A 47,747-nucleotide genomic window follows, 5' to 3' on the forward strand; every position below is an offset into this window, starting at 1 on the left:
CGTCTCCGAAAGCGGCGTCTCGCCGAAGGACCAGTTCCTGGCCATGGTGGCCTCTGGGGCTTTGACGCATTCGGCGATGCAGATGGTCAGTGAGCCGCGAGTGCAGGTCTACGGCGACACCGCGACCATCACCGCGCGAGTGACGAACACGGCTCACCACCAGGGGCAGCAATTCGACGCGGACGAGTGGACCACTGATGTCTTCGTCCGCCGGGACGGTCGTTGGGTGTGCGTACTGAGCCACATCACCCCGGCTCAATGAGGTAGCCCTGGAGCGGGGAACCGTTTGGTAACCAACGGTTTCCCTAGCTTCGGGCACATGCGAATCGGAATTCTCGGCGCCGGCAACATGGCGCACGGGCTCGGCGGGCTGTGGGCCAAGGCCGGGCATGAGATCAAGCTCAGCCATCGGGGCGAATTCGCCGAAGCTGCTGCCTTCGGCGACGTAATCCTGCTGGCGGTCCTGGCCGAAGGCGTGCCGGACGTCCTGCGAACCGTTGATCTCGCGGGCAAAGTCCTCATCGACTGCACGAACTCCGTCGTCCCGGGCGAGTGGACCGTCGGGGTATCGATGGCGCACCGGGTTGCCGAGTTGGCGCCGAAAGCCCGAGTGGTCAAGGCCTTCAACCTCTGCCACGAGTCCGTGTGGCGCGACGACCCGCGCAAGCTCGTGCCCATCTGCGGGGACGACCCTGAAGCCCTTGAAATCGTGAAAAGCCTGGTCACGGGCATCGGCTGCACTCCGGCAGACGCCGGCCCGCTGAGCCGGGCGGCGATCTTGGAGGCCACTGCGGCGTTCGTGATCGGGCTGTCCGTTTCCGGTTTCGACCCCCGCGAGGCACTCGACGGTTGACATGTGACCTTTTGGTCACATATGGTCTCTCCTGTGACCGAGGACGACGACAGGGTGTTCAAGGCGCTGGCCGACCGCAGCCGTCGTTTCCTGCTCGACCTGCTGTTCCTCCGGGATGGCAGGACGCTCACCGAGCTTGAGTCCGAGCTGGAGATGACGCGGTTCGGCGTGATGAAGCACCTGAAAGTGCTCGAAGAAGCCGGTCTCGTGGTCACACGCCGCCAGGGACGGGAGAAGCTGCACTTCCTCAACGCCGTCCCGATCCGGCTGATCCACGACCGGTGGATCGACAAGTACACGTTGCAGCAGGTCGCCGCGCTGGCCGACCTCAAAGCCGAATTGGAGAGACCGATGACGACTGCCAAGACCGTGCAGATGAACCGCGTCTACATCAAGGCGAGCGCACAGACCATCTGGGACGCCATCACCCAGCCTGAGTGGACGGTGAAGTACGGCTACCAGGCCCCGGTCGAGTACGACCTGCGCGTCGGCGGTGCGTATCGCGGCCTGGCCAGTGACGCCATGAAGGAACAGGGTGGGCCCGACGTGATCATCGAGGGCGAGGTGCTCGAAGTCGATCCACCGCACAAGCTGGTGCAGACGTGGCGCGCGACCTGGCTGGGCGGAGAGGCGACCACGTTGACGTTCGAGATCGTCGAGAAGGACAACGGCGTCTGCTGCCTCACGGTGACCCACGACGTCACGGGCGCGCCGCAGACCGCCGAGCAGGTCGCGGGCAACATCGACGGTGCGGGCGGCGGCTGGGCCGAGGTTCTCAGCGACCTCAAGTCGCTGCTGGAGACCGGTAAGTCGGTGTACGCCTGATGAAGCGCTTAGTCGTCGCTGTCATCGCGGGCCTGGTCGCTCTGGCCGCGCCCGCGGTGGCCGCGGAGCCTCAGATCCAGCACCACGAAGGGGAAATCGGCGGGGTCAAGTACCGCGTCGAGGTTCCGTCCAACTGGAACGGCACGCTTCTGCTCTACAGCCACGGGTACTACCCGTACCCGTCGGCTCCGCCGGAGCCATTGCTCGCCAACCGGCTCTATGACACGCCGGAGTGGTTGCTGCGGAACGGTTTCGCGCTGGCCGCGTCCGATTTCGAAGGACTCTACGGCTTGGCGATCGAACCGGCGTTGCGGGACCAGATCGCGTTGCTGGACTGGTTCGAGGCCAACGTCGGCAAGCCGCGCCGGACAATCGCGACCGGCACCTCGATGGGTGGTGGAATCGCGACGCAGCTCGCCGAACGCAACCCGGGCCGGTTCGCCGGTGTGCTGGCGATGTGCGGGGAGTACGACCCGCAAGGCACGTGGAACAACGCGCTCGACATCACCTTCACGGTGAAAACCCTGCTGGCCGAGGGGCGGGACATCGACCTCGTGAAGGCCCGCGACCCGGCAGCCAGCAGCGAGGCGTTGAAGAACGCCGTGCTCGGCGCGCAGAACGACGACAAAGGGCGCGCGAGGATCGCGTTGGCCGCGGCCTTCGGCAACATCCCTGGCTGGTACAGCCCGCACGAGCCGGAGCCGGCGGACAAGATCGCCGACCAAGCGAAGTGGATCTACGGCGCCTACGTCTGGGGTATGGGACCGCAGGGCGGCCGGGAGGACTTGGAACGGCGCGCGGGCGGCAACCCGTCCTTCAACATCGGCGTCGACTACCGCCGTCTGCTCAGCAAGTCCTTCCTCCGCGACGAGGTCAAGAAGGCCTACGAAGCCGCTGGCCTCAACCTCGACGAGGACTTGGACAAGCTGGCGAAGGCGCCACGCATCGCGCCGGATCCCCGTGCGCTGGCCTACATGTACCGCTACACCGTTCCCAGTGGACGGATGCCCGTCCCGATGGTGACGCTGCACAGCACAGGTGACGGCGGCGCGGTCGCCGACCAAGTACGGTGGTACGCCGAAGAAGTCGACCGTCCTGACCGGATCCGGCAGCTGTTTGTCGGCCGCGGTGGACACTGTGGATTCAGTGCCGCCGAGGAACTGACAGCACTGAAGACGTTGTTGCACAAGGTGGACACTGGTCGCTGGCCCGACACCGCTCCGGCGAAGCTCAACGCCGCGGCGGCCTCGTACGGCAGCACTTACCAGAACGTGCTCTTCCTGGACACCTTTACTGACAAGGAAATGACGCCGGCGTTCACCACGTTCACGCCACCGAAGCCGCTCCGGCCTTCACACTAGGCGTGGCCGCCGACTGTGACCGGACCATACGTCACAGTCGGTGTGGCGCCGATGATCTGGCCAACGCGCTGAGCTTGTTCGTCAAGCTCGGCCCGTTGCCTTTTGGTCAGCTTCACCAACGATTCCACGGTGATGTCGACCCGGCGCCCGGACTTGCGTTGGTGCCACAGCCCGGCGACCGTGCCGTTCACGATCAGGTTCTGGAAATTGGCCCGCATCACCCGGTCCTTGGCCTTGCCGGGATACAGCAACGACGGCGGCTGATTGCCCACACGATACGAGTAACCGTCGAAATAAGGCAGCAACCGCACGCATTCGGTGACTTCAGGCACGGCCAAATCGCCGGGCAGCACCCACGCTGGCTCACCTTCGACCTCGACCTGTTCGAGCTCGATCGACGCGAACACCTCGGCCGCCCACTTGATCGGCGCGTTCAGCCAATGCGCGAACCTTTGCGGCGTCGAGGGTCCGTACGCCCGCAGGTAGCTCCGCACAACGTGCTCAAGCGACTGCCGCGTGGGAGCCGGTGTGACGCCTGGGTTGGTGTACGTGATCTTGCGACCCTTGTTGGCACCGAAGGCAAGCACACCACGGACAGCGGCCAGATGAGTCACCGTCCGCCAACGCGGCCAGAGATCTTGGAACGCGGGCATGACCCAGTCGCCTGCCCACGGCCCGGCCAGCTCGACGAGCGCTTCGGTGAGCTCGTCGACGGTCAACTCCTTGCCGTCGAGCGCCTTGCCGATCGCCGCGAACACTGTTTCGGTCTGCTCGTCGGTCATCCGCACGTTCTCGTCCCACGGACTCGGCCCCGGTGGAACCGCGGACAACGCACCAAGCCACAGCGGCAACTCCGAAGCGGGCAGGAGATGAACAGTGCCGCGCTGGCCGAACGTCTTCACCAGATCGGGCGCCTGCTGCACGTCCGCCCGCGTCGCCCCGTCCAGCCGCAGCGCGATACCCAGTTCCGCGGCCGACTGGACCTGCGCGTGCGTCCCGGCCATCGCGCTGACGACATCGACCGGCTGGCCAGCCAAGGGGACGCTCAACCCGTGCCGTGCAAGTCGTCGGGCGCAGACGTCAGTCCAAGAGAAGCGGTGCATAAGGCCAAGGTAGAACCTATTCAGGCCACTTCCTGGCCGCTTTTGAATTGATCTTGCCGAATCGATCACCGTACGTGAGAAGTTCGCCTGAATCCGAACTCGTATTCATCGGCGGTATAATCGAACATATGTTCGACGCATCGACGATCATGCATGAACGATTACGAAGACGTCTCACGCAGGGGTCGAATTTCACCTGATCGAGGCCCTGACCTCGCGTTCAGTCCTCTCTGGACATCGGTGACCTGCGCCGGTGTGTGACCGTTGGCTGAGCCGATCGGGGGATTGCCCGTCAGCTAGACTCTGACGAGCCCGTGACTTGCCGCACCAAGGGTGAGCATAGGTCGGTCGGGCGGGTGAACTCCGCAGGATGTTGGGCGAATTGGGTGGTCATTGCATACGGACGCCTCCCGCCACCCCATCATGGGGGGTGGTCATACACACGCCGCCCAGGCCGCCCGGCAGGAGGTCGAACTGGATCTACGGTGCGTTCGCTGCCCACTACACCTCGTGAAGCCGACATGTTCTACTCGATAGGCACAGCGGGACCCGGTTCCGCTTCGCTCGTCGTATTTGGGAGTTCGAGATGATGACGGCCCTGATCACCCTCGCTCAAGACCCGAAGGGCCTGGGCACAGGCGGGGTCCGCGAATGGATCCTCAACAACCTGGTGCCATTGCTGCTGCTCGCGGTCGCGCTACTGCTGTTGTGGCTCGGCGGCGGCAAGGGCGACAACGCCGGTGTCATGCGCAGGCTCGGCGGTGTCGTCATCGCGCTCGCGATCATCGGTCTGGCGGTCACCACCAGTGCCGGTCAGGACATCGGCGAATGGATCGCCAGTTTGTTCCGGGCCTGATCGCGTGCGGATTCGTACAGACGACGAGGTATACCGCGTCGACGCGGTGTGGCTCGGGCCGCCGAAGGCGACGTTCCCTTGGCGCGCCCGTTACGTCGCATGGGGTGTCGGCGTCGTCGTTTTCCTCATCACCATGACCGTCGAGCGATGGATGGGTATCGGCTTCGGTTTCTTCAGCACCGGGTGGGCACTGGTCATCACCGTGCTGATTACCCGTTTCATCTGCTCCCGAATCAGCCATGAGCGTCCTCTTGGTGCTGTGCTCGCGATGTGGAGCCGCGAACTCACCGCACCACGGGAGACCAGCGCCGGACAGGGCGGCGCGGTCAGTGCGACCCGCGTGAGGGTGAACGCTCAACGGCCGCGGCCGAAAATCAAGAAGCGTGGCCGCGTGAAAGAACACAGGCGGGAGGTCAGCGGTGTTCGCACGCCGACGCAAGCCCGGGCCTGATCGGGCCGAGCGGGATCAGGCGAGGCAGCCACACCCGTTCGACCCACCACCAGTGCCCCAGCACCAACCCCAGCCCCAGCCGCGCCAGCAGCGAGCGCTGCCACCGGCGCCGGGCTACGAGGCGCCGCCACCGCGGCATCGGCACAGGGCCAGTGGGCACGGCAGCAACTTCATGCCCCCGCCACCGGCCACCAAGGCCGGGCGCAAGGCGCAGGCCAAGGCCGCGGCCAAACGCAACCGCAGGCTGCCCGGCGAACAGGGCATTCCGCAGTACACGCCGGAGATCATGGCCCGCAGCATCGATGGGCATCTGCTGCGCACAGGCACGGACGTGTACGCGTGGTACCGGCTGGCGCCGCAGCGTTGGTCGTTCCGCAGCGACTCGCAACGCCAGGACCTGATCGCGGCCATCGCCGGCCAGTACGCGGAGTTGCATGGCCGATGGCTGCACCTGCGCGTGACCGCGCGGCCGTATCCGATCCGGATGTGGGCCGAGGCGCACGTGCACAACGCTGTCGGTCGTTTGCCGGATGTTCCTGGCGCGCTGTCGTTCGACGATTACCTCGTGGGCGAGCAGCAGCAGCTGATGGGCCGTTCGATGGCCGAGAAAGAGGTCTATCTCGGCGTCCAGGTGCAGACGCGCAACATGGTGGACAGGGCGGTCGAACGGGCCGCCCCATTGCTGCGCAAGATCTTCCCTGACGCGGTGGACGCCGAACTGGTCGCGCTGGACAGCGAGGTCGAGCACCTCGACCAGGTGATGGGCTCGGCTGGACTGGAAGGCCGGCCTGCCACGGCCGAGGAAATGTCCTGGCTGATGCACCGGTCCTGCTCCCTGGGCCTGCCCGCGCCGCGCAACATGCCGGCCGTGCCGGGCGCCGCGTGGGAGCCGGAGGATCTGGCCAGCTTCACCGACGCGGCGGACTTCCACCAGGACCCGTACTCGCCGACTGTGACCGTTCGTGGCCGGACGGGCTCCAATGCTGGCGTGACAAGGCATGTGGCGGTGTTGACCGTCGGCCTGATGCACGGCCTGCAGATCCCGGAGATCGACGACCCATGGATGCAGCGGTCGGACCGCCTGCCCGCGAACGTCGAATGGTCCGCGCGGATCTACGTGCGACGACCGGAAGAAGTGCAGGGCGAGCTGGCCCGGCAGATGAACAAGGTCCGCTCACAGGTCAAGCACTACACCGACGAGCACGGCCTGGAACCGCCGCAGTCGTTGGCGCGGCAGGCTTCCCGCGTGCTGGAGATCGACGACGAGATGACCACCGGGTTCACCGCGCTGGCCACTCGCGTCCGATCCTGGTGGCGCCTGGCGGTTTCCGGTCCGACCGAACGGGACGCGCTGCGGCTTGCCCAGCAGTTGCTGGATCTGTACAAGCCGAAGATCGCGATCGAGCACCCCGAGGCGCAGTACGCGATGGCGCGCGAGTTCATCCCGGGTGAGCCGCTGGCGTCCGCGGCCTACCTGCGGCGTGGCTCGGTGATGTGGGCGGCCTCCGCCGTGCCGACCGCGACGGCGGAAGTCGGTGACCGGCGCGGGATCCTGCTCGGCGAGACCTGCACGGCGACGCGGCGTCCGGTCGCGTGGGACCCGTGGATGGCGCAGGAGTTGCGTGACTCCTCTGGCCTGACCGCGATGGTCGCCGGTCTCGGTGGCGGTAAGTCGTTCCTCGGCGGCGGAATCGTCTACAAGACATTGCGTGCCGGTGCCTACTGGACCATCCTCGACCCGTCGGGTCCGCTGGCCAGGCTGTGCGAACTGCCTGAGCTGCGGCCCTATGCGCGGCCGATCAACCTGCTCAACGCGCAACCGGGCATCCTGAACCCGTACCGCGTGGTCGCCGAGCCGATGATCGAGCACTTCATGGACGAGGAAGACCCCGAACGCGCCTGGCGCCGGGAGAAAGCCCTCGCCGCGGCGACCCGCCGACGCCTCGTTCTCGACGTGCTCACCGGGTTGCTGCCCTACGAGGTCGCGCGGTTGCCGCAGACCAGGATCGTGCTGCTGCGCGCGGTCCGGACGATCGGCGGCCGGTTCGACGCCCACCCGGGCATGGTCTTCGAGGCCCTGCGGCGCGACGCCAGCGAGCACCGCGAGCACGCGATCGTCGTCGCGGACTTCCTCGACGAGATGCGTGAGCGCATGTCGTTGTTGATCCCGGAAGATGACGCGGACCCGTACAACGAGACGCGTGACGACAGGCTGACCGTGCTGACGATGGCCGGTCTGACCCTGCCGAAGGACGGCGTGGGACGTGAGCACTGGACCGACGCCGAGGCGCTCGGTGTCGAGCTGCTCAACCTCGCGGCGTGGCTGACGCAGCGCTCGATTTACGAGCGCCCCAAGGACTTGCGCAAGGGCGTCTGGATCGACGAGGCGTTCTTCCTGTCCGAGGTGCCGACCGGCCGGGTGCTGATGAACCGGTTCGCCCGTGACTCGCGTAAGTGGAACGTGCGTGTCCTGCTGTCCAGCCAGATCCCCGCTGACTTCCTGCGAATCCAAGGCTTTGTCTCGCTGCTGGACTCTGTCTTCGTGGGCAGGCTGGACGACGACGCCGCGCAGGCGGACGCGTTGCGGCTGCTGAAAGTGCCGATCGGGGCGGGCTACGAGCAGGTGATCGCGAGCCTCGGCCGTCGCCCGGCGCAGCGCACCGAGCTGGAGAAGGACCGTGCCCCGCGGCAGTTCATCTTCGCGGACGGTGCGGGCGGTGTGGAGCGCATCCGGGCCGACTTCTCCGGGCCGCACCTGGATCACTTCCGTACCGCCATGGACACGACGCCGGACGCCCTGCGCGACCCGGCCCGTGCCGGCGAAGCGGCGCAGCAGCACGCGCCGGAGCCAGAACCACAGCCGCCCGCTCGGTACGCCGACGCGGACGAGGAGTTCGAACTGGAAGCGGACTTCGAACTGGGCCTGACCGAAGAGCCGGTTGAGCAGCCGGTCGGAGGTGGGGCACCGCCGAAGAAGCCCGGGCAGGAAGACGCCGCATGATGACATTGGTCGTGGTGGTGGTCGGCGTCGCGCTGTTTCTGGCAGCGCGACGCCGACGCAGACGCGCGTGGCCGCTGCCGAAGCGTGGGCGGCGTAAGGCTTTCCTGACCGTCGCCACGATTCTCGGTCTCCAGCTCGTCGTTTTCGCCCCGACCGCCGTCGCACAGGACTGCGACAACGCCCCGAACCCCGGACGCCCGACCGCGGGCATGGTCGCGGCACTCGACGCACCTCGTCCCTCCCACGGCACCCCCGGCTCGATCTACGGCCAATACGCCTACGCGGGCCAGGTTTGGCACGTCTACGACGAGAGCTGTGGCGCGCTGGGCAAAGCGATCACCGACCCGGACGCCACCATCGGCAACTGGATGGGCAACCAGTTGTTCGACGTGGGCAAGAACTTCGTCGCGGCCACCAACGGCGTGCACTACGCGTTGGCCTACGACGAGCTGATGGGACCGCTCGACGCCGCCATCGACGGCGCCACGAAGCTGTTCTACGACAACATCTACGTGAAGTGGTTCGGCCTTGCCGCGGTGATCCTGGCCGTGCTGCTGTTCCGCTACATCTGGCGCGGCGACCTGGCTTCGGTGTCGCGGCGCGGGTTGTGGGCGTTGGCCGCCATGTGGGTCGCCACGTCCTTCGTCATCGTGGGCCCGCTGTACAAGGAAGTGGAAGAGCGCTTCCTGTCCAAGACAACCCAGATCCAAGCGGGCTTCCTCGCGGACAACGCGCCGGAGGCCGACCTGCACGCCTTGCCTGAGGCGCTGCACAACAAGGTTGTCTACCAGAACTGGCTGCGTGGCGAGTTCGGCAGCGAGGACGCGCCGGAAGCCAAGCAGTTCGGCCAGGAACTGCTGGCCGCGCAGGCGTGGACCAAGTTCGACTCCACCGACACGGTCGACCAGGCCGCGCTGGAAGCCAAGAAGGCCAAGTACAAGGAGATCGCAGCCAAGCTCGGCCCGACAAAGGGCTACTTCACCGGCACTGACGGCAGCCGGACCGGCGCGGGATTCCTGGCTCTGTTCCAAGGAATCGTGTACTCGCTGTTCCAGCTGTTCGCCAAGCTGGGCATCCTGCTCGCCCAGGTGTTGCTGCGGATCTTCCTGCTGGCGACGCCGTTGATCGGTCTGATCGCGATCCTGTACCACGACCTGCTGCGCAAGGTCGCCCGCGCGGCCGCCGCGGTCGTGCTGAACGTGCTGGTCCTCGCGGCTCTCGCGGGGATGCACGTACTGCTGTTGAACGCGATCTTCAACGCCGGTGAGAGCCTGCCGACCATCGCGATGATGGCATTGGCCGCGTTGATCACTGTGATCTTCTTTGTCATAGGCAGACCTGTGCGCCGAATGTGGCAGATGGTCGAGTTGTCGGTCGGCGCGGTGGGCGGAGCCATGCCTTCCGCGGGCCCGGGTTTGTTCGGCCGCTTCCGTCGCAAGGGCGACCAGCGCACTCCGCAAGACGAGTTCTGGGACAACGTCCGCGAGGGCGACCACGACGACGAGCCCGTGGTCCGTCGCGACGGTCGCCGTCCTCGCCCAGAGGCAACGAACCCCGTTGCCGCGAGCGCGGAACGCATGGACCGCAACACGCCAAGGGCGGGTATGGGCCGGACCGAGATCGGTGCTTCGGCAGCGGCCGTGCTCGGCGCCAGCGGCACCGACGACCGTGGTTTACCAGCGGCACGCGGTCCCGCAGGCGCATTGCCGCCCGCGCAAGGCGGCAGCCGGATCGTCGATACATCGCCAGTCGCGGACCGTGGTTGGGATCGCGGCGAAGATGCCGTCGTTGTTCCTTCGCGCGTTATCGCGCCACGGCAACGTGATGACGTCGCCGTGTACGAGCCGAACCCAGTCGTCACACCGAGACCAGCGGAGACCGAGATGGTCGCCGGGCGCCCGGTGCACGTGATCTACCGCCCATCGCGAGGGTTCGAAGTGCGTGACAACACACCACCTCGTCGGCCACTACCCATGCGGGACGGCCCGCGCGAGACCGATGCGTACATAAGGTGAGAGGAGGCGACTGAATGCCCATCCGGACCAACCGAGGCCGTGCAGCGGTTTACCGAAGGCTATGGGGATGGCCGCTCCGTTCTCCCAAACACCTTGTGGCACTGATCGTGTTCGTGCTCGCGATCGTGCTGTTCGTGGCGTACATCCTGCCCAGGCTCACCGGCGGCAACGCGCCCGCGCAGAACACCGCGGCGAGTACGTCGGCAACACCTGGCGCCACAAGTGCTGCCCCGACGTCGACGCAGGGTGCGCCGGGCGTCGTCCCGCCTGCCGCGCAAGGTGGCGGCACCGCGCCTTCGCAGTCGTTGACTGAGACACGGCAACCCATATCGGAGAACAAAACCCCGGCGAGAGCCGAGAAGGCGGCGCTGGACACGGCGCTGTTGTGGGCCGAGGCGTTCGTCAACCACCCGGACAACGTCAAGCCCGAGGACTGGCTGAACACGTTGAAGCCGTACACCACCGACGAGTACTTCGGTGCGGTGCTGACCAAAGTGGACCCGAAGTCGGTGCCGCAGACCCGCGTCCGCGGTGGCCCCGCGGCCACGGCCGACTCGTACACCAGCTCCGTCACCGTCGACATCCCCACTGACGTGAAGAAACTGAGACTCACCCTGGTCAAGACGGACGCGGGCTGGCGCGTCAACGAGCACACCGAGGTGGACTGATCATGAAGCTGGCGGTGTTCCTGAGCATCGCCGCGGTACTCGTGATCGCGGCAATCCTGACCGCCGGAGCCGTCACATCCGTTGTCTCGACACAACAGAACGCCCAGAACGTCCAGCTGGTCAACTGCAACGCCTCGATCGGGCCGATCACCGCGTCCGGGCCGCAAGGCCAGATCGACGCGAGCAGGCTCAACGACGAGCAGCGCGGCACGGTCTCGTTGATCATCGCGATCGGCAAGGAGCGCAAGCTGCCGCCGCTGGCGTGGCAGATCGCGATCCAGGCCGGGATGACCGAGTCCGGGCTGCGCAACCTGAACTACGGTGACCGGGACTCGCTTGGCATCTTCCAGATGCGCCCGTCCATGGGCTGGGGAACCGTGGAACAGGTCACGACCCCGACGTACGCCGTGCACAAGTTCTACGACGTGCTGGAGAAAGTCCCGAATTGGAAGGAACAGCGGCCAGGCGACTCCGCGCAGGACGTCGAACGGTCCGCATTCCCCGACCGGTACCACAAATGGGAAGCGATGGCCTCGCACCTGATCGGTGTGGCCGGCGAGATCCCAGACCCGACCGGCTGTGGTGAGGGCACAGGCGATCTGCTGCCCGCCGCGTCGGGCAACGCGGCGAAGGCGATCCAGTTCGCACTCGCCCAGCAAGGCAAACCGTATCTGTGGGGCGCCTCGCTCACGCGCCAGGACGCGTACGACTGCTCGAGCCTGATGAACCAGGCGTACCGGTCAGCGGGAGTCATCCTTCCGAGGGTTTCCCGTGACCAATATCGAGCGGGCGCGCACCTGCCGGTCGAGCAGGCGCAGCCCGGTGACCTGCTGTTCTGGGCATGGGACACCGGCAATCCGGTCACGATTCACCACGTGGCGATGTACCTGGGGGATGGGAAAATCGTGGAGGCCCAGCAAACCGGTGTGCCGGTGCACATCCGGCCGGTGAGCTTCACCGAGCGTGGGCTGGTGCGCCAAGCCGTGCGGCCGGGAGTGTGAGGAGAGAGATGTATCCGGAACAGCCCCCCATTCCACGCTCAGGCACACCGCTGAAGGACTACCTGAGCAGTGGGCCGTTGCCTGCCGTCGTCGACGGGTACGCGGTGCTGCCGAGATCCTTGGCCGAAGGCATGCCACTGGTCTGGCAGCAGCAGATGGCGCATCTGCTCGCGGAGTTCCACCAAGCCTTCGGCCACCTGTCGTGGCCCGTCTACCGCGTCGTGCCGTCCCGCTACGAGGTCATCGCCGACCTGGACGAAGAGCAACTCGCCGAAGTCGGATGCATAGTGGAGATCGACGCGGACGGCGAACTGGTCTACCGGGAGCGCAACGGAAGACGGATCGCCGACCCGGAGAACACCAAGGTGCTGGTGTCCTGCCTGGACCCGATCCCGCGGGAACACGCGGCGGACCTGCAGGACACCCCGCCCCGCGGCTTCCCGGCACAGGAGAACTGGAGCACCCGATGACCTCGGATCCCAACCCGGACCCCGGCTGGTACTACTGCACGAAGCACAACCGCGTGGAACACGGCATGCAATGCCGCGCCGCAGACCTGCTCGGCCCTTACCCCGACAAGGCGACCGCCGAACGGGCACTGCAGATCGCCGCGGAGCGGACGAAGGCCGCCGATGAGGCCGATCGGCGGTGGAGCGGTGACGACGACTGAAGTCGCCGTTTGACCTGCGAAAACCCGGAACTGTCGTACCCCCGGCGTAGCGTGCGGCCATCGCTGATCACTGTGCAGGGGGATTGATGAACACAGCCGACTACCTGAAGCGCTACCTCCAGGAATCGCGCACGAGCGTGGTGGCGTCGCTGGAGGGCCTGAGCGAGCGCGATATCCGGCGCCCGCTCGTACCAAGCGGGACCAACCTCCTTGGCCTGGTGAAGCACCTGATGGGCGGCGAGTTCGGCTATCTCGGTGACTGCGTCGGCCGGCCCACGCCCGTCGAACTTCCCTGGGACGAGGTGTCGATCTGGGAAAACGCTGACATGTGGGCCAAGCCGGAGGAGAGCCGCGACTACATCGTCGGGTTGTACAAGCGAGCGTGGCAGCACTCGGACGAGTCCATCGCCTCTTTACCGTTCGACGCGCCTGCGTCGGTGTCGTGGTGGGCCGAGGAGAAACGTGAGACCACGTTCGGGCACCTGCTCATCCGGGTCGTCGCCGAAACAGCGCATCACGCTGGGCACTGCGACATCCTGCGTGAGTTGATCGACGGCCGGTCCGGTGCGGACATCGACGAGGGCTACTACGAAACAGTGCTGGCGGCGAGCGAGAGCGTGTCCTGAAGCGTCCGATCGTGGTCGGCCACTTGGGCCGACTTTGGATCCAAGTCACGCAAGTACTCACGAGTCGGGCTGACTGCGGTTAGGGTGCCGTCATGGAAACGACGGACGGCGCCGCGCTCGACTTCGCCGGTGTCCGTGCCGAGTTTGATCTGCCCACTCAGTTCCCGTCGGCCGCATTGGCCGAGGCCGAGCTCGCGGTTGCCGACCGCGACCGGCTGGTCGGCGACCGGGAGGACGCGACCGACCTGCCGTTGGTCACGATCGACCCGCCTGGATCCAAAGATCTCGATCAGGCGCTCTACGTCGAGACCACGCGGACCGGGTTCCGCCTGCACTACGCCATCGCCGATCTGGGTACGTTCGTCGAGCCGGGTGGTGCGCTGGATGCCGAGGTGCAGAAGCGCGGTCAGACGATCTACCTGCCCGACGGCAATGTGCCGTTGCACCCGCCGATCCTGTCCGAAGGCGCGGCGAGCCTGCTGCCCGGGCAGATCCGGCCGTCCGCGTTGTGGTCCATCGATTTGGACAAAGACGGCGTACCGGGCCAAGTTCGCGTGCGTCGGGCGCTGGTGCGTTCGATTGACCAGTTCGACTACGACGGCGTGCAAGCGACCATCGACGCGGGCAACCCGCATCCGTCGATCGCCGCGCTTCCGGCGTTGGGACGGTTGAGGCGTGAGCACGCGGTCCAACGCGGTGCGCTAGAGCTGCAGTTGCCCGAGCAGGACGTGGCGACGGACGGCAACGGCGGCTGGAAGCTGACCCTCAGGCCGCGCAACAACGTCGACGCGTGGAACGCGGAAATGTCGTTGCTGACGGGCATGAGCGCGGCGTCGTTGATGGTCGAGGCAGGCATCGGCGTGCTGCGGACGTTGCCCGAACCAGATGACGGTGCCATCGAGTGGCTACGGAGGTCCGCGCGTTCGCTCGGTATCAACTGGGCGCGCACGGACAGCGTCGCAGTGATGCTCGCGGGCCTGGATCCGAGCAGCCCTGAGTCGCTGGCGTTGTACATGGACGCCACCCGTCTGCTGCGAGGTGCCGGCTACACGGCGTTCGACGGCACTCTGCCCGAGTTGACCACGCACGCGGGCCTGGGTGCGGCATATGCGCACGTAACGGCACCGCTGAGGCGTCTGGTGGACAGGTTCGGAGCGGAGATCTGCCTGGCAGTGTCGGCGGACAAGCCCGTGCCGGACTGGGTGCGTGCGGTCCTGCCAGAGTTGCCCGGGCTGATGGGCGGGTCGGACACGCTGACGAGCAAAGTGGACAAGGCATGCCTGGACCAGGCCGAGGCGTGGGTGCTCACCGACCACATCGGCCAGGAGTTCGACGCGGTCGTGCTGCGCGCCGAAGCCAACTCGGCTGAGATCTTCCTGACCGATCCGCCGGTCATCGCCAAGTGCGCCGGGGAGAACTTCCAGGAAGGCCAGCACATCCGGGTTCGCTTGCTGGACGCGGACGTCGTGCGGCGCAAGGTCGCGTTCGAAAAGGTGATCTCCGACGTTTGACGACGACCTCGGCGAACCCGTGCCGGTCAGCTCCCCGGCGCGGGTGGTCAGCCTGGTCCCGTCGCTGACCGAGGCCATCGAGACCACCGCACCCGGCGTGATCGCCGGGGCCACCGACTACTGCACGCACCCGGAGAAGCTGGACGTGCCCAGGGTCGGCGGCTCGAAGTACCCGGACGTGGACGCGGTGCTGAACCTCGAACCGGACCTGGTCGTGGCCAACGCCGAGGAGAACCGGCCGGAGGACGTGGACCGGTTGCGCGCCAACGGTGTCCCGGTGTGGGTGACCACCGCGGCGGTGAACGTCCCCGATGGACTGCGGTCGGTCCGGCGGCTGCTGACCCAGGGCCTCGGCCTGACCGAGCCGGAGTGGCTGGTCGAAGCCGAGAGCCTGTGGTCGAAGTCCGTGCCGGTGCACTCGACCGCGATCATCCCGGTGTGGCGGCGCCCCTGGGTCGTGATCGGCCGCGACACGTTCGCCGGTGACGTGCTGCGGCGCCTTGGTGTGGCCAATGCGTATGCGTCCCACGAAGACCGCTACCCGCGCCCGAGACTGGACGAGCTGCAGGCGCAAGACGTCGATCTCGTGGTGTTGCCGGACGAGCCGTACCTGTTCACCGACACCGACGGCCCCGAAGCGTTCCCAGGCAAGCGATACGTCCTCGTCAGCGGGCGGTACCTGACTTGGTGTGGCCCGTCCCTTGTGGACGCACATGCGTCACTGAGCCGGAGCCTTCCCGGCGAAGCGGTCGGTCGCGGCGAGTAGCTGCTCGGAGATCCCCGGGTCGACGACCGCGTGCCCGGCGCCGTTGAGCACGTACCCCTCGCATTCCGGCCAGGCACGGCCCAATTCGTAGGCGGTGACAAGGGGTGTGACGATGTCGTAGCGCCCGTTGACGATCACCGCGGGGATGCCTTTGAGCTTGCCGACATCCCGGATCAGCTGGCCTTCCTCCAGCCAGCCCTTGTTGACGAAATAGTGCACGGCGATGCGGGCGAACGCGACAGCGAACTCCTCCTGGCCGTAAGGCGTGATGATGTTGGGCTGGGTGGAGACAGTCGCGCCCTCCCACTGGCTCCACGCCAGCGCGGCCTTCCGGCTCACCTCGGGATCGTCGCTGAACACCAGCCGTTGGTACGTCCGCAGAACGTCTTCGCCATCCGGCACGAGCTCGGTGAACTTGGCCCAGGCGTCCGGGAAGATGTGCCCGGCGCCGCCGCCGTACAGCCAGTCCAATTCGGACTGCCGAAGAGTGAACACACCTCGCAGGATCATCCCGGTGACCCGCTCGGGATACGTCTGCCCGTAGGCCAGGGCGAGCGTCGCGCCCCAGGACCCGCCGAACAGCAACCACCGGTCGATGCCGAGATGTTCGCGGAGCTGTTCCATGTCCGCGACCAAGTGCCATGTGGTGTTGGTGTTCAGGTTGTGCTCGGGTGAGCTGACATGCGGCGTGCTCTGACCGGCGCCACGCTGGTCGAAAAGGACGATCCGGTACAGCTCGGGATCGAAGTGCCGCCGCTGCATCGGGCTGCTTCCGCTGCCGGGCCCACCGTGCAGCACGACCGCGGGCTTCCCGTCCGGGTTGCCGCTGACCTCCCAGTACACCTTGTGCCCGTCGCCGACGTCGAGCATGCCCGAGTCGTACGGCTCGACCGGTGGGTAGAACGCGCGCATGCGCACACTCTGCCGCACCTAGAACCTCGTGAGTGTTCTGGCCGGTTCGAACCGGCCAGAACACTCACGAGGTCTGGTCAGTGGAAGGTGTGCTCCGGGCCGGGGAACTCGCGGCCGCGGACCTCGTCTGCGAACTGCTGCACGGCGCCGGACAAGATCCCGGCAAGGTCGGCGTAGCGCTTGACGAACCGTGGCGCCTTGCCGGTCCGCAGGCCTGCCATGTCCTGCCAGACCAGCACCTGGGCGTCGCAATCGGGGCCTGCGCCGATGCCGATCGTCGGGATCGCCAGCTCGTGCGTCACGCGCTTGGCGACCTCACCCGGCACCATCTCCATCACGACCGAGAACGCGCCTGCTTCCTGCAGCGCGAGGGCGTCAGCGACCAACTGGTCGCCCGCCGAACCACGGCCCTGCACGCGGTAACCGCCGAGGTTGTGCTCGCTTTGCGGGGTGAAGCCGATGTGTCCCATCACGGGGACGCCCGCGGCCGTCAATGCTTCGACGTGCGGGGCGAAGTGCGCTCCGCCTTCCAGCTTCACGGCGTGCGCGCGGCCTTCCTTCATGAAGCGGACGGCCGTCTCGAGTGCCTGCGCTGGTGAGATCTGGTACGAGCCGAACGGCAGGTCGGCCACGACAAGAGCACGTTTGGTCGACCGTGTCACCGCGCGGACCAGGGGAATGAGTTCATCGACAGTCACGGGCAATGAGGTGTCATAGCCGTACACGTTGTTGGACGCGGAGTCGCCGACGAGGAGGACCGGGATGCCGGCTTCGTCGAACAGGGCGGCCGTGTACATGTCGTACGCAGTGAGCATGGGCCACGGTTCGCCGCGGTCCTTCATCTCCTGCAGGTGATGGATGCGTACGCGCCTCGGTGATGCCGGTGCCGCGCCCGATCCGTATGGGGCTGTGAGCTCAGAAGACATCGTCGTCCACCGTCCCTTTCCTCGAGGCCCGTGTGCGGGTCCCCGGGTTGGCTTGGGGCTCTACGCCTACGAGGGTGACACCCCGATCGACGTGGCGCAGGAGGGTGCGAGCAGAGTCACAGGTGTTCTGGGGCCATTATCGGGGTGTGTGGCAGCGCAGGGCGGCAGGCATTGTCGCGACAATTGTCCAGGTCGGCGCGTTCATCTCGCTTTTTCTCGTGCTGGCGAACGAGGACAACCAGGTCCGGTGGGTCCTCGATCTCGGCGCGTGGCTGGTCGGCCTGCCGGTTGACGAGAACGTCTTCATCTTCGTCGTACTGCTGGTGCTCGGCGCGGCGCTGCGGCGCCGCAAACGGGCCGCGTTGTGGGTGCTGATCCTGTTCGAGGTCGGGTCGATCCTGACCGATCTGCTGTTCCAGCTCACTTTCGAGGCCGATGACGAGCTCAGTCTCAGCGATGTGATGCCGTGGCTGATCGCGAATCAGGTCATCGCCCTGATCATTATCTTGATCCTGCTCAAGCTGCGGCCCGCATTCCCTGCCCAGGTCGCGCCGGGCGCACTGCGCAAATCGGTGCTCATCCTGTTCGGCGGCCTCGCTGCGGTCACGGTCGGCGGGTGGGCGCTGACCACGCCGTTCCCCGGCACGCTCGGCCAGGCGGGGGACAAGCTGCTCTGGGCGGGCAACCAGGCCACCGGTGAGCTGCTGCAACTACGTCACCTAGGCGTCGGCCACGGGCCAGCGTGGCTGGCGTTGTTGCTGGACATCCTCGGTGCGCTCGTCGCGGTCATCGCGATTTACGTGTTCTTCCGTGGCGTACGCAGCAGGCGGCACCTGGCACCGGACGAAGAACTCCAGCTCAGGGAGTTGCTCGCGGAGTACGGCGAGCGCGATTCGCTCGGCTACTTCGCGACGCGACGCGACAAAAGTGTGGTGTTCGCCCCGAATGGCCGCGCGGCCGTGACGTATCGCGTGCTCGGCGGGGTGAGTGTGGCCAGCGGCGACCCGATCGGCGACGCCGACGCGTGGCGCCAGGCGGTCGACGTGTGGCGCGCCGAGGCACACCGATACGGCTGGGCGAGCGGTGTTCTCGGTGCCAGCGAAGAGGGCGCCAGGGTGTACACGGCGGCCGGGCTCAAGGCGCTGGAGATCGGTGACGAGGCCATTTTGGACGTTCGCGCCTTCACACTGTCCGGGCCGGAACGGCGATCTGTGCGGCAAGCCGTGAACCGGATCGAACGCGCCGGCTACACGTGCAAAGTCCGTCGCCACTCGGAGATCCCGGAAGGCGAGATGGCGACCCTGCGCAGCGCGGCACATCACTGGCGGGGCGCCCAGACCGAACGCGGGTTCTCCATGGCGCTGGGCAGGCTCGGCGACGCGACCGACGGCCGGTGCGTCATGGTCGAGGCGTACGACCTGGCAGGCCGGTTGCGTGGGATGTTGTCGTTCGTTCCGTGGGGCAGGCGAGGATTGTCGCTCGACCTGATGCGCCGGGACCGGGACGGCGGCAACGGGCTCAACGAGTTCATGCTCAACGCGCTCATCGAAGCGAGTGGAAAGCTTGGCGCGCAACGGATCTCGCTGAACTTCGCGATGTTCCGCGCGGTGTTCGAAGAAGGCGAGAAGATCGGCGCCGGTCCGGTGTTGCGGGCGTGGCGGGCGGTCCTGAGCCTGTTCTCCCGGTTCTTCCAGCTGGAGTCGCTGTACCGGTCCAACGCGAAGTACGGCCCGGACTGGCAACCGCGTTTCCTGTGCTATTCACGGACTCGGCGGCTGCCCAAGATCGGCATTGTCGCGGGTGCGCTGGAAGGTTTCGTGCCCACGCTGCAACGCCGGAGCGGCCTGCGTGCCGAACCGGTCGACGAACAATTCGTCCAGCGGGCCCGCGAGATCGAAGAACGCGCGGCCTCGGCCAAACCGAAGCAGGCGCGGCGGCCGGAGCAGGTCCGCGTCCGGATCGCGAAGCTGGAACGGCTCCGCGAAGCCGGATACGACCCTTATCCGCCGGGCTTCGACCGCGACACGACACTTTCGACGATCGTCGCTCGCTTCCCTGACCTGGCACCGGATGCGAAGACCGGCGAGTACGTGCGGGTTGCCGGACGCGTGATCGCCAGCCGCGACATGGGTGGCCTCTGCTTCGTCCGGCTCAAGGACTTCAGCGGGGAACTCCAGGTGATGCTGACCGGCCCGGCCCTGCACGACTGGCGCGCGCTGGTGGACCTGGGCGATCAGGTCGGCGTGTGCGGCGAAGTGGTCACGTCGAAACGCGGTGAGCTGTCCGTGCGGGCCGACGACTGGACCATCACCGCCAAGTGCCTGCATCCGTTGCCCGACAAACGCAAGGGCCTGTCCGACCCCGAGACCCGCGTGCGGCAGCGATACCTCGACCTCGTGGTCAACCCCGAGTCGACGACCATGCTCAAGCTGCGGTCCACCGTGGTCCGGTCGCTCCGGGAGACCTTGCACGGCAAGGACTTCCTTGAAGTCGAGACACCGATGCTGCAGACCGTGCACGGTGGTGCGAACGCACGGCCGTTCGTCACCCATATCAATGCCTACGACATGCGGATGTACCTCAGGATCGCGCCCGAGCTGTACCTCAAAAGGCTTTGTGTCGCGGGTGTGGAACGGGTTTTCGAGCTGAACCGCAACTTTCGCAACGAGGGTGTCGACGCGACGCACAATCCCGAGTTCACGATGCTTGAGGCCTATCAGGCGTACGCGGACTACACGACTATGCGGGTGCTGACGCAGAAACTCGTGCAGCAGGCGGCAAAGGCCGCGTACGGCTCGGAAATCGTGCGCCGTGCCGGTGAAGAGTTCGACATCTCCGGCGATTGGCCGGTTGTCAGCGTGCACAACGCGGTGTCCGAGGTGCTCGGCGAGGAAATCACTCCGGACACACCGGTGCACCGGCTGCGAAGTCTGCTTGCCAAGACGGGGATTGTGCTCGACGACGAGTTCGGCCATGGTCATCTTGTGCAGAAGGCGTACGAGTATCTGGTCGAAGGCGATACTGTCGCGCCGACGTTCTACACCGATTTCCCGACCGAGACATCGCCGCTGACCAGGCAACACCGCGTCGAGCACCGGGTCGCGGAGAGATGGGACCTTGTCGCGTTCGGCAGCGAGATCGGCACCGCGTACACCGAACTGACCGATCCGGTCGAACAACGCCGCAGGCTGGAAGCGCAATCGCTGCGCGCGGCCAGCGGTGACGTCGAAGCCATGGAACTGGACGAGGATTTCCTGCGTGCGCTGGAACACGGCATGCCGCCGACGGGCGGAATGGGTCTCGGTGTCGACCGGCTGCTGATGATGCTGACCGGAGCGTCGATCCGCCAGACGGTGCTTTTCCCCTTCGCCCGGCCCCGTTGAGTTTTTCCCGCACTGCTGCTTCACTGGCTGGGAGCGCTCCCAGAACCCTGCCTCAATGACGAGAGGAGCAGCCCGTGCGTCGAATCGTGCTCGCTTGCTTGGCCGCGCTGGCGTTATCTCCGGTCCAAGTCGCGGTCGCGGCCAATCCGGTCGGGATGACCAGCGGCTTCTACGTCGATCCGAATTCCAATCCGGCGGTCTGGGTCCGGAACAACGGGTCGGACGGCCGAGCGGCCCGGATCCAGTCGGCCATCGCGAGCAAACCCATGGCCAGATGGTTCGGCTCGTGGAGCGGCGACATCCAGTCCGCGGTCAGCAGCTTCGTCGCCGCGGCGGACGCGGCCGACAAACTCCCGGTCCTGGTCGCGTACAACATTCCCGGCCGGGACGCCTGCGGCGGGCACTCCGGCGGCGGCGCCGGATCGCCGGAGGCCTACCGGGCTTGGATCTCGGCGTTCGCCTCAGGCCTCGGCAGCAGGCCTGCGGTCGTGATACTGGAGCCCGATTCGTTGGCTGACTTCAACTGCATGGACGCAGGCAAGATCGCCACCCGCACCGGGATGATCAGGTACGCGACCGAGCAGTTGCGCGACAAGGGCACCAACACGTGGGCCTATCTCGACGCCGGAAACGCGCGCTGGGTCCCGGCCGCCACGATGGCCAGCCGCCTGGACAGCGCGGGTGTGCGGAACGTGCGCGGTATGTCGATCAACGTGTCGAACTACATCACGACATCCGAGTCGGCCGCGTACGGAAACGCTGTCAGCTCGTCACTTCCCGGCTACACCAAGCCTTTTGTCATCGACACCAGCCGTAACGGCAACGGTTCCAACGGCGAATGGTGCAACCCGGCCGGCCGCAAGCTCGGTGCGCCCGCGCAGGTCGGCGGATCCGCCGAATTGCTTGTGTGGGCCAAGATCCCGGGCGACTCCGATGGATCATGCGGTATCGGTGCGGGAATCCCCGCCGGACAGTTCAGCCCGGATTTGGCGATACGGCTGATCGACGGAGTCTGATGACGGCAATTCCGCCGTGTTCGCGCCAGGCGCGAGTACTTACCTTGGTTGTGCCATAACCAGGGGAGGTGCTCGTGCCTGGTGCCGACTGGGAGCGGCAGGTCGAGTCGACTGCGGCCGCGTACCGCCAGATGAGCGAACGAGTCGAGCAGATCCTGGCCACCGAGACCTCACTGGACGGTTCGGTGCAGGTCACGGTGTCCGCAGCGGGCGTGTTGACTGACCTGCGCCTGCCTGACCGTGGCCTCGCCGACCAGATCATGGCGTGCATACGCAAGGCACAAGCCAGAATCCCGGACCTGATGCGTACGGCGATGCTCGAAACCGTTGGGCCACAAGACCCCAACACGCACCTGGTACTCGCCTCCGCCAGAGAACGCTTCCCGGTAACGGAATCACCGCCGAACCATGCGGACAAAGTGGTGGTCGGCGACGAGGACGACTGGGACGAGCGCCCTGTGCTCGAAGACATTGGAGGGCCGTCATGAGCGAGGGATACGAAGTTGTCGTCGATGCCCTGACTGCGCACGCGCGCGTGCTGACGACGTTGGCCGACGAGATACAGGGAACGACTTCGTCCGCCCAGACCCGATTGCCCGCTGACGCACTGGGTGTTGTGGGACAGCCGTTCACCGCGTTGATGGATCAGCTTGTGACGGCAGGAAGTCAGGCGTTGGAGTCCGGTGTCCGGGCGATGAACGCGACATCGGGTGGGGTGCGGGAAAGCGCGGGAATGCTGACGCAGCGCGAGAAGGAGACCGGAACGGGCCTCGGAGGCATCGATGTCTGACAACATCAGCGCGCTGTCGGCATCAATGCGACCCGTCGACGCGTTGTCGGCAGCAGGTCTCGGTCAGCTGGTCGGCTTGGTCGCACCACTGCAGGCTGTACTGGATCGTATGGAAGGCAACGCTTCCGGCGTGCACGCGTTCCTCGATGCCTGGGTAACGGTATCCAACCGAATCACCCAAGTGCAGGGACAACTCGGGCAAGCGGTGGCAACCGGAACCGCGGGCTGGCGTGGTGCGGCCGCGGACCAATACCGAGCCCGAACAGACAGCTTCGCCCGCTCACTGGCGGAGTTCGCAGCCGCAGCCAAAGAAGCCGCCGCCGTAGTCCAGTTGACCGCCGAAGTGGTCGGCCAAAGCCGATCGTCCGCCAACGACCTGATCGGCGACATGGTGCAACGCCTGATCTCCTTGGTACGCCACCTGATGGCACTCGAAGGCGGAATGACCGCGACAGTGCTGGCGCAGGCAAGCGACCTGGTCAACACATTCGCGAAACCAGTCGCGAACATCGAAAAGCAAGCTCAGGCGAGCGTGGCCAACGCGGCCACGCCCATCAACAACCTGATCACCATGCTGGGCGCGATCACCCGGCTGTGGGATGGGTTCGCGGGCGTGCAGCAGGCGGCGGCTCCAACTGCACCGGCTTTTGGTCAGCAGAGCCGCGGTTTACTGGCCCACGAGCAGTGGCACGTGGTGCAGCAACGCGGCAGAAGGTGATCCGCGCGGATGGCCTTTTCGCGCACCGGCGAAGGTGATCCGCGCGGATGATCTCTTCGCGCACCGGCGAAGGCCACCGCGCCAACGGTCCGTTCGCAAATCTGGTTGTCCACAACCGCCTGGTAACCGCCTTGACCAGGCCATATCCCGATAGACTGGGTCGGGGACGTCCCCCCGGGAGTGGCGGGGGATGCTCTGAGTGGGGGTACCGGGCAGTTGCAGGGCTTCGTCAAAGTCGGTCCCCCGCGTGAGTGTTGCGGAGCTTGGGTGCCCGGTTCGATCCGCCTCAGGACCGGTATGTCGCGCCGGGTGAGGTCACCTTGCGCCGGGACTGATGCTGGTTGACGGTGACGAGCTGGATGACGCGGTCACCGCGTGGATCCTGGCCCGGATCAGCGGCCAGGACACATCGGACACAGGCATGCCTGTGATGCCGGCACTGTCGACGGTCGCGGTGGACGGCAAGTCGTTGCGTGGCACGTTCGCGAGGACGGGTGGTGCGGGGATGCATCTGCTCGCCGCGTGCACCCATGACACCGGGACTGGTGCTCGGCCAGCGCCTGGTGCCATCCGGGCAGAGCGAGCTGGCCTGTTTCGCCGCGGTGTTCGACCCCGTCGATCTCGACGGGGTGGTGGTGACAGCGGATGCGTTGCACACCACCCGCGACAACGCCCGATTACTGACCGACCGGCGCGGGCATTACGTGTTCACCGTCAAACGCAACCAGCACCGCCTCCACCGCCTGCTCACCGGCCTGTCCTGGACGGATACGGCCACTCACACCGCCATCGACACCGGGCACCGGACCGAACATCGTGTCATCCAGGCCCTGCCCGCGCCAGCCAACGTCGTGTTTCCCCAAGCAGCACAAGCATTCCGCATCACCCGCACCCGCACACCACAACGAGGCGGCCGGTCGCAGACCGACAGGTGGCTGAGACTGACCTGCCTGGCCCCAGCCGGCCCCGTCGAGATCGGCGAGTTGTCGCGCGGACATTGGCACATCGAAAACAAGCTGCACTGGGGCAGTGACACCGCCTACCGCGAAGACCACTCACGCCTGCGCACCGGCACCGCACCCGAGCCATGGCCACCCTGCGCAACCTCGCCATCAGCGCCCTGCGCCTCACCGGCACCACCAACATCACCCAAGCCCTGCACGCCACGGCCAGAGCCATCACCCGACCACTCACCCTGCTCGGAATCCCCACACCCACCAGCACAAACCGACTTTGACGAACCCCTGCCAGGAGTGGCGGGGGATGCTCTGGGTGGGGTACCGGGCAGTTGCGGGGCCTCGTTGGTCAGCGGCCTTCGCGCCAGCCGTTGGTGATCGGCAGGCGGCGGTCGCGGCCGAAGCCCTTCACGCTGATCTTCGTGCCCGGCGGGTACTGGCGGCGCTTGTACTCCGCTAGGTCGACCATGCGCAGGACCTTGTCGATCACTTCGGCTGCGAAGCCTTGGTTCAGCAGGTCCGAGTAGCCTTTGTCGCCTTCGACGTAGTCGTCCAGGATGTCGTCGAGTAGCTCGTAGTCGGGCAACGAGTCGGTGTCGAGTTGGCCGGGGCGCAGTTCTGCCGACGGTGGTTTGATGATCGAGTTCTCCGGGATCGGCGGGACTTCGCCGAGCTTTTCGGCTTCGGCGTTGCGCCACCGGGCCAACTGCCACACCAGGGTCTTGGGGACGTCCTTGATCGGCGCGAAGCCGCCGACCGCGTCGCCGTAGATCGTCGAGTAGCCGACTGCGAGCTCGGTCTTGTTCCCGGTGGCCAGGACCAGGTGACCGTGCTGGTTGGACAGGCCCATCAGGGTCACGCCACGGCACCGCGCCTGCACGTTCTCCTCGGCCAGTCCGGTCAGGCCCAGTTGCTGGACGAAAACTTCGACCATTTTGCCGATCGGCTGCACCGAGTAGTGCGCGCCGATCCGGCGGGCCAGGTCGGCGGCGTCGTCTTTGGAGTGTTCGGACGAGTAGGCCGACGGCATCGAGACGCCGTAGACCGACGCGCCGCCCAAAGCGTCCGCGGCCAATGCGGCGACGACGGCGGAGTCGATGCCGCCGGACATGCCGAAGGTGACCGAGCGGAAGCCGTTCTTGTGCACGTAGTCGCGCAGGCCGGTGACCAGGGCGAACCACACCTCGGCCTCTTCCGGCAGTGGCTCGGCGACCGGGGGCAGCGGCAACGGCTCATACGCGGGCACGGGGTCGCCGGAAAGGGCGACACGGCGGACTGTGAACTCGCCGATTTGGCCTTCGGTGCGCGCAGAGCCGCCAGGGAACGACATGTCCAAGACGGTGAGGTGCTCAACGAACTGGGGCGCACGGGTCAACACCTGGCCGTCGGGCGACACCACGATTGAGTCGCCGTCGAAGACGAGCTCGTCCTGGCCGCCGATGAGGTTCAAGTACACCAGTGGCGCGCCCGCCTCGGCTGCGCGCCGCGCGACGAGCGGAAGGCGCTGGTCGTCCTTGTTCTTCTCATACGGCGAGGCGTTGGGGGAGACCACGAGGTCGACGCCGGCCTGGCCGAGTGCGGTGATCGGGCCGCCGTCCTGCCAGAGGTCCTCGCAGATGACCATGCCTATCTCGACGCCGTGCAGCTGGATGATGTCCAGGGTCTGCCCGGGCTTGTAGTACCTGCGTTCGTCGAACACGCCGTAGTTGGGCAGGTGGTGCTTGAACTGGGTAGCGACGACCTTGCCCTCGTAGAGCACGGCGGCGGCGTTGCGGGGGCCGACATCATCCGCGTCGAGATAGCCGACATAGACCGCCAGGGAGCCGCAGCCACCGTCGGCAAGGCGCTCGGCGAGTTCGGTCAGCGTCCGCTTCGAGGCAGCGGTGAAGGACTCACGCAGGGCGAGGTCCTCGACGGGATAGCCGGTCAGTGCCATCTCGGGGAACACCACGAGATGCGCGCCCCGCTCGGCGGCCTTGCGTGTCCACTCGACGATCAGGTCCGCGTTCCCGGCCAGGTCACCGACCCGGGTGTTGACCTGAGCGGCAGCGATGCGCAGTTGAGGCATGTGGTTATCCTCCCGCATGTTTTCGCCTCTGAGGCGGAAATGTGGCGCACGGATCATCGCAGATCCAGCCATGCTGCCACGGGCTAGAGCCACTTGCGAGTGTCACTCTTATGGGGTTACCAGGGGGAACGGGAGTTAACGTTCCAGTTGGGACTGGTGCGGGATGGTGCCGGGGGCCGTGGTCACCGGGGCGCGCTTTGTGGTTGGGTCGGCGTGCTTGGGTTGCTTTCGGCGCGCTCTTGGCTCGCTGCGGCGCGCGCTGTGCCTACTTCGGCGCGCTCTGTTGTTGGGTCGGCGCGCCCCTGTGAGAGGTCGGCGCGATTTGGTGTGGAGCCTCTGCGCCGCAAAGGACAGGGAAAGCGGGCAGGACCTGCGGCCCTGCCCCGCCGACAAGCTTATTTGCGGCGCCACTCCACACAAAATCGCGCCGACTACCACTTTTGGCGCGCCTTTTTGTGCTCGGGGCGCGCCTTCGCTGTGAGTTGGGGCGCGCCTACGTTCTCGCTTGGGGCGCGCCTCCACTGTTCTTCGGGCGCGCCTTCACTGTGGCTTGGGGCGCGCCTCCACTTCGGCTCTGGGCGCGGCTTCGCTCTTTGTTCGGGCGTGCCTTCGCTATTGGCTCGGGTGCGCCTTCGCTGCTCCCGCCCAGATCTTTCTGTCAGACCCTCTCGGTACTTTGGGTCATCGGGGGGTGCTCATGTCGGGCACGGGTTTCTGTCGGTGGGGTGCCGTAGGCTCGTTGGGCAATCTCTGTGCCTGTGCCCAAAGCAATGGCCCCCTGCGACGTGCGCAAGGGGCCATCAGCTGCTCTGTCAGCGCTCTGCCTTGACCTTCTTCACGTGTGCGCGGACCTTCTTCAACGCCTGCTCGGCGTCCGAGTCCCACGGGTTGTCGTAGACCATGTACGTCCACGTCGAAGTTGGGCGCTTGAGACCCGCTTCTTCCAATTCGGCCCCGTTGGAGCCGATCTTCACGCTGTCGAACGAGGCGATCGCCGTCTCGTGTGCTTCGGGCACGATCTGGTTGAACGCGGGCACCACGGCACGGTGGAACTCGTCGATCGGTGTCTCCTTGGCCAACGCTCGCAGGTGCACGGTCTCGCGCACATCTGCGGTGTAGCCGAGGTGGTCGACCCAGCGGCGGTCCAGGTGGTACAGCAGGATCTGCCGTGCCGCTTCGGCTACGAGGTCCTCGCCGAATTCCTCGACCAGTTCGGCGTGCCGTTCTGGCGCGTGCTTCTCGAACAGCTTGTCCGCGACGTCGCTGTGCAGGATTTTGTCGCGGTGTTCCATGATGATGTCGCGCTGCTGCTCGATCAGCCTGGTGTAGCGCCAGGTGTTGCGGTGGATCTCCAGCTCTACGCCCTCGGCCACCCGCTGTGCGTGTGCCACGAAGGCCCTCGCTGTTTTGTCCTTGATCAGGCCGTCTTCGCCGGGGGGTTCTTTCAGCACGTGCAGTTGGACCTCGGGGGCGTACTGCGCGAGTTGCTCGTCCTCCATGCTGGAGAAGAACACCGAGCCGCCTGGGTCGCCTTGTCGTCCTGCGCGGCCGCGGAGTTGGTCATCCAGACGCGATGACGGGTAGTGGCCGGTGCCTATGACGTACAGGCCGCCCAGTTCGGCCACCTTGTCGTGGTCGGCTTCGTCGTGTCCGCCGAGGCGGATGTCGGTACCGCGGCCTGCCATCTGGGTGGACACCGTGATGGCGTTGTACGCGCCTGCTTCCGCCACAATCGCGGCTTCTTCCGCGTCGTTCTTGGCGTTCAGGACAACGCAGGAGAGGTCGTTCTCCGACAGCCGCTTGGCGATGCGCTCCGACTCGGCCACGTCCAACGTGCCGACCAGGATCGGCCGTCCGGTCTCGTGGGTCTTGACGATCTCTTCGATCAGGGCGTCTTCCTTGGCTTCTTCGGTGGTGAAGAGCCTGGTCAGCTCGTCCTCGCGAACGCATGGCTTGTTCGGGGCGATGACCGCGACCTCGAGCTTGTAGAACTCACGCAGCTGCTCGGCCACTGCCACCGCGGTGCCCGTCATGCCCGCGACCTTGGGGTAGCGGGCGATCAGGGCCTGCACGGTGATCGAGTCGAGGACTTCGCCGCTCTCGGTCGCCGCGACCGCTTCCTTCGCCTCGACCGCTGCCTGCAGGCCGTCTGGCCAGCGCTGCAGCGCCGCGATGCGGCCGCGGGAGGTGTTGATCAGCTGGACCTTGTTGTCCCGCACGATGTAGTCGACGTCGCGTTCCAGCAGCGCGTGCGCGTGCAGTGCGACGTTCACCGCGGCAAGGTATGGGCTGTCCTCGGCGTACAGATCTACGCCGCCGAGCGCCTTCTCCACGGCCTTCGCGCCGGACGGTGTCAGCCACGCGTTGCGGCCGTCCTCGTCTTCTTCGTAGTGCACGCCTGCGCGCAACCGGCGCACGATCTCGGCCATGTCGGCGTCGCGTTCGACGCCTTCGGCCGTGCCCGCCATGACCAGGGGGACCTTGGCCTCGTCCACCAGCACCGAGTCGGCTTCGTCGACCAGGGCGACGGCGGCCGGGTTGGGTACCTGGACCTGGTCTTCCGCCGTGGTGACGAGCCGGTCGCGCAGCAGGTCGAAGCCGATCTCGCTGACCGAGCCGTAGCAGACCTCGGACTCGTAGGCCGCGCGCCGGTGCTCGGTGGACACCTTCTCGCCGACGTAGCCGACCGAGACGCCGAGCAGTTCATACACCGGCCGCATCCACTCCGCGTCTCGTTTCGCGAGGTAGTCGTTGACCGAGATGACGTGCACGCGCTTGCCGCGGACAGCGAACCCGGCGGCGGTCAGCGCGCCGGCGAGCGTCTTGCCTTCACCGGTGGCCATCTGTACGACGTGGCCGGAGAGCATGCCCATGACACCGAGGAGTTGCACGTCGTACGGGCGCTCGTCCAGCGCCCGCTTGGCCGCCTCACGGGCCAGCGCGCAGTACTCGACAAGCTCGTCATCAGCGAGTTCCCGTTCCGAACCACGCAGCTTGCCGACCTTCTCGGTCAGCTCCTCGTCGCTGAGCTTCGCGATCGACTCCTCGCGGTCAGCGATTTTGGGCAGCAGCGCTTCGTACTTGGTCAGCTCGACCGACGCAGGCCGTTCCAGGAGCCGGCGCAGCCGGCCCTTGACCTTGGCGAGCATCGTGGCCACCAGGCACCTCCAGCATCACAGGGCACGTACAGCCTTAACGCGACGGTGTTCATGATGAGTTCCGCCCGGCCCAGCATTCGCCCCAATGGCACTATCGAGGCGTGACACTGAGTGGCCGTACGTGGCGATTCTCCCTCGTATTCATGCTGGTCGCATCGCTAGCGGCCTGCACGTCGTCCACCGGAGCGCCCGTCGTTCCGTCCTCCACGGAAAAACGGGGGCCGACGGGGACGGTACCCGCAGGATTGGAGCGGTTCTACGGCCAGTCGCTCACTTGGGGTGATTGTGTCCCATTTGCCCGAACTGATGACGATGGGAACACCTTCAAGAACCCCGACGCGCGCTGCGCGCGGCTGACCGTTCCGATGGACTACGCCAACCCGGGCGGCGCCACGGCCACGTTGGCGCTGTTGCGGATGCCCGCGACCGACCAGGGCAGGCGGATCGGCTCGCTCGTGATCAACCCGGGCGGTCCCGGCGCGTCCGGACTGGGCACGGCGGTCCGCAGTGCAACCCAAGCCAAGGGCTCTGAGCTGGGCAAACGCTTTGACTTCGTCGGGTTCGACCCGCGCGGGGTCGGGGCGAGCGAGCCCACGATCCGGTGCCTGACCGACCAGGAACGGGACGCCGAACGCGCGGAGGACGACGAGCTGGACGCCTCACCGCAGGGTGTTGCCAAGGTCGAGGCCGAGCAGAAGGACTTCGGGGACAAGTGCGTGCAGCGCACCGCTGAGGGTGCCGCGTTGCTGGCGAGCATGGGGACGCGTGACGTCGTCAAGGACATGGACGTGCTGCGGTCGGTGTTGGGTGACGAGAAGTTGACATACCTAGGCTACTCGTATGGCACGCGGCTCGGCACAACCTATGCCGAGACCTTCCCGAAGAACGTGCGCGCGATGGTGCTCGACGGCGCACTCGACCCGGAGCAGGACGTGGTCGAGGAGCTCGTCGCGCAGGGCGAGGGCTTCCAACAGGCGTTCGACGCGTTCACGCAGTGGTGTTTGCGGCGTCAGGACTGCGCGCTCGGGCAGGACCCGGCGCAGGTGCTGCAGAACTACTGGAACCTGGTCCGGCCGCTGATCGAACGTCCGATGGATCTCGGCGAGGGCGGCCGCAGGCTTTCCTATTCCGACGCCACCACGGCGGTCATTCAGGCGCTGTACGCCGAAGAGCTGTGGGAGACGTTGAACAAAGGCCTCGCCGACTTGCAACGGCAACGCCCGCGGATTTTGATGCTGCTGGCCGACTCCTATTTCCAACGGGACAAGAGCGGTCGTTACTCCACGACCCAGGACGCGTTCACGGCCATCCGGTGCATCGACGACGCACGCGTCACCGACCACGCGTTGGTGCTCGAAGCGCAGAAGCGCTACAAGCAGGCGGCGCCGTTCCTCGACGACGGCCTCCCGGCCAGCCCGGCGCTGGACGCGTGCGCTTTCTGGCCCGTTCCCAACACTTCCGAGCCGCACCTGCCCAATGTCCAAGGCCTGCCGCCGATCCTGGTGGTCTCGACCACCGGTGACCCGGCGACGCCGTACCAGGCTGGCGTGAACCTGGCGAAGGCGCTCGGTGGTGCGTTGCTGACCTATGAGGCCACTCAGCACACCGCGTTCCTGCAGGGAAACAGCTGCGTTGACAACGCTGGTAGTGCCTACCTGGTCGACTTGACCGTGCCGCCGCAGGGAATCAGGTGTGCGTAACAAAATGCCGTTATCTGACGATCTTGGGAACGTGCGCCGTGCCAGGGGAATCGGAGCGCTGGGGGTAACCGTACTTCTCGCGTTGACCGCTTGTTCCTCAGCTGTGCCCGGAACGCCCATCGCGGCAAGGGCGACCGGCCCGATCGGCCCGGTTCCGCCCGGACTGGACCGGTTCTACGCGCAACCGCTGTCCTGGGAGGCTTGTGAGGACTACGCCACAGACTTCATCAGCGAGTCGTTGTACGACGATGAGGACCTGCGGTGCGCGAAGCTGCGCGTCCCACTCGACTACGCGAAACCGGATGGCCGTGACATCACCATCGGCTTGCTGCGCAAGGAAGCGAGCAGCACGGCGGACCGGCTCGGTGCGCTGGTGATCAATCCAGGCGGTCCAGGCCAGTCCGGGATGGTCGCCGCCGCGGCCGTGGCCGGCAATAGCTGGGATCATCCGCTGTCTTCCCGGTTCGACCTGGTCGGCTTCGATCCGCGCGGCATCGGGGCGAGTGAACCGGCCGTGCAGTGCTTGTCCGACGCGGAGAAAGACGCCGAACGGCTGGAAGCGCCGGTCCCTGGAAACGGCCCGGAAGCCGTTGCCGCAGTGGAGAAGGAGAGCAAGGAGTACGCCGACAAGTGCGTCGCCAACACCGGTGCCGACGTGCTCGCGAACATCGGCACGCGCGACGTCGCCAAGGACATGGACGTGCTGCGGTCGGCGTTGGGTGAACGGAAGCTGAACTATGTCGGCTTCTCGTACGGCACCAGGATCGGCACGGCGTACGCGGAAGCGTTCCCCGGCAACGTCCGCGCGATGGTGCTCGACGGCGCGGTCGACCCGACCGCCGACCGGGTGGCGAGCGCGATCGGCCAGGCCAACGGGTTCAAGAAGGCGTTCGACGCGTTCGCCGCGGATTGTGTGAAGGAGCAGACCTGCCCGCTGGGCACGGACGCCGCGCAAGCCGAGGCGAAGCTGGACGCGATGCTCGAGCCGCTGAAGGCCACGCCGCTGACCGTCGGCGACCGCAAACTGTCCTATTCGGACGCGGTTACCGCGGTGGCGCAGTTCCTGTACAGCGAGGGCGAGTGGACCGGGCTCGCGAAGAGCCTCACCGAGCTGACCAAGGGCAAGGGCGAATCGCTGCTGCAGTTCGCCGACATCTACCTCGGTCGTGGGCCGGACGGGAAGTACTCCAACATCCACGACGCGTTCACCGCCGTGCACTGCGTGGACGACCCGCCGGTGAAAGACCGCGCTGTGGTCGAGGAACAAGCGCGCCGGATCCGTGACGGCGTACCGAAAAGCTCGCTGAACGAGGACGAGGATTTCGTCGCGGCACTCGACGAGTGCGCGTTCTGGCCGGTGCCCAACACCAGCCAGCCGCACGAGCCGAAAGTGCCTGGTCTGCCCAAGGTTCTGGTCATCTCATCGACCGGTGACCCGGCCACGCCGTACGAGTCAGGCGTGAAACTGGCGAAGGCGCTCGGCGCGAACCTGCTGACTGTCGAAGCCAACAGCCACACCGCATTCCTTGGCGACAGCAAATGCGTCAACGATGCGGGTGCGGCATACCTGGTCGATCTCAAACTCCCAGCGGAAGGCATGAAGTGCAGTTGAGTCTTCATCTGAACGCGAAGGCGGTGGTCGGCAGCGCCCGGCCGTGCCATTCTGTGCGCATGACTCGCCCCCGCCGCGCCTTTCTCGGCGTGCTTGCCGCTGTGCTCATCACGGCCGTGCCCGGCTGTGGCTTGCTGTCCGGTGAGGAACCGGTGACTCCAGGAGTGGAACAGGCCAAGATCAGGCTAGGCGTGCTGCCGATCGTCGACGTCGCACCGGTGCACCTCGCGATCAAGAAGGGCTACTTCCGCGACGAGGGCGTCGAGATCGAGCTGCAGACCATCCAGGGCGGGGCCGCGGGCATCCCCGGCCTTGTCAACGGCGAGCTGGACGTGACCTTCGGCAACTGGGTGTCGTTCCTTTCCGCGCAGGCCAAGGGCGCGGCGGACCTCAAGCTCGTCGCCGACGGCTACCGCGCCAAGCCGGACATGTTCCTCGTGGTGACCACACCGGACTCGGCCGTGAAGACGCCGGCCGACCTGGTGAACAAGAAGGTCGCGGTGAACACCCGCGCGAACGTCGCCGAGCTCGCGGTGCGGGCGGCGATGAAGGCCAAGGGCCTTGACGCGAACACGGTGCAGTTCGCCGAAATGCCGTTCCCGGACATGCAGGCGGCCTTGCAGCGCAAGGACGTTGACGCGGCACTGCTCGTCGAGCCGTTCATCACCCGTGCGATGCAACAGATCGGTGCGGTGCCGGTGCTGGACACCATCACCGGCGATGCCGTGGACCTGCCCATCGGCGGGTACGCGACGAGCACGAAGTTCGCCCAGCAGCGCCCGAAGACCATTGACGCGTTCCGGCGTGCTCTTGTTAAGGCACAACGGGACGCGGGCGACAAGGCCGAAGTGCAGAGCGTTGTCACGGGGTACGCGAAGGTGGACCCGGCGATCGCCCAAGTACTCCGGCTCGGCCTGTACCCGAGCACCATCGACGTCGAGCGCCTGAAAGGTGTTGTGGCGCTGATGAAGGCGAACGGGATGCTCACCGAGGACGTGGACCCCGGCAAGATGCTGCTCTAGGACGGCAGCTGGAATGGGTTGCGCGGCAACGCTTTCGGCCGCGCAACCTCAGTCCCGGTCGATTCTTGTGTTTGCTGGCTGAAGAGGTTCTGGTGGGAGGCCTTGCCTTCCGCTCGTGTCGCGGTATCCGCGTCGTCGGCGTTGGCGTGGCTGAAGAGATCCTTCGGTGGGGTAATGGCGCACATCCTTAATCAGCACCGCGATACTCCACCGATTCTAGCGCTGAGCCTCCCGGCACAGGGCCGCTTCTACGGTGAGGCACGCCGTCGTTGTTCGCGGACCGCGATCGGCGCCCCGGCGAGGTCTTCGTCGTTGCACAACAGCTTGACCTCGAAGTACGGCGCATCACCGCTGTCGTCGTAGTCCAAATGGATCGCCAAGACGTCCACTGGCTCGCCGAGCCACTGCTCGGCTTTCCGTAGCCAGGCTGCCGACCGTTCCAAGGCGGAAGGCAGATCGTCATCGCGGAAATCCACCGGGCGATACGCCACGTCTTGGACTACATCCTGTGCATTGTCCAGCTGGGGCAGATCAACCGCCACGCCAGCCTCGTCTAGATTCAGTACGACCCGTTGCTCGGTCACTTTTGAAGGGTCTCTTAATCGCCGCGCCTTCGCAATCCACGATCGATGTCAATCGTGGCGGCGTGCGGCGCCGCACGCCAGCGCCAGCAGCGCGCCGAGCACGCAGATCACCGACGTGATCAGGAAGATCTCGCTGTACTCGGTGTTCAACGCGTCGAACAGTTTGGCCTTGTACGCGGCTGTTTCGGCGTCGAACTGCTCCTTGGTCTTACCGAACGGCAACGGCGTGTCGAGGCCCGCGGTCAGGCTGTGGAAACGGTAAAGGCCCCATGCTGTGAGCGCAGCCACACCGACCAGCATGCCGGTCATCCTGGCCACGACGACCCCGGCGGACGCCACGCCGTGTTGCGCGGCGGGCACAACGCGTAGCACGACCGAGGACAGCGGCCCGATCACCAGGCCGAGCCCGAGCCCGGCGATCACCAGGTCGGTGTCCAGCCGGGGCAGGGTGAACGGCCCAAGGTCGTGCCGGGCGGCCAGTACGTCCACCGGCCAGCCTGAGATCAGCAGGTACCCGGCGGCGGCGATGAGCAAACCACCGAACGCGACCCAGCGGTCGCCGATCCGGGCCGCGAGCCAGCCGCCCAGCAACGCACCGATCGGCAGCGCCACGAGGAACCGCACGAGCAGGAACACCGCGCCGGTCCGGTCCTTGCCGAGCAGCGTCTGCGCGACGAGTTCGATGTTCACCAGCGTGACCATCAACGCCGCGCCCGCTGCGACGGACGCGCCCAGCGCGGCGAGGAACGGCCCCATCCGAACCCCGGCGGGATCGATCAGCTTGGTACGCGCGAACCTCTCCCACGCCAGGAACCCGAGCAGTGCCACGAACGCACCGATCAGCACCGGCACGCCCCACGGCGGCAGAACCGCGCGCTGCGGATCAGGGTTGTACAACCCGACGACCGCGAGCCCCAACGTGACGGCCAGCAGGACTCCGCCGGTAATGTCCACCTTGGCCGGTGCCGGGCCTTGTTTGTCCCGCCCGGGAACCGTGAAGTGAATGGCCACCATGGCGATCACGGCCAACGGGACATTCACCCAGAAGAGACCGCGCCACGATCCGAAAGCGACGGCCAGCACCACGCCGTAAATAGGACCGAGCACGCTGCCCAGTTCCTGCGCCGCACCAACCGCGCCGAGCACCGTGGAACGTTTGCGTTCCGCCCAGAGATCCGCGGCTAGCGCCAGGGTCACAGGCAGCAACGCACCACTGGCAATGCCTTGCACGACACGGCCGGCCACCAACAGCGGCAGATCCGTCGCGACGGCCGTGATGATGGAGCCGGCCGTGAACCCGATCAGGCAAGCCTGCAACAAGGCGCGCCTGCCGAACCGGTCGGAAGCCTGGCCGAGCAACGGCATCGCCGCGATGTAGCCGAGCAGGTACCCGGTCACGATGGGGGTGGCCTGCTCGAGCCGGTTCACCGCGATGTTCAGGTCCCGCATGATGTCGTTGAGCACGCTGACCACGACGTACGTGTCGAGCGCGCCGAGCAGGACGGCGAGACCTCCTGCCCCGATCGCGACCCTGCGGCCTTTTCGGGGCACCCCCAGACTGGTCACTAGACCGGCTTTTCCACGGTGACCGGCTTGTCCACCTCGGACAGCGTGATCTCGACCGTGTTGCCGGGCGTCAGTTCGACCACTGCCCGTACCGGCTGGTGGTTGCCGTCCTGTTTGACCCAGACCTTGACGTTCACATCGGACTGGACACCGGGCACCAGGCCGGTGACGACGTCCTTGGCGACCTTGCCCGCGACCCGGTACGTCTTGACGCCCGCGATGTCCTCCTGTCCCTCGGTGACCGGCGACTGGATCGAGGTGAGGAGCTTGGCGATGCCCCGGTTCGGGTCGAGGATCGCCGACGGGTCGTAGATCTGCGTCGCGTCGCCGAACTGCTGCCAGGAGCCGGTGATGCCCTTGATGTAGAGGATCTTGTCCTTCAGCACGTACTGGACCTCGAAGGTCTGGCCGAACTGGTCGAGCTTGGCGTTGCCCTTGGCGTCACCGGCCTTGGTCAGGTCACCGGAGACTTCCTTGACCGGGATGCCCGGCACCTCGCCGTTGACCTTCAGCGCGAAGGTGGCGCTGTTGATCGGCTTGACCGCCTCGGAGGCGTCCCTGAGCAGGCCCGCGCCGTCCGGAAGCGTACTGCCGCCGGACTCGTTGGATGTCGACGTGCACCCCGCGGCCGTGACGAGCCCCAGCACTCCGAGCAACAGCAAACGCTTGAACATGCCACGCATCGTAGGGCGCTGCGGCTGAGACAACCTCAAGAAGGCGGCCGGAATGCCTTCCTGTAGCCCAACGGTGACACGCCAAGGCTCACCCGCAAGTGCTGGCGCAAAGAAGCGGCTGTACCGAGGCCGGATTCCTCGGCGACCCGGTCGACGGCAAGATCCGTGCTCTCCAGAAGGTGCCGCGCGTGTTCCAGGCGTTGCCGCAACAGCCATTTGCCCGGGCTCATTCCTGTTTCCGCGCGGAATCGGCGGCTGAACGTGCGGACGCTCATTTTCGCGTGCCCGGCGAGCGTGTCCAGGTCGAGGCCTTCGGACAACCGTTCCAACGCCCACGAACGCGTCGCCGCGGTCGACGCCTCGCCGATCTCCGGCAAAGGGCGCTCGATGAACTGTCGTTGGCCACCGTCACGCCATGACGGCACCACGCAGTAGCGCGCCGCGTGGTTGGCGACCTCGCTGCCGTGGTCGTTGCGCAGCACATGGAGACACAGGTCGATTCCCGCGACCAGCCCGGCTGAGGTCAGGACGTCACCGTCGTCGACGAAGAGAACGTCTTCATTCAGCAAGACCTTCGGGTACAGCTCACGGAACTTCTTGGTGTGGCTCCAGTGCGTGGTCGCCGGGCGTCCGTCGAGCAGCCCGGCCGCACCGAGCACGAACGCGCCCGTGCAGATCGACATGATCCGCGTGCCTGGCCGGATCGTGGCGAGCGCCTCGGCCACGTCGCCGGGCAGCGTGCCGTCGTAGCGCGGGCCGGGGATCCGGGTGCCCGGGATGATCACGGTGTCCGCCTCGGCCAGCGTCTCCGGGCCGTGGTTGAGCACCAGCTGGTATCCGCCGTAGACCTGCACGGGTTTGTTGTCGACGCTGCACAGACGCACGTCGTAGCGATCGCCGGCGGGGTCGAAGACCATCGGCGGGATGGTCATGTCATAGCCGATCACCTCGGAGAGGGCGAGTACGGCGACGACGTGCGACATGGCCAGATTCTTGCACATGTTGACGTTCCGGCCACTGTTTCTGTCGCTGGATCCCAGTCACCCTTTCCGGGTGACACAACTTGAAGTGCGGACCAGGCGGGTGCACTGGGCCTGGTGGGTGGCAGGCGTGTCGTTCATCGCGCTGCTCGGCGCGGCCGGCTTCCGGGCGGCGCCGGGTGTCCTGATCGACCCGCTGCACCAGGAGTTCGGCTGGTCACGCGGCACGATCTCGCTCGCCGTGTCGGTGAACCTCGTGCTCTACGGGGTGATCTCGCCGTTCGCCGCCGCGCTGATGGAGCGCTTCGGCATGCGCAAGGTCGTGGCCAGCGCGTTGGTCCTCGTCGCCGCGGGCTCAGGGCTGACCGTGGTGATGACAGCCAGTTGGCAGCTGATCCTCTTTTGGGGGATCTTCGTCGGCGTCGGCACCGGGTCGATGGCCCTCGCCTTCGTCGCGACCGTCACGTCACGCTGGTTCGTGAAGCACCGCGGCCTGGTCAGCGGTGTGCTGACGGCCGCGGGAGCGACCGGCCAGCTGGTCTTCCTGCCGATCGTGGCGAACATGGCCACGGACATCGGCTGGCGCCCGGCGTCGTTGGTCATCGCCGGAGTGGCGCTGCTCGTGGTCCCGGTCGTGCTGATCTTCCTGCGCGACCACCCGAGCCAGGTGGGCACGACCGCGCTCGGTGCCGATGCCCCCGAACCGCCGCCACCACCCAACAAGGGCGCGGCCCGCCGGGCGCTGCAGGTGCTCGGCACCTCGATGCGCAGCGGCACGTTCTGGCTGCTCGCGGGCGGCTTCGCGATCTGCGGCGCGTCGACCAACGGCTTGATCGGGACGCATTTCGTGCCCGCGGCCCACGACCACGGCGTACCGATGACCACGGCCGCGGGACTGCTGGCCCTCGTCGGGATCTTCGACGTCGCGGGCACGATCCTCTCGGGCTGGCTGACCGACCGGATCGACCCGCGCTGGCTGCTCGGCGCCTACTACGCCCTGCGTGGCGGCTCCTTGCTGCTCCTGCCAGGCCTGTTCGCGCCGACCGTCGAGCCGCCGATGTGGGCGTTCATCATTTTCTACGGCCTGGACTGGGTGGCGACCGTGCCGCCGACGGTCGCGCTGTGCCGTGACCGCTTCGGGATGTCCGGCCCGATCGTCTTCGGCTGGGTCTTCGCGTCGCACCAACTGGGGGCCGCGTTCGCCGCGACGGCCGCCGGTGCGACCCGTGACCACTTGGGCAGCTACGACATGGCCTGGTACGGCGCGGGTCTGCTGTGCATGGTCGCCGCCGTGTTCTCACTGGCGATCAAGCGAAACAAGCCCGCCGAAGTGATCTGACCCTCTGTGATCGGTTCCAGGTACCCCCGCGAAACATGGCGTTAACACGTCCTGCCTAGGCTCACGCCATGGATCGGCAGCAAGAGTTCGTCCTGAGGACGCTTGAGGAACGCGACATCCGGTTCGTCCGGCTGTGGTTCACCGACGTCCTGGGATTCCTGAAGTCCGTCGCGATCGCGCCCGCCGAGCTGGAAGGCGCGTTCGCCGAGGGCATCGGTTTCGACGGCTCGGCGATCCAGGGGTTCGCCCGCGTCTACGAGTCCGACATGGTCGCCAAGCCGGACCCGTCCACCTTCCAGGTGCTGCCGTGGGAGACGCCGGAAGGCGACCACTACTCGGCCCGGATGTTCTGCGACATCACGATGCCGGACGGCTCGCCGTCCTGGGCCGACCCGCGGCACGTGCTGCGCCGGACCCTCTCGCGCGCAAGCGAGATGGGCTTCACCGTCTACGTGCACCCAGAGATCGAGTTCTTCCTGCTCAAGGACCTCCCGTCGGACGGCAGCGTGCCGGAGCCCGCGGACAACGGCGGCTACTTCGACCAGGCGTCGCACGCCACGGCCACGAATTTCCGCAGGCACGCCATCGAGGCGCTGGAAGCGATGGGCATCTCGGTCGAGTTCAGCCACCACGAAGGCGCGCCCGGCCAGCAGGAGATCGACCTGCGCTACGCCGACGCGCTGACCATGGCCGACAACGTGATGACGTTCCGGTACGTGGTGAAGGAAGTGGCGCTGACGCAAGGCGTGCACGCGTCGTTCATGCCGAAGCCGTTCTCCGACAAGCCTGGCTCGGGCATGCACACGCATCTGAGCCTGTTCGAGGGCGACCGCAACGCCTTCTACGACGCCGAGGACCCGTACGAGCTCTCCGAGGTCGGCAAGGCATTCGTCGCGGGCCTGTTGAAGCACGCCCGTGAGATCTCCGCGGTGACCAACCAGTGGGTGAACTCCTACAAGCGCCTGATCGTCGGCGGCGAGGCCCCGACCGCGGTGTGCTGGGGCCACGCGAACCGCTCGGCCTTGGTGCGCGTGCCGATGTACTCGCTCGGCAAGGCTTCGTCGCGGCGCGTCGAGGTCCGCAGCCTGGACTCGGCGTGCAACCCGTACCTGGCCTACGCCGTGATCATCGCCGCCGGTTTGCAGGGCGTGCAGAAGGGCTACGAGCTGCCGCCCGCCGCCGAGGACGACGTGTGGTCGTTGTCCGATTCGGAGCGTCGCGCGGCCGGATACGCCAACCTGCCGCAGAACCTGGGCGAGGCGTTGGCGGAAATGGAGAACTCGGAGCTGCTCGCCGAAGCGTTGGGCGAGCACGTGTACGACTTCTTCCTGCGCAACAAGCGAGTCGAGTGGGACGAGTACCGCCGCAGCGTGACACCGTACGAGCTGAAGACCTTACTGCCAGTGCTGTAAGGAAAGGGCCCTCACACGAGGGCCCTTTCCTTCACTTGGTCGGCGGCGCCGTGTTCAACCCGCTTTGGGGGACGAGAGGCGTGACCGGGGGGAAGGTCTCGTACGTGAAGTCCCTTGGCGCCTCATGCACCAGGTTCTTGCGGTTCTCCTCGGTCGCGGGCAGCCACTTGTAGGTGATCGTCAGCACGCCCTGCACCGAGCGGGTGGGCAGGAACGTCTTGCGATCAAGCCAGATGTCCACGGTCCGCAGGTTTTCGAAGATCTTGCCGCGCAGGTGGATCTCGGCGCCGACGCCGACGAGCCGGATGGTGTCGTTCTGCAGCGCCTTCCCGGGATCACCCGTGCCGGACGCGGACACTGACGAGACAACGTCGTTGTCGGAGCCACCCCGGAAGGTCGTCACCGTCCGGCGGTGGAAGTCGATCAGTTCCCGGCGGTCGGGCGTCGCCATCATGTCGCTGACGCCCGGTTGCGCACTCCGGCCGAGCCGCTCTGAGCGCAGCGCCCAGCTTTCGGATTTCGGCCAGCTGGGGCCCTCGGTGGTGAAGTTCACGATCATGCCCTGTGCCGCGGCGTCCGCCGCGCGGGCTTTCTCAATGATCTCCGCTTCGGTGAGCGTGGCCGGATCGACCGTCACCGGCGCCGGAGTGTTCGTGAACACTGTGCCCAGCAAGACGGCCACCACTGCGATGGCAGCGGCCGAACCACCGATCAAGCCTCGCCGCACGCGCTTGTGCTGGCGTGCGTGCCTGTCCGCCAGCGACTCGAGCAGATCGTCGCGGGGTACGAAGTCTGCTGTCGCGTCACGCAACTGCTCGCGCAGGTCGTCCTCGGTCATCATGAGTTCTGTACCTCGATTTCTTGCGGCTCCCCCAGCAGCTCACGCAACCGGTTCAAGGCACGGCTCGTGTACGACTTGACCGTGCCCTCGTTGCACCCGAGGGCCCGGGCTGTGTCGTGATCGTCAGATCGGCGAAGAACCGGAACACGATGACTTCGCGTTGCCGTGTCGGCAGCTGACGCAACGCCTGCACAAGCGCTTCCCGGTCGGCGATCCGTTGGCTCGCGTCCGGCGATGGCAGATGGGGCAGCTCGGTCTGGTTTCGTTCCCGTACCCGGCGGCCCAACAGCCGCCAGCGATCACGGGTCAGGTTGACCAGCACACGGCGCGCATAGGCTTCGGGCTGCTCACTCGCAGCCGACCAGCGCCACGCGACCCGCAGCAATGTGGTCTGCAGCAGGTCCTCGGCGTGGCCTCGGTCGCCGACCAGCAGGAAGGCCGTCCGCAGCAACGAAGCCGATCGGCTGCGGACGAAGTCCTCGAACGCTGGGTCCAGCTCACGGGAACCACCGTGGAGTCTCATGCCCGTACAAACTCCGTTCCTGCCCGGCAGGGTTGCCCTTCGTTCGTCGGGTTGACCGCAGGCGTGTCCGCGAGTGTGGTGGATGGCGTGCTGCGCTTGGTGATCCCATGTGTGCTGCTGGCAACGATGGCGGTTCCGGCGAACGCGTCCCAGGGCCTTGACCTGGACCGGGCGACGATTCCCGAACTGCAACTGCGAATGGACCGCGGCAAGCTGACCGCGGTGGAGCTGACCGGGCGTTATCTCGCCAGGATCCGTGCGGTGGACGACAAGCTCCACTCGGTGATCCTGGTCGATCCGACCGCCACCGAGCAGGCACGCGCCAGCGATCGGCGCCGCCGTGCCGGGCAGCTGCGCGGTCCGCTTGACGGCATCCCCATCCTGCTCAAGGACAACGTGGACACACGTGGTTTGCAGACCACCGCGGGTTCGCGCGCGTTGCTGGGCACGCCGCCTGCCAAGGACGCGTTCCAGGTCCAGCGGCTCAGGGCCGCGGGTGCGGTGATCCTCGGCAAGGCGAACATGTCCGAGTGGGCGAACTTCCGCTCCGCCAAACCGACTTCAGGCTGGTCAGCGGTGGGCGGTCAGACCAACAACCCGTATGTCCTCGACCGCAACCCTTGTGGATCGTCGTCCGGTTCGGGCGCGGCTGTCGCGGCTTCGCTCGCGCAGGTCGCGATCGGCTCGGAGACTGACGGATCCGTGGTGTGCCCGGCGGGAATGACCGGGGTGGTCGGTCACAAACCCACCCTCGGACTGGTCAGCCGCACCGGTGTCGTGCCGATCTCGGCCGAGCAGGACACGACCGGGCCGATGAGCCGCAACGTCATCGACTCCGCCATCACCCTCGCGGTCATCCAGGGTCGTGATCCCGCCGACGCCGCCACGAAGGCCATCCCGCGCGATCATCCACGCCACTACCGGCTTTCCAAGGACTCGCTCAAAGGAGCACGGATCGGTCTGTGGCGGCTGCCCGTTCTCGGGCCGGACGTCGACCGGGTGATGACGGCGGCAGCGGCCTCGCTGCGAGCGCAAGGCGCGCAGGTAGTCGAGGTCGAAATGCCGTACCAGCAACGCATCGCCGAGCTCGAGTTCCCCGCACTGCTCACCGAGTTCCACCGGGACATCGACAAGTACCTGGCCACCCGCGATGGCCCACGTGATCTGGCCGCGTTGATCGAGTACAACCGGAACGATCCGCTCGAGCGGACGTGTTTCCCCGGCCAGGAACTGTTCGAAATGGCGCTCGCGGCACCGGGCCCGACCGACCCCGGCTATCTGGCCGGTCGCCGGGAACTGACCGACCTGGCGAAACGCTCGATCGACGAAACGATGGCACGCCACCGGCTCGACGCGATCGCCGCGCCGACCAACCCGCCCGCCTGGAAGACCAACTGCGCGACCGGCGACAACGACATCATCCCGTCGTCGACACCAGCGGCGGTCGCCGGCTATCCGGGCGTGACGGTGCCTGCCGGGTTCATCGGACCGCTCCCGGTCGGCATCTCGTTCATGGCCGGTCGTTGGGCGGACGGCGAGGTCCTGTCGTTGGCGTACGCCTTCGAACAGGCAACGCACGCCCGCAAAGCACCGAAGTTCCTGCCTACGATCGGCTGAGCGCGGCACGGACACCGTCTGGGCTGCCTTGAGCTCGGCCATCCGGGTGCGACACACGCGGTCAGCACGTCACGCCCGGTGAAGCAGTGCTCGTCCGGCCGGACGGTTCGTTGGCTGGCATGGGCAAGCTGATGGCTTGCATGCGGCGCTTCATCGCATCCTCGGCCACGAACCTCGCTGACCTGCGACGACGAACGCGTTGGGGTGCCACCGGCGCGTGCGTGATCTTCGGCGCGCTACTTTCGTGGTGTGACCGAAGTGTCTGCGTGCACGGTGGCGACCAGCGCCCAGCTTCCCGCCGCCCGAGTGACAGCCGAGTCGTTCCGAGCCGTTCACCCCGGTGCGAGGTTCGACATCCTGCTGGTCGACGGCGAACCCGGCGGGGATGTGCTGACTCCGGCCGATATCGGTGTCGACGAAGCCGAGTTGGCGATGCTGTCGACGGCGTACACCGCGGAGCAGATGCGGGCCGTGCTGCGGCCGCGGCTGTTGCAGACGTTGCTGGCCAACGGCCCGGTGCTGTACCTCGATCCGTGGGTCCTCGTCCTCGCGTCGGTCGACACAATCGTGAAGGACGCCTTGAAACAAGGTGACTTCGCTTTGGTGCCCCGGGTCCTGCACCCGCTGCCGCACGACGGGCTCGCCCCGACGCCGGAAGACCTGATCGAAGCCGGTGTCTACGAGCCCGGATTCCTCGCGGTCGGGCCCGGCGCGCATGACGTGCTGACTTCGTGGGCCCAACACGCCGCGCGGAAGCCCGAAGCGGTCGACGGTTTTCTCGACGGCCTGCCGGCCTTGGCGAAACACCATGTCATCCGCGATGTCGGGATCGGCCTTTCGGTGTGGAACGCAGGCCAGCGCGACGCCGAGTTGCTGACCAACGGTTATTGCGTGATGGCCGTGCCAATTGGCGAGCCGGTAATGCTGCGAACGGTGCATTTCCACGGTTTCGATCCGAAGAAACCGTGGCTGCTGTCCGCGGATATCACCGAACGGCCGCGCACGCTGTTGTCCGAGCGGCCCGGGTTGGAAACGCTGTGCGACGACTACCGGGCAAAGCTCGTTGACGCGGGGATGGCGGGCAAGGGCAAGCCGTTCGCGCGTCTGTCGGACGGGACTGTTCTGCCGGAGGGACTCCGTGCGGAATTCCGGTCGGCCTGGCACGACGCGATGATCATGGGGGACGAGCCGCCGCCCGCGATCGACGACGAGAAGGCCTTCCTGCGTTGGGCATGCGCAACCGTTGACGGGTTGTCAGGGAGCACGCGGTGGGCGAGCGCGTTGTGGCAGGACGATCCTTGGCTGCGTGAGCGCTACCCGGATCCTTTCGGTGCCAACGCCGACGAGTTCCGTCGTTGGTGTGAGACCGAAGGGGTGCTGCAGGGACGGTTGCATCCGGTCGCGGTACCAGCGCCGCCAGCTGTCCGCGTGGAGCTTGTCGACCAACTGGGCGTCTCCGTGCTCGGGGTCGGTCCGCTCGCCGAGTCCGTGCGGCTGAGCGCGGGTGCGTCGGGACTGCCGATTGCGTCGGACGCGCGTTACCCCGTGGTGTTGTGCTGTGACGACGTGACGGATCCGCCGCGCGAACGGTACGTGATCCAGGTCCGTGATGAACCCGGCCCGCCGTCTGTTGGCGTTGACGAGGTATGGGTGCCATGGCCTGCGCCGTCGGGTGCACAAGCCGTCGTGTTGCCTGTGCCCGACCAAGGGGAACGGGATGAGGACGAGCGCACCGAGGCGCTGACGACCCTTGGCGTCCCCACAGGTGCGGTGTTCACGAGCTTCGTCGACCACGAAGAGGGTTGCTGTTCCAACGAGACCGATGTCGTGGCCGCGTTCCGTGCCGCGTTCCCGGACCGTTCGGACGTGAGTTTGCTCCTGGCCGTCCGTGGTGCGGCTGGCCAACGTGCTGCGGCTGAACGCCTGCGGTTGGCGACCGCGCACGACCGCCGCATCCGTCTGGTCGAAGCGGAAACCGCGCACCGGGTGGCAGTCGACGCGGCGGACTGGGTCGTTTTGTTGCACGACAAGCAATGCGCGACGGCCACCGAGCTGAGTTCCGTTGCCGCCAGGGGTGTTCCGTTGATCACCACGAACGTCGGGGTGGCCGCGGAGCTGTTCGACTCGGACAGCGTGGTGTTCGTGTCCCGTGTGGATGGTCAGTCCGAACACGTGCAGCACGCCGCGCGGTTGATGCGTGAACACGCGCCGGACACCGCGCTCGCGGACAAGATCGGGGCGGCCGGGCGGACTCGTGTGCTCGGGTTGCGGGCGGTCGAGAAGTCCGCCGAGCAGTTGCGGGAGCGAGTCGAGCACGCGTATCGCAACTGGCGGGTCGAACACGGCCGCAAGCTCGCCGGTGAGCCTGATCCGTTCGCGCCTCTGCAGGCGGCCAGGCACGCGTTGTTGCGCCAGCCGGATGTCGAGATGGGCCATCGGATCCCGATGGCACCCGCGCTGCGCAAGGCCGTACTGCGGGTGCTCAACCACTACGACAACCACGTCAGGACGATGCTGGGGTCCATAGTGGACTCCACCGAGCGGTCGACGAAGGAAGTGCTGCGCCGCCAGGAGGAGCTGGCGGCGACCCGGCGCGTCGAGCAGGCACCGGCCGGACCCGATCCACGGATCGACCGGCTGGCCAACCAGCTCGACACCGCGCTGCGCCGGATCGAGAGCCTCGAAGACCGGATCATCGCCCAATCGCGTGAACGTGACGAGAACATCCGCGCCTCGTCGGCCGCGACCCGCACCGCCGACGCGCTGCGACGGGTGGTCGTGCGGGAACACGAACGGGTACATGGCGGGGTCGACGGGAGTTCGCTCGTGCTGTGCGACGCCGGCCTGCTGCGGCTGCCGTCGGACGACATCGCGATGCTGCCGCTGTTGTCCAGCAACGGAGTCTGGGAGCAGCCGGTCGCCGACCTGATCGACTCGCTGATCGAGCCGGACGGGGTCTTCCTCGACATCGGCGCGTACGTGGGCTACCACACCCTCCGGATGCTCACACGAATGGGTAATTCTGGTGCGGTGGTCGCGGTCGAACCCGACCCGAAGGCCGTCGACCTGCTGAAACGCAACGTCGCCGCGAACACACCCGAGCACGTGGCCGACCGGCTGCACGTGGTGGAAGCCGCGGCATGGGACACCGAGGGAACGCTGGTGACCGACCCCGCCCTGGGTGGCGGAGTCAGTGTCTGGCCAGGAACAGGCGAGCCCGAGCGGACGGTCAACTCGGTCCGGCTCGACCGTGCGCTGGATGCCTTGCCAGGGTTGAAGAAGTTGAGGTTGTCCGTGGTCAAGGCCGACGTGCCCGGCCGAACGCATCGGGCGTTGGGTGGCCTCGTCCGGCTGCTCAGGCGGGACCGGCCGCACGTGATCTGCTCGTTCTCGTCGTCGGCGATGAAGGAGCTCGGCGACGACCCGTTGACCGCGCTTCGCGAGTTCCGGACTTGGGGCTACGAAGCCGCGTTCGTCGGCGACCAGCAGACGACTCCGCTCGCCGAGATGGCCGAGGTGTTGTCGTCCGCAGGGGAGCGAAACCTCTGGCTCAGGCCGCTGACCAGCCGATTTGACATCGCACCTGCCACCTGAGTAACTTTCTCCCCGTCGCAAGGACAGCCGGACGGAACAGGACGAAAGAGCCTGGCGGGGACGGCGAAGGGCAGAAAGCCTCTCAGGTAGACTTGAGTAGGAACAGCCCACCGGGTCGGGCGGATTTGACACCGCGAATCGGACCGAGTAAAGTTCTACGACGTGCCACCAACCAGCTGAGCTTCTAGTTGGGCCCCTCGCCGGGTCGAATCGGAAGTCAGGTAGAGTGGCAAACCCGAGTAAAACAAAGACTTTGCAGTGCAAGCCCCTTTGCGGGTCGGCTAAATGCCGGACTAAAAAGGTGTGCGTGTGTTGTTTGAGAACTCAACAGTGTGTCGATCTATTGAAAGCCAGTAGAGCTTTTATTTGAACCTCGTCTTGAGGTTCCTTTGAGATGGACAGATGGACCAGATTGGTTCTGGTTTGTCAGGACGTCGAATTTTTCAACTAGAGCATTGTTGGAGAGTTTGATCCTGGCTCAGGACGAACGCTGGCGGCGTGCTTAACACATGCAAGTCGAGCGGTAAGGCCCTTCGGGGTACACGAGCGGCGAACGGGTGAGTAACACGTGGGTAATCTGCCCTGCACTCTGGGATAAGCCCGGGAAACTGGGTCTAATACCGGATACGACTTGCAGTCGCATGACTGT

Annotated in this window: 39 protein-coding genes and 1 rRNA gene (1 of these 40 cut by a window edge); 29 read left to right on the plus strand and 11 right to left on the minus strand. The window is 66.5% G+C overall.

What is annotated here, in order from left to right:
- The 4 genes in view from B9C43_RS27025 to B9C43_RS27040 are tightly spaced (at most 57 nt apart) and all read left to right on the plus strand, a layout consistent with a single transcriptional unit that may run on beyond the window.
- A protein-coding gene (locus B9C43_RS27025) for a nuclear transport factor 2 family protein (RefSeq protein WP_084429789.1) crosses the window boundary here: on the plus strand, window positions 1-262 show its 3' portion. Its footprint begins 104 nt before the window's first position; only the last 262 of its 366 coding nucleotides appear in the window; its start codon lies off the left edge, out of view; it ends in the stop codon at window positions 260-262.
- A gap of 57 nt (window positions 263-319) precedes the next feature.
- Window positions 320-853 carry an NADPH-dependent F420 reductase gene (locus B9C43_RS27030; RefSeq protein ID WP_084429790.1) on the plus strand — a complete coding sequence of 178 codons (534 nt, stop codon included), beginning with the start codon at window positions 320-322 and terminating at the stop codon, window positions 851-853.
- Window positions 854-886: 33 nt separating this feature from the next.
- Window positions 887-1,678, plus strand: coding sequence for an ArsR/SmtB family transcription factor (locus B9C43_RS27035; protein ID WP_235038851.1), 792 nt, complete (start codon window positions 887-889; stop codon window positions 1,676-1,678).
- Window positions 1,678-3,039, plus strand: coding sequence for an alpha/beta hydrolase family protein (locus B9C43_RS27040; protein WP_084429791.1), 1,362 nt, complete (start codon window positions 1,678-1,680; stop codon window positions 3,037-3,039). Before B9C43_RS27035 ends, B9C43_RS27040 begins: the two co-directional genes overlap by 1 nt.
- Here B9C43_RS27040 and B9C43_RS27045 read toward each other — a convergent pair.
- Window positions 3,036-4,142, minus strand: a complete 1,107-nt coding sequence (locus B9C43_RS27045) for a winged helix DNA-binding domain-containing protein (RefSeq protein ID WP_084429792.1) — start codon at window positions 4,140-4,142, stop codon at window positions 3,036-3,038. The genes B9C43_RS27040 and B9C43_RS27045 overlap by 4 nt on opposite strands.
- Window positions 4,143-4,731: 589 nt before the next feature.
- Between B9C43_RS27045 and B9C43_RS27050 the strand changes: the two genes are divergently transcribed.
- The 11 genes from B9C43_RS27050 to B9C43_RS27100 all read left to right on the plus strand — a co-directional run bounded on the left by B9C43_RS27050 (window position 4,732) and on the right by B9C43_RS27100 (window position 15,707).
- Window positions 4,732-4,998 carry a hypothetical protein gene (locus B9C43_RS27050; RefSeq protein ID WP_084429875.1) on the plus strand — a complete coding sequence of 89 codons (267 nt, stop codon included), beginning with the start codon at window positions 4,732-4,734 and terminating at the stop codon, window positions 4,996-4,998.
- Window positions 4,999-5,002: 4 nt separating this feature from the next.
- Window positions 5,003-5,449, plus strand: a complete 447-nt coding sequence (locus B9C43_RS27055; RefSeq protein ID WP_033380693.1) for a hypothetical protein — start codon at window positions 5,003-5,005, stop codon at window positions 5,447-5,449.
- Between the two features lie 172 nt (window positions 5,450-5,621).
- On the plus strand, window positions 5,622-8,450 hold the full coding sequence (locus tag B9C43_RS27060; RefSeq protein ID WP_051894891.1) for an ATP-binding protein: 2,829 nt from the start codon (window positions 5,622-5,624) through the stop codon (window positions 8,448-8,450).
- Window positions 8,447-10,465, plus strand: coding sequence for a hypothetical protein (locus B9C43_RS27065; protein ID WP_200825699.1), 2,019 nt, complete (start codon window positions 8,447-8,449; stop codon window positions 10,463-10,465). Before B9C43_RS27060 ends, B9C43_RS27065 begins: the two co-directional genes overlap by 4 nt.
- 95 nt (window positions 10,466-10,560) lie before the next feature.
- Window positions 10,561-11,133: a hypothetical protein gene (locus B9C43_RS27070; protein ID WP_235038852.1), complete on the plus strand. Its 573-nt coding sequence runs from the start codon at window positions 10,561-10,563 to the stop codon at window positions 11,131-11,133.
- Between the two features lie 2 nt (window positions 11,134-11,135).
- On the plus strand, window positions 11,136-12,134 hold the full coding sequence (locus B9C43_RS27075) for a C40 family peptidase (RefSeq protein WP_033380690.1): 999 nt from the start codon (window positions 11,136-11,138) through the stop codon (window positions 12,132-12,134).
- Window positions 12,135-12,142: 8 nt separating this feature from the next.
- Window positions 12,143-12,604: a hypothetical protein gene (locus tag B9C43_RS27080; RefSeq protein WP_033380689.1), complete on the plus strand. Its 462-nt coding sequence runs from the start codon at window positions 12,143-12,145 to the stop codon at window positions 12,602-12,604.
- Entirely contained in the window at window positions 12,601-12,804 is a 204-nt protein-coding gene (locus B9C43_RS27085) for a hypothetical protein (RefSeq protein ID WP_033380688.1), read from the plus strand. The genes B9C43_RS27080 and B9C43_RS27085 overlap by 4 nt, the downstream gene beginning before the upstream one ends.
- Window positions 12,805-12,890: 86 nt before the next feature.
- Complete coding sequence (locus tag B9C43_RS27090; protein WP_051894889.1) at window positions 12,891-13,430, plus strand: DinB family protein; 540 nt, start codon at window positions 12,891-12,893, stop codon at window positions 13,428-13,430.
- Between the two features lie 92 nt (window positions 13,431-13,522).
- Window positions 13,523-14,941: an RNB domain-containing ribonuclease gene (locus tag B9C43_RS27095; protein ID WP_084429794.1), complete on the plus strand. Its 1,419-nt coding sequence runs from the start codon at window positions 13,523-13,525 to the stop codon at window positions 14,939-14,941.
- Window positions 14,942-14,960: 19 nt separating this feature from the next.
- Window positions 14,961-15,707: a helical backbone metal receptor gene (locus B9C43_RS27100; RefSeq protein WP_084429795.1), complete on the plus strand. Its 747-nt coding sequence runs from the start codon at window positions 14,961-14,963 to the stop codon at window positions 15,705-15,707.
- On the opposite strand, the gene pip is transcribed toward B9C43_RS27100, so the two are convergent.
- Window positions 15,660-16,619: a prolyl aminopeptidase gene (gene pip / locus B9C43_RS27105; RefSeq protein ID WP_084429876.1), complete on the minus strand. Its 960-nt coding sequence runs from the start codon at window positions 16,617-16,619 to the stop codon at window positions 15,660-15,662. The genes B9C43_RS27100 and pip overlap by 48 nt on opposite strands.
- 77 nt (window positions 16,620-16,696) lie before the next feature.
- Complete coding sequence (gene panB / locus B9C43_RS27110; protein ID WP_033380684.1) at window positions 16,697-17,545, minus strand: 3-methyl-2-oxobutanoate hydroxymethyltransferase; 849 nt, start codon at window positions 17,543-17,545, stop codon at window positions 16,697-16,699.
- A 146-nt stretch (window positions 17,546-17,691) separates the two neighbouring features.
- Here panB and lysX point away from each other — a divergent pair, with 146 nt between their 5' ends.
- The 6 genes from lysX to B9C43_RS27140 all read left to right on the plus strand — a co-directional run bounded on the left by lysX (window position 17,692) and on the right by B9C43_RS27140 (window position 24,786).
- A complete protein-coding gene (lysX, locus tag B9C43_RS27115; RefSeq protein WP_084429877.1) occupies window positions 17,692-20,928 on the plus strand; it encodes a bifunctional lysylphosphatidylglycerol synthetase/lysine--tRNA ligase LysX in 3,237 nt (1,078 codons plus the stop codon).
- A gap of 74 nt (window positions 20,929-21,002) precedes the next feature.
- Window positions 21,003-21,944, plus strand: a complete 942-nt coding sequence (locus tag B9C43_RS27120; protein ID WP_051894888.1) for a glycoside hydrolase family 6 protein — start codon at window positions 21,003-21,005, stop codon at window positions 21,942-21,944.
- A gap of 74 nt (window positions 21,945-22,018) precedes the next feature.
- A complete protein-coding gene (locus B9C43_RS27125) occupies window positions 22,019-22,432 on the plus strand; it encodes a YbaB/EbfC family nucleoid-associated protein (protein WP_143446603.1) in 414 nt (137 codons plus the stop codon).
- Window positions 22,429-22,734, plus strand: coding sequence for a type VII secretion target (locus B9C43_RS27130; RefSeq protein WP_084429797.1), 306 nt, complete (start codon window positions 22,429-22,431; stop codon window positions 22,732-22,734). The genes B9C43_RS27125 and B9C43_RS27130 overlap by 4 nt, the downstream gene beginning before the upstream one ends.
- Complete coding sequence (locus B9C43_RS27135; protein ID WP_084429798.1) at window positions 22,727-23,452, plus strand: EspA/EspE family type VII secretion system effector; 726 nt, start codon at window positions 22,727-22,729, stop codon at window positions 23,450-23,452. The genes B9C43_RS27130 and B9C43_RS27135 overlap by 8 nt, the downstream gene beginning before the upstream one ends.
- Before the next feature lie 530 nt (window positions 23,453-23,982).
- Window positions 23,983-24,786: an ISAs1 family transposase gene (locus B9C43_RS27140; protein WP_143446604.1), complete on the plus strand. Its 804-nt coding sequence runs from the start codon at window positions 23,983-23,985 to the stop codon at window positions 24,784-24,786.
- Here the strand turns inward: B9C43_RS27140 and B9C43_RS27145 are convergent.
- Together B9C43_RS27145 and secA2 are read right to left on the minus strand one after the other, a co-directional pair.
- Window positions 24,758-26,476 (minus strand): NAD+ synthase, encoded by a 1,719-nt coding sequence (locus tag B9C43_RS27145; protein WP_084429799.1) that lies wholly within the window; start codon window positions 26,474-26,476, stop codon window positions 24,758-24,760. The genes B9C43_RS27140 and B9C43_RS27145 overlap by 29 nt on opposite strands.
- Before the next feature lie 812 nt (window positions 26,477-27,288).
- Window positions 27,289-29,625 (minus strand): accessory Sec system translocase SecA2, encoded by a 2,337-nt coding sequence (gene secA2 / locus B9C43_RS27150; protein ID WP_084429879.1) that lies wholly within the window; start codon window positions 29,623-29,625, stop codon window positions 27,289-27,291.
- Window positions 29,626-29,777: 152 nt separating this feature from the next.
- Here secA2 and B9C43_RS27155 point away from each other — a divergent pair, with 152 nt between their 5' ends.
- The 3 genes from B9C43_RS27155 to B9C43_RS27165 are packed head-to-tail and all read left to right on the plus strand — an operon-like array spanning window position 29,778 to window position 33,968.
- Window positions 29,778-31,334 (plus strand): alpha/beta hydrolase, encoded by a 1,557-nt coding sequence (locus tag B9C43_RS27155; RefSeq protein WP_033383516.1) that lies wholly within the window; start codon window positions 29,778-29,780, stop codon window positions 31,332-31,334.
- Window positions 31,335-31,338: 4 nt separating this feature from the next.
- Complete coding sequence (locus B9C43_RS27160) at window positions 31,339-32,946, plus strand: alpha/beta hydrolase (RefSeq protein WP_084429800.1); 1,608 nt, start codon at window positions 31,339-31,341, stop codon at window positions 32,944-32,946.
- Window positions 32,947-33,005: 59 nt separating this feature from the next.
- On the plus strand, window positions 33,006-33,968 hold the full coding sequence (locus B9C43_RS27165; protein WP_084429880.1) for an ABC transporter substrate-binding protein: 963 nt from the start codon (window positions 33,006-33,008) through the stop codon (window positions 33,966-33,968).
- A 248-nt stretch (window positions 33,969-34,216) separates the two neighbouring features.
- On the opposite strand, the gene B9C43_RS27175 is transcribed toward B9C43_RS27165, so the two are convergent.
- The 4 genes from B9C43_RS27175 to B9C43_RS27190 are packed head-to-tail and all read right to left on the minus strand — an operon-like array spanning window position 34,217 to window position 37,775.
- Complete coding sequence (locus B9C43_RS27175; RefSeq protein ID WP_084429801.1) at window positions 34,217-34,552, minus strand: hypothetical protein; 336 nt, start codon at window positions 34,550-34,552, stop codon at window positions 34,217-34,219.
- A 48-nt stretch (window positions 34,553-34,600) separates the two neighbouring features.
- Complete coding sequence (locus tag B9C43_RS27180) at window positions 34,601-36,118, minus strand: MFS transporter (protein WP_084429802.1); 1,518 nt, start codon at window positions 36,116-36,118, stop codon at window positions 34,601-34,603.
- Window positions 36,118-36,792, minus strand: coding sequence for an LppX_LprAFG lipoprotein (locus tag B9C43_RS27185; protein WP_033383518.1), 675 nt, complete (start codon window positions 36,790-36,792; stop codon window positions 36,118-36,120). Before B9C43_RS27185 ends, B9C43_RS27180 begins: the two co-directional genes overlap by 1 nt.
- Window positions 36,793-36,827: 35 nt before the next feature.
- Window positions 36,828-37,775: a GlxA family transcriptional regulator gene (locus tag B9C43_RS27190; protein WP_084429881.1), complete on the minus strand. Its 948-nt coding sequence runs from the start codon at window positions 37,773-37,775 to the stop codon at window positions 36,828-36,830.
- A 70-nt stretch (window positions 37,776-37,845) separates the two neighbouring features.
- Between B9C43_RS27190 and B9C43_RS27195 the strand changes: the two genes are divergently transcribed.
- A complete protein-coding gene (locus tag B9C43_RS27195; RefSeq protein ID WP_235038853.1) occupies window positions 37,846-39,111 on the plus strand; it encodes an MFS transporter in 1,266 nt (421 codons plus the stop codon).
- A 68-nt stretch (window positions 39,112-39,179) separates the two neighbouring features.
- A complete protein-coding gene (glnA, locus tag B9C43_RS27200) occupies window positions 39,180-40,523 on the plus strand; it encodes a type I glutamate--ammonia ligase (protein WP_084429804.1) in 1,344 nt (447 codons plus the stop codon).
- A 31-nt stretch (window positions 40,524-40,554) separates the two neighbouring features.
- Here the strand turns inward: glnA and B9C43_RS27205 are convergent, their stop codons facing one another.
- Window positions 40,555-41,361, minus strand: coding sequence for a hypothetical protein (locus B9C43_RS27205; protein ID WP_143446606.1), 807 nt, complete (start codon window positions 41,359-41,361; stop codon window positions 40,555-40,557).
- Between the two features lie 55 nt (window positions 41,362-41,416).
- Window positions 41,417-41,887: a sigma factor gene (locus B9C43_RS27210; RefSeq protein WP_235038854.1), complete on the minus strand. Its 471-nt coding sequence runs from the start codon at window positions 41,885-41,887 to the stop codon at window positions 41,417-41,419.
- Window positions 41,888-42,013: 126 nt separating this feature from the next.
- Between B9C43_RS27210 and B9C43_RS27215 the strand changes: the two genes are divergently transcribed.
- From B9C43_RS27215 to B9C43_RS27225, 3 genes are all read left to right on the plus strand, one after another.
- The gene (locus B9C43_RS27215; protein ID WP_084429882.1) at window positions 42,014-43,504 is read left to right on the plus strand and encodes an amidase; all 1,491 of its coding nucleotides are present in this window, start codon (window positions 42,014-42,016) and stop codon (window positions 43,502-43,504) included.
- Window positions 43,505-43,753: 249 nt separating this feature from the next.
- Window positions 43,754-47,098: an FkbM family methyltransferase gene (locus B9C43_RS27220; RefSeq protein ID WP_084429806.1), complete on the plus strand. Its 3,345-nt coding sequence runs from the start codon at window positions 43,754-43,756 to the stop codon at window positions 47,096-47,098.
- 455 nt (window positions 47,099-47,553) lie between these two features.
- Window positions 47,554-47,747, plus strand: a 16S ribosomal RNA gene (locus tag B9C43_RS27225); the annotation flags it as partial.

Source organism: Kibdelosporangium aridum, from assembly GCF_900176515.1.
Classification (GTDB): domain Bacteria; phylum Actinomycetota; class Actinomycetes; order Mycobacteriales; family Pseudonocardiaceae; genus Kibdelosporangium; species Kibdelosporangium aridum.

What these genes read in the sequence shown, in the direction of transcription:
- B9C43_RS27030 (WP_084429790.1), top strand. Translation starts at nt 320, where the DNA reads ATGCGAATCGGAATTCTCGGCGCCGGCAACATGGCGCACGGGCTCGGC.
- B9C43_RS27040 (WP_084429791.1), top strand. Translation starts at nt 1,678, where the DNA reads ATGAAGCGCTTAGTCGTCGCTGTCATCGCGGGCCTGGTCGCTCTGGCC.
- B9C43_RS27045 (WP_084429792.1), bottom strand. Translation starts at nt 4,142, where the DNA reads ATGCACCGCTTCTCTTGGACTGACGTCTGCGCCCGACGACTTGCACGG.
- B9C43_RS27050 (WP_084429875.1), top strand. Translation starts at nt 4,732, where the DNA reads ATGACGGCCCTGATCACCCTCGCTCAAGACCCGAAGGGCCTGGGCACA.
- B9C43_RS27060 (WP_051894891.1), top strand. Translation starts at nt 5,622, where the DNA reads ATGCCCCCGCCACCGGCCACCAAGGCCGGGCGCAAGGCGCAGGCCAAG.
- B9C43_RS27065 (WP_200825699.1), top strand. Translation starts at nt 8,447, where the DNA reads ATGATGACATTGGTCGTGGTGGTGGTCGGCGTCGCGCTGTTTCTGGCA.
- B9C43_RS27075 (WP_033380690.1), top strand. Translation starts at nt 11,136, where the DNA reads ATGAAGCTGGCGGTGTTCCTGAGCATCGCCGCGGTACTCGTGATCGCG.
- B9C43_RS27080 (WP_033380689.1), top strand. Translation starts at nt 12,143, where the DNA reads ATGTATCCGGAACAGCCCCCCATTCCACGCTCAGGCACACCGCTGAAG.
- B9C43_RS27085 (WP_033380688.1), top strand. Translation starts at nt 12,601, where the DNA reads ATGACCTCGGATCCCAACCCGGACCCCGGCTGGTACTACTGCACGAAG.
- B9C43_RS27090 (WP_051894889.1), top strand. Translation starts at nt 12,891, where the DNA reads ATGAACACAGCCGACTACCTGAAGCGCTACCTCCAGGAATCGCGCACG.
- B9C43_RS27095 (WP_084429794.1), top strand. Translation starts at nt 13,523, where the DNA reads ATGGAAACGACGGACGGCGCCGCGCTCGACTTCGCCGGTGTCCGTGCC.
- pip (WP_084429876.1), bottom strand. Translation starts at nt 16,619, where the DNA reads ATGCGCGCGTTCTACCCACCGGTCGAGCCGTACGACTCGGGCATGCTC.
- panB (WP_033380684.1), bottom strand. Translation starts at nt 17,545, where the DNA reads ATGTCTTCTGAGCTCACAGCCCCATACGGATCGGGCGCGGCACCGGCA.
- B9C43_RS27130 (WP_084429797.1), top strand. Translation starts at nt 22,429, where the DNA reads ATGAGCGAGGGATACGAAGTTGTCGTCGATGCCCTGACTGCGCACGCG.
- B9C43_RS27135 (WP_084429798.1), top strand. Translation starts at nt 22,727, where the DNA reads ATGTCTGACAACATCAGCGCGCTGTCGGCATCAATGCGACCCGTCGAC.
- B9C43_RS27140 (WP_143446604.1), top strand. Translation starts at nt 23,983, where the DNA reads ATGACACCGGGACTGGTGCTCGGCCAGCGCCTGGTGCCATCCGGGCAG.
- B9C43_RS27145 (WP_084429799.1), bottom strand. Translation starts at nt 26,476, where the DNA reads ATGCCTCAACTGCGCATCGCTGCCGCTCAGGTCAACACCCGGGTCGGT.
- secA2 (WP_084429879.1), bottom strand. Translation starts at nt 29,625, where the DNA reads ATGCTCGCCAAGGTCAAGGGCCGGCTGCGCCGGCTCCTGGAACGGCCT.
- B9C43_RS27155 (WP_033383516.1), top strand. Translation starts at nt 29,778, where the DNA reads ATGCTGGTCGCATCGCTAGCGGCCTGCACGTCGTCCACCGGAGCGCCC.
- B9C43_RS27160 (WP_084429800.1), top strand. Translation starts at nt 31,339, where the DNA reads ATGCCGTTATCTGACGATCTTGGGAACGTGCGCCGTGCCAGGGGAATC.
- B9C43_RS27165 (WP_084429880.1), top strand. Translation starts at nt 33,006, where the DNA reads ATGACTCGCCCCCGCCGCGCCTTTCTCGGCGTGCTTGCCGCTGTGCTC.
- B9C43_RS27185 (WP_033383518.1), bottom strand. Translation starts at nt 36,792, where the DNA reads ATGTTCAAGCGTTTGCTGTTGCTCGGAGTGCTGGGGCTCGTCACGGCC.
- B9C43_RS27190 (WP_084429881.1), bottom strand. Translation starts at nt 37,775, where the DNA reads ATGTCGCACGTCGTCGCCGTACTCGCCCTCTCCGAGGTGATCGGCTAT.
- glnA (WP_084429804.1), top strand. Translation starts at nt 39,180, where the DNA reads ATGGATCGGCAGCAAGAGTTCGTCCTGAGGACGCTTGAGGAACGCGAC.
- B9C43_RS27205 (WP_143446606.1), bottom strand. Translation starts at nt 41,361, where the DNA reads ATGACCGAGGACGACCTGCGCGAGCAGTTGCGTGACGCGACAGCAGAC.
- B9C43_RS27210 (WP_235038854.1), bottom strand. Translation starts at nt 41,887, where the DNA reads ATGAGACTCCACGGTGGTTCCCGTGAGCTGGACCCAGCGTTCGAGGAC.
- B9C43_RS27215 (WP_084429882.1), top strand. Translation starts at nt 42,014, where the DNA reads ATGGCGGTTCCGGCGAACGCGTCCCAGGGCCTTGACCTGGACCGGGCG.